The organism is Xanthomonas sp. WHRI 7945 (assembly GCF_035026585.1).
In genome coordinates this window covers 56269-112076 of sequence record NZ_JAYIQP010000014.1, presented here as the reverse complement: position 1 = coordinate 112076, position 55808 = coordinate 56269, and the positions used below count along the sequence as shown (strand labels likewise).

Sequence of the window (55808 nt, the reverse complement as noted above, 5' to 3'; positions counted from 1 at the left end):
CAGCAGCAGCCAGATCCAGCGCGTGGAGCGGCGAGGCGTGGACGGGATTTCGGTCATCGGCAGCAATCCTTGTCGGCCTGCGTTCCGTCGCGACGATGGCGACGGCCGGACGCGCGGCACCGCGGGAGCATGGCGTGAGCGGCACCGCGGCCGCAAGCCGGCGGGCGGCGCGCGTTCAGCGAGATGGCGAGCGCGTCATGGCCGCGGCGGCGGCCGTGGCCAGTTGCTGCGGCAGCGGGCCAGCCGCGCGGGCGACGTCGGCGAAGCCGAGGTCGGCGGCCTGCGCGGCCAGCCGCGCGCTGGCCGCGACCAGCGGCTGCGCACGCCAGGCCGCGACCACGTCGCCAGGAAGCTGCGGCAGCACCAGCTGCAATGCCTCGCCGCTGCTCAACGCCAGCACGCCCGGCGCCGCGCTGCGCAGTCGCGCGATGCATGCCGCGGACACCGGCAACGGCAGCCGGCGGTAGACATCGGCCCGATGCAGCACGGTGCCGCGCGCCTGCAACTGCGCGGCGATCAGGCCGCGACCGCCGGGCGCGGTGACCAGGCCGACGGCACCGTCGACGGCGGCCAGTTGCGGCAGCGCGAGCAGGCCGTCGCTGTCCATCTGCGCCGGTGTGGCGACTTCGGCGATGCCATGGCGCTGCAGCGCGCGCGCCGTCCCGGCGCCCACCGCCAGCCAGCATTGCCCGGGCCGCGCCGCCAGCGGCTGCAGCGCCGCGGCCGCGCGCACCGCGGCGGGGCTGCTGAAGATCACCCGCGGCGCGGCCAGCGCCAGCGCCAGCGCCGCGCGCGCGGCATCGTCGACACAGGCCTGCAGCCGCCATGGCGACACCGCCAGCAGCCGCGCGCCGACCCGCGCCGCGGCACGCCGCAGCGTCGCGTGCTCGCCCTGCGGGCGCAGCGAGATCAGGGTCCAGGCCGCGGTTGCATATGCGCTCATGCCAGGCATTATGCGAGCCCCCACCGGCAGCACAAATCGCACCATGGCAGCGGATCTTCCTTTCGATGCGTTCCTGCAGCAGTTGCAGCGGCAGTTCGACGCGATGCCGCCGGTGGCGGCGCTGCAGGTCGCGCTGCAGGGCTACGCCGCGCAGCGGCTACAGCTGACCGCGCCGCTGGCGGCCAACATCAACGACAAGGGCAACGCCTTCGGCGGCAGCCTCGGCTCGGTGATGACCCTGGCCGGCTGGGCGCTGGTCAACGTCGAACTGCATCGCGCCGGTCTGCAGGCCGACGTCTACGTCGCCGACACCCAGGTGCGCTACCTGGCGCCGCTGTACGCCGACCTGCACGCGCAGGCCAGCGCCGATGCGGACGCCGACTGGGGCGCGTTCGTGCAGACCTTCCGCCAGCGCGGCCGCGCCCGGATCGGCATCCAGGCGCAGGTCGGGCCGGCCGATGCCGCCGCCGCGGCGACCCTGAGCGGACGCTTCGTCGCCATCGCGAAAGGGTAGGATGCGCGCAACCGCTCGCGCCTATCCGGGGATCCGCCATGCACTCGATGTTCCGCGCCCTGGCGCTGTTGCTGGTGCTCGGCTTCGCCGCCACCGCCCTGGCCGGCAGCCGCAGCCAGCAGAACAAGCTCGACAACCTGCAGACCGCGTACGGCGCGGCAATCCGCTGGAGCGAGTTCGAGTCGGCGTGGGAAGTGGTGGATCCGGCCTACCGGCAGGCGCATCCGCTGACCGACCTGCAGCTGGAACGCTACCGCCAGGTGCAGGTGTCCTCCTACAAGGTCGGCCGGGTCGGCGCGCAGGACGGCGACGTGGTGCGCGACATCGAACTGGGCGTGATCAACCGCAATACCCAGGCCGAGCGCATCGTGCGCTACCGCGAACGCTGGCGCTGGGATGCGCAGGCCAAGACCTGGTGGCTGCTGGACGGCCTGCCGGACTTGTGGAACGGCCAGTAGCGCCGCCGGCCAGCTGTGCGACAATCGGCGCCCGCTTCCAGCCCCCTATTCCCGTGAACTTCGAAGAACTGCTGGCCTTCGCCGGCCGCAACCCGATGCTGGCCCTGGCCCTGGTCGGCCTGACCATCGCACTGATCGTCACCGAAATCATGCGCCTGTTCCGCGGCTTCAAGACGCTGCGCCCGGCCGAACTGACCCTGCTGATCAACGCCGGCAACGCGGTGCTGGTCGACCTGTCGGCCGCGGCCGATTTCGAGAAGGGCCACATCGCCGGCAGCCGCAACGCCACGCCGAGCCAGTTCGGCCCCGAGCACAAGCTGGTGGCCAACGCCAAGTCCTCGCCGGTGGTGCTGGTGTGCCGCACCGGCAACACGGCCGATGCCGCCGCCAAGCAGCTGAAGAAGGCCGGCTTCGAGCAGGTCTACGTGCTCGACGGCGGCATCGCCGCCTGGCAGCAGGCCGATCTGCCGCTGGTCAAGGGCCGCTGATCGCGCTTCCCGGCCCGGCGCCGAGCGCCGCGGCCGGCATGTGATAATCCCGATTCTTTCTGTTCCCTGAATCCACCGGAGTCAACAAATGTCCGACGTCATCAACAACGGCGCCGCGGCGCCGGCCGAAGCTGCGGCTGGCCCCGCTTTCACCATCGAGAAGATCTACGTCAAGGACGTTTCCTTCGAGTCGCCGAACGCGCCGGCGGTGTTCAACGACAACGTGCAGCCGGAGCTGCAGCTCAACCTCAACCAGCGCGTGCAGCGCCTGAACGAGCAGGCCTTCGAAGTCGTGCTCGCGGTGACCCTGACCTGCACCGCCGCCGGCAAGACCGCGTATGTGGCCGAAGTGCAGCAGGCCGGCGTGTTCGGCCTGGTCGGCCTGGACCCGCAGGCGGTGGACGTGCTGCTCGGCACGCAGTGCCCGAACATCCTGTTCCCGTACGTGCGCTCGCTGGTCAGCGACCTGATCCAGGCCGGCGGCTTCCCGCCGTTCTTCCTGCAGCCGATCAACTTCGAGGCGCTGTACGCCGAGACCCTGCGCCAGCGCGCGCAGCAGGGCGAGGGCCAGTCGCTGGCCGACTCGGAGCCGGCCGGCAACGCCTGAGCGCGTCCGCCGTCGCACATGGGCGATAACGCCGCGAAGAAGAAGATCGCCGTCCTCGGCGCCGGTTCCTGGGGCACCGCCCTGGCCGCGCTCGTCGCCCGGCACGGTTTCCCGACCGTGCTGTGGGGCCGCGATGCGGTCATCGCCGAGGCGATCGGGCAGCGCCACGAGAACCCGCGCTACCTGCCGCAGATCCCGCTGCCGGCGTCGCTGCAGGCCACCACCGACCTGGCGGCGGCCGTGCACGGCGCCGACTGGATCCTGGTGGTGGTGCCGTCGCACGCCTTCACCGAAACCTTGCACCAGCTGGCGCCGCTGCGCCCGCCGCAGGCCGGCGTGGCCTGGGCGACCAAGGGCTTCGAGCCCGGTTCCGGGCGCTTCCTGCACGAAGTCGCGCAGCAGATCCTGGGCGAGGACGTGCCGCTGGCAGTGGTGACCGGGCCCTCGTTCGCCAAGGAAGTGGCGCTGGATCTGCCGACCGCGGTGACCGTGCACGGCGATGCCGCGTTCGCGCAGCAGGTCGCCGATGCGATGCACGGCCCCACCTTCCGCGCCTACACCGGCGACGACATGGTCGGCGCCGAGCTGGGCGGGGCGATGAAGAACGTGCTGGCGGTGGCCACCGGCGTGGCCGACGGCATGGAGCTGGGCCTGAACGCCCGCGCCGGCCTGATCACCCGCGGACTCAACGAGATGCTGCGGCTGGCCGCGGCGATCGGCGGCAAGCCGGAAACGCTGATGGGCCTGGCCGGGCTCGGCGACCTGGTGCTGACCTGCACCGGCGACCTGTCGCGCAACCGGCGCCTGGGCCTGGCACTGGGCCGCGGGCAGACCCTGCAGGACGCGGTGCGCGCGATCGGCCAGGTGGTCGAGTCGGTGCAGACCGCCGACGAGGTGATGCGCCAGGCCGAACGCCACGGCATCGACCTGCCGATCTCCAACGCGGTGCGCGCGGTCCTGCACGGCGAACTGACCCCGGCGGTCGGCCTGCAGCAGTTGCTGGCCCGCGAGCAGAAGCCCGAGTACCCGACCACGCTGTTCAGCTGATCGTGTGCCGTTCCAGAGACGAAAAAGCCCGGCTTCGGCCGGGCTTTTTTTTGGTCTCTGCGGCTGCGTCGATCTGCGCGGCGCACAAAAAAAGAAGCCCGGTCCTGGGACCGGGCTTCGAACCGCGCGCAGCGGGAGAGAGAGACGCTGCGCGCAGTGCTACGCGGTGCTGCTTACCAGCTGAAACGCGGGCCGACGAACCATTCCTTGTCGCCGTCGCGGTTCATCTTCAGGTCGGCGCTCAGGCCCCAGTTCTGGTTGAGCTTGGCCTGCGCACCGAGGCGGCCGTAGAACTCGCCGTCCGGGTTGATGCCGTCCTTCTTGGTGTAGTCCTCGTAACCGCCCAGCGCATACACCTCGAGGTACGGGTTGAACGCGGTGCGGATGCCGACTTCGGCGCTGTAGCCGTTGAACTTGGTGCCGAACTCCGGATCGAAGCGGTTGTAGGCCACGCGGGTCACCAGGTCGGTGCTGGTCGAGATCTCGTGGTTGTAGCCGGCGCCGATGCGCCACTGGTCGACGTCGACGTCGCCGAAATCGGTCTTCTGGCGGTTGAAGTCGCCGAACACGCTGAAGTTCGGGTTGATCGCGTAGGAGCCCTTGATGGCCCAGCCATCCGCGTCGCCACCGTCGGCGTCGGTCTTGATGTAACCGCCTTCGACGTAGTTGTAGGACAGGCCTTCGGCCGCAGAGGCAGCGAACGGCAGGGTGGCCAGGAGGCCAAGAGCGAGCAGAGAGGTCTTCATGATCGGGATACCCTTGTTATTGGTTTAGTCGGCGCTGAGGCGTGGGGCCGTTCGCTGCCGATATGTAAATTATCCGTTAGCCACCCGAACTTGCCCTGAATATCAAACTGACCAGTACATAAATTAAACGGCGTGTTCAGGAACTTGTGCGCACAGCGCTAGGGCGAACACCATAGTTCGGTCAGGTTTGGACGAACTATGGTGTTCGCCCCCCTGCCAAACTATGGTGTCCAGCGAAATCAGCGCCCCAGCGGCCAGCCATTGTTAGGGTCAGATCTCGCTCACCGAGACACACTTCAGCGAGGAAGTGATTTCCAGGGGGAGCTGATGGTCAGTCTGCTTCTGACCCAAAGCGGACTTTCGCTGCCTCGCTCCCATATACGCGTTCCCTTCAAGGAGTCAACTGCCCCCGATGCAATATATCCAGTGCGAACAGACCATCTGGGCAGGCCGGAGTTTGCGACAGATGGTTCGGCACAGGTTGTATGGAAGGCCTACAACTATGCCTACGGGCGTAGCGTCACCCAGGACCAGACGGGTGGCATCAGGCTGGGCCTGCATGGGCAGTATTTCGACTCCGAATCGGGACTCTGGTACAACGGCTATCGAGACTATGATCCAGTCATCGGCCGGTATCTGCAGAGTGATCCACTGGGCCTTGCGGGGGGGGGGATGAATACGTATGACTATGTGTCGGGAAATCCAATTTCATTCGTTGATCCGCTTGGGTTAACGCAGTGCGACATCGATGCTGCATTTGCCTTCGCGAAGAAGATGAATCCAGATATCAAGTTTGGAGCGGGCGCCCCAAAGGCCGACATACCACGCGACGGTGTTGAGGGGAAGGCGGAACTGCGGGGAGGTGACGGATACATCCACCTCAACGAAAGGTACTTAAATGTGCTTGATTGGAGCGGTGTCTATAACTTGCTCGACACCATGATTCACGAAGGACTGCACTTTACTCGTCCGATAGGATAGGGTTGCAAGAGATGTCAAACAACTACGACCACCGATACATTAGCCCTGAGGCAACTCGGCGAGCGCGTGAGCAGGTCTACGACTTCAACAACGAGCGGAAGTCGCAGTGCGGGTGTGACCAATGATCTCGCTAGCTAGGATCCCGTTACTGGTTCTCCTTGCGGCCTCTTGCTCAACTCAAGGGAGCGTCAAGGCGAGTGAGATTCATGAATGCATCATCGTAGATGACGCAGAAATTGTGGCGTCGCCCCCTAGCGGGTTGAACGAACTCGAGTCGAATCTGTGGGCAGCGAATAGCGGTCACCAGCTCCGGTCCGGCTCAAGCTCTGTTCTGTCCTTAAGAATATTCTCTGAGAAGGACGGCGTTGCTGACTCGCAATACTTTACAAAGATAACGGGGTTTCTAAGTGACGGCGGGACGCTGGGGGCAAAAAAGCTTGAGCACGGCTATTTTTCTAGTGGTTGGTCTGGCTTTGCGTACAAAGCCGACTTCTGGGCGTCCGACGAAATATCAGTGGACATAAATCCGCTACCTGGGCGTGAAGGGCTCGTTGAGGTTGTCGGCCTAGTTAGTGCGGAAAATTCCTACAGGCGGGAGAAGAAGGAGTTTGAACTTCATTTCACCTGCAAGCTATCCAGGCGCGCGTTGACAGAGCTAAGTCCGTGGCAAGGCGGTGCTGGCGATATCTGGAGTTCTTTTTACCCGTAGGCAAGGTCGAGTACCTGATTCTCCAGAATCTACTTTGCTTTTGGAGTGTTGGGATGGGAGCATTCCTGCTCACGTTCTATATGAATGCCCTGATAAGGGTTGTAGCCAAAAAAACAGGGTTGCCAAAATCAACGGATGCCTTTAATGCTGGAATTTTGGCGTACAACGACGTTCTGTGGCGGTGCAGGGCTGTCGTTAGGAATATTGCTCTTGGCTCTCGCAATCCTTGCTTTCTTCCCAGCTTATAGAAAAGCGCGATAGATTGGGTGTTAGAGCCCGTTTTCTGATGCCTATGTCTATATGGGAGGGAATCCGATCTTATGCAGCAAAGGTCATGCGGATGGATCAGCCGACGGACATCGCTTCGAGGATCCCGCAAATGCGTTTGCCAAGAGCCATGCCGACACGATCAAGGAATGCCTGAAGCAGGCCGAGGAGTGCAAAACATGAAGATGGCGCTGCCAGTTCTCTTGGGGGCCTTGATAACTACGGGATGCACTACTTTCGGCGGCGACATGATCATTCGGGTGTCCGGATCTGTGCCAGTGTCCGGGCTAGCGGATAACGATAAATCGAGCGAGCCTTGCCAGCTTGGCATGATCTCCGCTGAGGCCGGAGAGCAGTCGCCCATACGGGACGTTCCGGCTGACTTCTCTACTACCATGATGGTTGTTGCTGGCCCGAAGCCGAAACCCTATTACTTCGTGGCCGAATGTGGCGAGGGCCGCAAATTTCGCTCGGATGAGGTCACCATCAGTAGTCGCGGCTCGTACAGCAGGAATTTCGATTTGGGAACGCTTGTCGAGGAACCGTAGGGTGGGTCTTGACCCGCGGAGTTGTATGGAAGGCCTACAACTACCACTAAGGGCGCCACCGCTAGGCTGACGATGTGCCGCCCGGTACCGCCGGTCGCGCCGAGCACCAGGATCTTCGGTCGGTCGGCAGTGCCAATGTCGGATCAGCGAGGGATGCCCCTGGCTGGCAGGTTGCGGGGCGCTGTTGCCGGATCGCCGCGCGCAATGGGGGTGCCGTCCGCCATGCCGGAGGGCGGCGCCCCATGCAAGAACTTCAAGCGGCGCCGATTGCCGGGTAGTCGATGTAGCCTTCCGCCCCGTTGTGAAGCTGACGATCGAACCCTGCGGCGCTGCTCAGCGCGGAGCGCCGAAGGGTGGATGGGCGCGAGGTCAGGAGGAGGTCGCGACCCGGGTGGCGAACTCGCGGTAGGAGTACAGCGGGCGACCCAGCAGCGCGGTCAGCCGTTCGACGTCGCCGGCCTTGGGGATCATGCCGTCGCTGAGGAAACGTTCGCTCATCAGGCGCATGTCGTAGGCCATCCAGCTCGGCATGAACTGGCGCAGGTTCTGCTCGAATCCGGCGGTGTCGTCGCCCGGGTAGGCGATCGGACGGCCCAGCGCGTCGGTCCAGATCGCCGCGACGTCCGCACCGGTCAGGGTGTCGGGGCCGACCACGTTGATCCGGTCCAGCGGCAGCGGCACGGCCGACTGTTCGCGGCGGATCAGTTCGATGGCCGCCACCTCGGCAATGTCGCGCGTGTCGACCATGGCCAGGGCTTTGTTGCCGATCGGCATCGGATAGATGCCGTATCCGCTCACCACATCCTTGATCGACAGATCGTTGTCGATGAAATAGGCCGGGCGCAGGATCGTGGCGTGCAGGCCCATCTGCTCGATCATGCGTTCCACGCCGAACTTGCCGGCGAAGTGCGGCACGTTGACGTACACGTCGCTGTGGATCACCGACAGGTAGACGATGCGCTCGATGCCGGCGGTGCGGGCGACGTTCAGTGCGATCAGCGCCTGGGTGTATTCGTCGGCCACCACGGCATTGAGCAGAAACAGCGTGGAGACGCCGGAAAAGGCGCCGCGCAGCGAGTCGACATCGAGCAGGTCGCCCTGGACGATATCGACGCTCGCCGGCAGCTTGGCCTTGGCGGGGTCGCGGACCAGCGCGCGGACATCGGCGCCGCGCTTGACGAGTTGTTCGACGACCTGGCGGCCGACAGTGCCGGTGGCACCGGTAACGAGAATGGTCATGATGATTCCTTGGGTTGAGGTGGGTTGCTGCAACTGGTTGGGGACGGTGTTTCGCTGGTTCGGTCTGCGTGTGGCCAAACGATAGGTGGTCCCACATTCAAAACAAAGCCACAATAAATAGACAAGTCGTATCGAATTTGAGACGCTCAGGCCGTGGTACCTGAAGGTCGCGGCTCTGGAACAACCAGCTCCGCCAGACCGTTGACCCAGCGGCTCGTCGCCCCGGGTCGTCGGGGGCGGGATTGGGGATTCGGGATTCGCAAAAGCGGCGCGTCGATTCGGTCTCGAAGCATCTCTATGCGATGCGCGTGATAGATCGAGACGACCGCAGTGCCGCCTCGGCCGACGGCTTGCCGCATCGATCCGCGCAAGACAGCGCTCTGGTCTGCAGGGTGTTTCGCCAGAGGCCCACCGCAGCCGACTGGAGTCCTCTTGCTACAAGGCAACCCGGTTTTCGCGGCGTGGCCGATGACGGGCAGACATCGCCGCCGGTCCTGGAACCGTGCGGTAACGATCATCGAGGCGATGGTGGGGCTCTCTCCTGGCGACGCCCGGAGAGGGATTGCGCAGCGGCGCATGTCCGCGCCGCTGCATGCTGCTCATCGATGCAGCGACAGGCCCTTGGTGGCCTTTTCGATGGCCTTCTTCGGTCCGCGCAGCCCGATCCCCACGAGGTTCAAGTTGCCGGGGTCTTCGGCAGCGAATGCCTGGCGGTTGGCCTCGTCATGCCCGGTCGAAAACATGGCGAACACATACGGCAGCACGGTGATCTCGCGTGCGAGCCCAACGCGGTGCGCGGCCTGGAGTCCAGCGAGATCGGCCTCGAACACCAGCATCGGCTGCCCGAGCATGTTGCCGTAGCGGTGGCCGTTCGCATCGACGTAGGGGTCGCCCATGGCGTCGGGGGCGGCCGCGGCGATGCCGGTCGCCAGGAAGGCGACGACGTTCAACCGTTGCCAAGTCGCCAGGTCGTTGCGGACGATGAGGGCCACTTTGGTATCGAACACGGGGAACTCCGCTGTCTGGACGTGCGGCCATGCTCGGAGTTGCCGGATCGGATCTAGAACGCTTGTGCAGCGTCGCTGGCGCACAGCCGCTTGTAGGCGGCCGGGGTGAGCCGATAGGCGCGCTTGAACCAGCGGCCCAGATGGCTCTGGTCGGCAAAGCCGACCTTGATCGCCACGTCTGCCGGTTCCTGCCCATTGGCCAGCAGCGCGCGGGCGACGCGCAGCCGCAGCCGGATGAGGTAGGCATGCGGCGACAGGCCGAAGCTGCGCTGGAATTGCCGGGTGAGGCGAAACCGGTCCATGCCGGCGTAGCCGGCGAGTTCGTCGAGGCCGACGTCGCGTTCCATCTGGTCGTGAAGAAAGTCCCTGGCGCGCGCCATCCTCGCCGCCGAATCGCACGCGCCCTGCGCGTCTGCCGACAGATGCCGGGACAGCAGGCCCATCATGCGGTCCAGGCTCTGGTCCCGCGCCAGCCGGCCTTCCCCGTGGTGGACCGCAAGGAACGCCTGTCGTATCGCTGCGCTCAGCGCCGTGTCCGCGGTCAAGGTGCTCCGGAACGCCGGCTGGATCGCGCAGATGTCCCATTGGCCGAGCCGCTGCAGCATCTCCGCCACCCAGGACTGCGGGAGGTAGAGCATCGCGTAGGTGAAGCCGTCTTCCGCGGGCGCATGCCCGTCATGGACCGCTCCGGGCTCGATGAGGATGGCGCGCCCGGGCGTGCTGGTATGGAGCGATCGGTGGCAGTGGAACCGCTGCACGCCCTGCAGGGTCACGCCGACCAGCACTTCGTCGTGATCGTGGGGGTCGTAGGCGTGCCCGCGGAAATGCGCGTGCACGCTCTCGATGCCGGTTTCCTGATCGCGGCGGATCCTGACCCAGTCGTCGCTGGTGGTTTTGCGGGTGCTCGATGCCATTGGCTACCCTTGCAAGCGCGCCGTGCGCTCAGTCCGCGCCGGGGAAGCCCAGCTGCCGCCAGGCTTCGAACACCACCACCGCGACCGCGTTGGACAGGTTCAGGCTGCGGTTGTGCGGGCGCATCGGCAGGCGCAGGCGTTGCGCCGGCGGCACCTGTTCCAGCACCTCGGCGGGCAGGCCGCGGGTCTCCGGGCCGAACAGGAACGCATCGCCGTCGGCGAAGGCGGGCGCATCGTAGCGGGTCGTGCTGCGGGTACTGAGGGCGAACAGGCGGCGCGGGGCGATGGACTGCAGCGCGGCCTCCAACGAGGCATGCACCTGCAGGCGTGCGTACTCGTGGTAGTCCAGGCCGGCGCGTTTGAGCTGCTTGTCGCCGAGGTCGAAGCCGAGCGGCTCGATCAGGTGCAGCTGCGCGCCGGTATTGGCGCAAAGGCGGATCGCATTGCCCGTGTTGGGCGGTATTTCGGGTTGGAACAGCAGGACGTGGAGCGTGGGCGTGGCGGTCATCGGCGCAGTTTACGCGCCGGCTCCGGCCTGCGCCGGCGAAGCGTGCGCAGGCTCAGCGGGTCAGGCTGGTGGTCAGGTCCTGGCTCAGGTTCTGCAGGCTCGGCTGCAACTGCAGCATCGCGCTGTCCAGGGCGCCGCTGACCGCGCTGCCGATCGCGAACATGCTCTTGGTGTCGGCGCTCGGGCGCACCTGCAGCGTCGCCAGGGTGACCACGCGCTGGCTCGCGGCCTGCTCGGCATCGCGCAGGGCGAGCTGGTCGGCGGACGGACGCACTTGCACCGAGGCCAGCGTGGCGATGCGGCTGGACAGTTCGGCATCGCGCTGCGCCAGCTGCTCGGCGGAGGGGCGGACCTGCACCGCGGCCAGGGTGGCGATGCCGCTGTTGCGCTCGAACGTGCGCTGGGCGATCTGCTCGGCGGACGGACGCACCTGCATGCTGCCCAGGGTGGTGGTGGTGGGAGCGGCGATGGCCGGCGCGGCGAGCAGGGCGGCGATGGCGAAGGTCAGGGCGAAGGAAGCGGTTTTCATGGCGGGCCTCGTTGGTGTTGTTGAGCAGTGGTGTGGTAGTAAGGTAGTACACCTAATCAGGGGCTGCAAGCACTTTCTGCTGTTTTTTCTTTTCATTAAGCATTTGTTCATTATTTGCTTGGGCCGATCCTGGTGCAGGACTACAAAGCAGATCCTGTGCCAAGTCCAAGCCTTTGTTCTTGAATGATTTTTTGAATTGCCCAGTGTCCGCGGGCGGACACACGGTCGCCTGCGTACGTCCGTCGTCCGGGGATTGCCCGCTGCAGGGCGGGCGTTGAGGCAATACGTTCAGGATCGGGCGTGCCGGCGACGGCCCGACCGGGCCGAACGGCATACGCGGGCGCCGGCGAGGCCCGTTACGATCCAGGTCTCGTCGTCTTTCCACCCATTGCTAAAAGGAACTTGCATGACCGTATCGATCCGCCCGCGTGGGGCCCTGCTGGCCATCGCCCTGTCCACCGCGCTCGGCGCGCTGAGCTATGCGCCGCCGTCGAGCGCGGCCAAGCAACCGGCCGCGGCGAAGGTGGATATCGCCTACGAGCAGTTCACCCTGCCCAATGGCCTGCGGGTGATCGTGCACACCGATCGCAAGGCGCCGATCGTGGCGGTCAACCTCTGGTACCACGTCGGCGCCAAGGACGAACCGGCCGGGCGCACCGGCTTCGCGCACCTGTTCGAGCACCTGATGTTCCAGGCCAGCGAGAACCACCGCGGCGAGTTCTTCGAACCGTTCAAGCAGGTCGGCGCCACCGACCAGAACGGCACCACCAACAGCGACCGCACCAACTATTTCGAGAACGTGCCGACCACCGCGCTGGACATGGCGCTGTGGATGGAGTCCGACCGCATGGGCCACCTGCTCGGCGCCATCGATCAGGCCGCGCTCGACGAGCAGCGCGGCGTGGTCCAGAACGAGAAGCGCCAGGGCGAAAACCAGCCCTACGGCCAGGCCTGGGACAAGCTGAGCCGCGCGCTGTATCCGAAGGGCCATCCGTATCACCACAGCGTGATCGGCTCGATGAACGACCTCAACGCCGCCTCGCTGGCCGACGTGAAGCAGTGGTTCCGCACCTGGTACGGCCCGAACAACGCGGTGCTGGTGCTGGCCGGCGACATCGACGTGGCCACCGCGAAAGAGAAGGTGGCCCGCTACTTCGGCGATATCCCGGCCGGGCCGAGCATGGCGCAGCCGCAGGTCGACGTGGCCCGGCGCCCGCAGTCCACCCGCGAGACGATGACCGACAAGGTGCCGCAGGCGCGCATCTACCGGGTGTGGAACGTGGCCCAGACCGGCACCGAGGACATCGACCGCCTGCAGCTGCTGGCGCAGGTGCTGGGCGGGGCCAAGTCGTCGCGGCTGGACCGGCGCCTGGTGCACGAGGACAAGCTGGTCGACCAGATCAGCGCCGGCGCCTGGCCGTCGCAGCTGGGCTCCGGCTTCGGCATCATCGCCACGGTGAAACAGGGCGTGGATCCGGCCAAGGTCGAGGCGGTGATCGACGAAGAGCTGCGCCGGCTGCTCGACAAGGGCCCGGACAAGGACGAACTGCTGCGCGCCAAGACCGCGTTCCGGGCCGGCTTCATCCGCGGCATCGAACGCATCGGCGGTTTCGGCGGCAAGGCCGACGCGCTGGCCGAGTGCGCGGTGTTCACCGGCGACCCGGGCTGCTTCCGCACCTCGCTGGCCACCATCGAGTCCACCCGCGCGCGCGACCTGAAGGCGGTGGGCCGCAAATGGCTGGGCAAGGGCGACCATACCCTGGTGGTGGAGCCGGGCGAGCGCGTGGCGCTGGCCGAGGAACCGGCGGTAGAGCCGGCGCCGCTGAACCCGCCGCCGGTCGATCCGAAGTACCGCGCGCTGCCCAGCGTCGTCGACCGCAGCGCCGGCCCGCCCAAGACCGCGCAGTTCCCGGAACTGAAGTTCCCGGCGTTGCAGCGCGCCACGTTGAAGAACGGTACCCGCCTGATCCTGGCCGAGCGCCACGACGTGCCAGTGGTGCAGTTCAGCTACGAATTCCCGGGCGGCTTCAGTGCCGACCAGGGGCGCAAGTCGGGCACCGCCAACTTCACCATGGGCATGCTCGACGAGGGCGCCGGCGACTACGACTCGCTGGGCTTCGCCGATGCCGCCGACACGCTGGGCGCATCGCTCAGCGCCGGCGCCTCGCTGGACGGCAGCAGCGCGCAGCTGTCGGCATTGAAGGAGAACCTGGCGCCGTCGCTGGCGCTGTATGCCGACATGCTGCGGCGCCCGCGTTTCGAGCCGAAGGAGATCGAGCGGATCAAGGCGACCCGGATCGCCGCCATCCGCCAGGAAAAGGCGCAGCCCAACGCAGTGGCGATGCGGGTGCTGCCGCCGCTGCTGTACGGCGACGGCCATCCGTATGCGATCCCGTTCAGCGGCAGCGGCACCGAGCCGGCGATCGCCGCGCTGCAGCGCGAGGACCTGGTCGGCTTCCAGCGCGACTGGATCCGTCCCGAGCAGGCCACCCTGGTGGTGGTCGGCGATACCACCCTGGCCGAGATCGTGCCGCTGCTGGACGCGCAGTTCGGCGACTGGAAGGGCGAGGGCGCCGCGCCGGCGCTGCCGACGCTGGCGAAGGTGCCGCGCCCGGCCAAGCCGCGCGTGTACCTGATCGACCAGCCGGGCGCGGTGCAGGCCAACCTGTTCGCCGCCGAACTGGTGCCGCCGTCCACCGATCCGGCCTCGATCCGTTTCGACATCGCCAACGGCGTGCTCGGCGGCGACTTCACCTCGCGGTTGAACATGAACCTGCGCGAGAACAAGCACTGGTCCTACGGCGCGCGCAGCAGTGCGTCCAACGCGCTCGGCCAGCGGCCGTGGGCGGCGATGGCGCCGGTGCAGATCGACAAGACCGCGCCGGCGCTGCAGGAGATGCACAAGGAGATCAGCGCCTTCGCCAGCGGCAAGACGCCGCCGTCGACCGAGGAAGTGGCGCGCATCCGCAATATCCAGACCCTGAGCCTGCCCGGCGCCTACGAGACCGCCGGGTCGGTGCTCGGCACCATCGTCGGCATCGTCCGCAATGGGCGCCCTGACGACTACGTGTTCAAGCGCAAGGCCGAGATCGAGACGATGACCCCGGCGCAGGTGCGCGAGGCGGCGGCGACGCTCGATGCCAACGCGCTGACCTGGGTGGTGGTGGGCGACCTGAAGCAGATCGAGCGCCCGGTGCGCGCGCTGAAGCTGGGCGAGGTGACGGTGATCGACGCCGACGGCAAGCCGCAGGCCGCGGCCGCGCCGGCGGCGCCCAAGCGCTGAGGTGGCGGCCTGTGGGGGGGCGGATGAAGGTGCGTGCGAAGCTTCGCGTACCCAGGATCCGCGAGACGCTTCGCGCCGTACCCTCACCCCAACCCCTCTCCCGATAGGAGAGGGGCTAGGGGCTAGGTTGTTCCCTTCTCCCGTCGGGACCATGGCCCCCTTTTCGGGGGAAGGTGGCCCGCAGGGCCGGATGAGGGTACGGGCGAAGCCTCGTGTTCCCAATCCACGAGACGCTTCGCGCCAACCCTCACCCCAACCCCTCTCCCGGCGGGAGAGGGGCTTTGCATTGCGGCTATTCCTTCCCCCCATGGGAGAAGCTGGCGCGCAGCGCCCGATGAGTGCATGAGGAGCCCCGCGCAAGTAGGCTTCCACGCCTGGCGGGGCCGCCGGATCCGGCGGCGTCATTGCCAATTCAGCGATCTGCGGCACAATCCCGGTTCCTTCCATCTGCGGTCCCTGTCCATGCGCCTACCGATCGCGTTGTTGCTGCTCGCCAGTCTCGCCGCCTGCACCTGGGTGCCGATGGCGCCGGAAGGCAAGACCGTGCGCGTGCTGCCGCCAGGCCAGGCAGCGGCAGGCTGCGACAAGCGCGGCGAGGTGGTGGTGTCGGTGAAGAGCAACGTCGGCTTCTACCAGCGCAACCCGCTGCGGGTGCGCGAGGAACTGGAGACCCTGGCCCGCAACGAGGCGCCGGGCGTCGGTGCCAACACGGTGCAGGCGATGGGCGAGCCGGTCGAGGGCGACCAGCGCTATGCCGCCTACCAGTGCAGCGTTCGCTGAACCGGTTAAGCCATACGCTCTGTTCCAATTTGTTAAAGATGCGGTAAAACCGGGCAACCGCTAGAATTGGCGCCCCTTCGCCTTATCCCGGCGTACATCTCGATGCTCTTCAACAACGTCTCCATCGCGGGACTGGCGCATATCGATGCGCCGCACACGCTGACCTCCAAGCAGATCAACGAACGTCTGCAACCCACCTACGACCGCCTCGGCATCCGTACCGACGTGCTCGGCGACATCGCCGGCATCCATGCGCGGCGCATGTGGGACCACGACATGCAGGCGTCCGACGCGGCCACGCTGGCGGCACGCAAGGCGATGGCGGATGCGGGCATCGACGCCGGCCAGGTTGGGCTGCTGGTCAACACCTCGGTCAGCCGCGACTTCCTGGAGCCGTCCACCGCCAGCATCGTCTCCGGCAACCTGGGCGTGGGCGAGGAATGCATGACCTTCGACGTCGCCAATGCCTGCCTGGCCTTCATCAACGGCATGGACATCGCGGCGCGCATGATCGAGCGCGGCGAGATCGACTACGCGCTGGTGGTGGATGGCGAGACCGCCAACCTGGTGTATGAGAAGACCCTGGAGCGGATGACCTCCCCGGACGTGACCGCGCAGGCGTTCCGCGACGAGCTGGCCACGCTGACCCTGGGCTGCGGCGCCGCGGCGATGGTGCTGGCGCGTGCCGAGCTGGTCCCGGACGCGCCGAGCTACCGCGGCGGCGTGACCCGCTCGGCCACCGAGTGGAACACCCTGTGCCGGGGCAACCTGGACCGCATGGTCACCGATACCCGCATGCTGCTGATCGAGGGCATCAAGCTGGCGCAGAAGACCTTCATCGCCGCCAGGCAGGCGCTGGGTTGGGCGGTGGACGAGCTGGACCAGTTCGTGATCCACCAGGTCAGCCTGCCGCACACCCAGGCCTTCATCAAGAACTTCGGCATCGACCCGAAGAAGGTGATGACCATCTTCGGCGAGCACGGCAACATCGGCCCGGCCAGCGTGCCGATCGTGTTGAGCAAGCTGCGCGAACTGGGGCGCCTGAAGAAGGGCGACCGCATTGCGCTGATGGGCATCGGTTCGGGCCTGAACTGCTCGATGGCCGAGGTGGTCTGGTAGCTGGGACCGACTCTCCTGAACATGGACGTGTTAAAAAAAATGGATTTTTAGTACACGTTATTGCATCATGTTCGTTCTCCGAACATGTTTGACGCAGCCATGGAAGATGTGTCGAAGTTCAAGGCAGAGTTCCCCTACAACGATCTCCCGTTGCTACCCCCAACGGGAGATATCGAGACACGCAGCCTGCTCAAGGCCTGCATCGGCGCCAGAACCGCGTTGGCCGAGTTGAAACAGGCTACCGCGCTGTTGCCGAATCCCACGGTGCTGATCAACACGATCCCGATCCTCGAGGCTCAGGCCAGTTCGGAGATCGAGAACATCGTGACCACCACGGACGATCTGTTCCGCTACGCCGAGGATCAGGACAAGGCCCAGAAGCCTGCCACCAAGGAAGCGTTGCGCTATCGCAGCGCGCTCTACGAAGGCTTCCAGTCCTTGCGGCAGCGCCCTCTGTGCACGGACACCGCGGTGGTCGTCTGCAGCCGCATCAAGGCGGTGCAGATGCAGATCCGCCGCGTTCCCGGTACGGCACTGGCCAACGACCAGACCCAGCAGGTCATCTATACCCCGCCAGTGGGCGAGGCACTGCTGCGCGACAAGCTGTCCAACTGGGAGCGCTTCATCCACGAGCACACCGACATCGATCCATTGATCCGCATGGCGGTCGCGCACTATCAGTTCGAAGCCATCCATCCCTTCACCGACGGCAACGGCCGCACCGGACGCGTGCTGAACCTGCTGATGCTCATCGAGCAGGGGCTGCTCGACCTGCCTGTGCTGTATCTGTCGCGCTACATCATCCGCCACCGCAGCGACTATTACCGTCTGCTGCTGGACGTGACCCGGCACGGTCACTGGGCCGAGTGGATCCACTACATGCTCAGTGCCGTGGCCGAGACGGCTGCATGGACCACGGCCAAGATCCAGGCGATCCGTGGACTGGAGGCACAGGCGCGCGACTACATCCGCAATCATGCGCCAAAAGCCTACAGCCGAGAGCTGGTGGAGGTGATTTTCAACCAGCCCTACTGTCGTATCCAGAACGTCGTGGACATGGTGAGCGTGACCAGGCAGACCGCTGCGCGTCAGCTGAAAGAGTTGGTGGAGATTGGCGTGTTGCAGGAGCAGCGTCTGGGCAAGGAAAAACTGTTCCTACACCCTGCATTCCTGCGCCTGCTTTCCAACGACGACAATCAACTGCCTGCCTACCGCAGATCTGCGTGACATGAAATCCATTGGTGACCAGCAAATATGCGACGTCTCGCTGAGACGATGGCGCAGCATTCATCGTAGGACTTGAGCTCGACGAGTGCGATTCTTCTACCTGCGGGAGTTGGGCGGATGCCTACGACGCAGGCTCCTTAGATATCTGATCGGATGCGATTCACATGAACTACCCCGGCTACCCCTTCACTCCGCAGCGCTTCCAGGTGCGTCCAGGGCTGAGCATGTCCTATCTCGACGAAGGCCCGCGCGATGGCGAGGTGGTGGTGATGCTGCACGGCAATCCGTCGTGGAGCTATCTGTGGCGCACGCTGGTGGCCGGCCTGTCGGACCGCTACCGCTGCATCGTGCCCGACCATATCGGCATGGGCCTGTCGGACAAGCCGGACGATGCGCCAGGCGCGCAACCGGGCTACGACTACACGTTGCAGTCGCGCGTGGACGATCTCGACGCGCTGCTGCGCCACCTGGGCATCGATGGGCCGGTGACGCTGGCGGTGCACGACTGGGGCGGCATGATCGGCTTCGGCTGGGCGCTGTCGCACCATGCCCAGGTCAAGCGGTTGGTGATCACCAACACCGCCGCGTTCCCGTTGCCGGCGGCCAAGCCGATGCCGTGGCAGATCGCGATGGGCCGGCACTGGCGTCCCGGCGAGTGGTTCATCCGCACCTTCAACGCGTTCTCCGCCGGCGCCTCGTGGCTGGGCGTGTCGCGGCGCATGCCTGCCGACGTGCGCCGCGCCTACGTGGCGCCGTACGACAGCTGGGCCAACCGCATCTCCACGATCCGCTTCATGCAGGACATCCCGCTGTCGCCCGCTGACAAGGCGTGGTCGCTGCTGGAACGTTCGGCGCAGGCGCTGCCATCGTTCGCCGACCGCCCGGCCTTCATCGCCTGGGGCCTGCGCGACATCTGTTTCGACCATCACTTCCTCGCCGGTTTCCGCCAGGCGCTGCCACAGGCCGAGGTCATGGCGTTCGAGGATGCCAACCATTACGTGCTCGAAGACAAGCACGAGGTGCTGGTGCCGGCGATCCGCCGGTTCCTGGACACGCATCCGCTCTAGGCCGCGGCGGCGTGCCGGCGGCTCAGGCGTCGTCCGGTAGCGGATTGCGCTCGGCGTCGCCGACGCCGCTCCAGTCGCTTGCAGTCAGCATGTGCAGCCCATGCGCCAGTCGCGACTTGTCGCACTGCGCGCTGCGTTCGCCGAACTCCAGCGACGCCGGTACCGCGGCGCACACCGACGGCCGCCGGTCGTGGATCGTGCAGCGGCTGTAGCGGCCGATCTCCGCGTCCAGCGCCACGCAGCGCGGCTGCGCTTGCGAGGTGCCGCGCATCACCCGTTCGTGGGTGCGCAGGGGCTCGGTGAGATCGAACGGGACCCTGCCGCCCAGCTCGGGATCGGCTTCGCTCCAGTGGAAACTGACGCGGAAGTAGGCGCAGCAAGCGCCGCAGGTGAGGCAGGGATGTGCCATGGGAGGCCGGGCCTTGCGCGGCAAAGAGCGTGGGGGGCGCGGCATTCTGACCGAACCGACGCGCGCTGCAAGCGCGGTGGCGTTCAGCCGTGCGCTGTCGCCGCGCGAGCGGCGAGCCGACGCCCGACGCCGATCCGCTCGCAGGATGCGGCGCGTTGGACCAACGCTGGCCTGCCACGGCATGCGCCGGCGCATCGGCGATAATCCAACGATGACCACGACCACCCCCTGCAACATCGCCGCGACGCTGCCGCCGCTGGCGCGCGAGCGCCCCGACCAGATCGCCATCCGCTGCCCGGGCCGCCGGGGCGCCAACGGCCTGGCCGCCTACGACGTGACCCTGAGCTACGCGCAGCTGGATGCGCGCAGCGACGCGATCGCCGCCGGGCTGGGCGGCTACGGCATCGGCCGCGGGACGCGCACGGTGGTGATGGTGCGGCCGTCGCCGGAGTTCTTCCTGCTGATGTTCGCGCTGTTCAAGGCCGGCGCGGTGCCGGTGCTGGTGGATCCGGGCATCGACAAGCGCGCGCTCAAGCAGTGCCTGGACGAGGCGCAGCCGGAGGCGTTCATCGGCATCCCGCTGGCGCAGCTGGCGCGGCGCTTGCTGGGCTGGGCGCGCTCGGCGCGACGCATCGTCACCGTGGGGCGGCGCTGGGCCTGGGGCGGCACCACGCTGGCGCAGATCGAACATGCCGGTCGTGGCGCCGGCAGCCAACTGGCCGACACCGCGGGCGACGACGTGGCCGCGATCCTGTTCACCAGCGGCTCCACCGGCGTGCCCAAGGGCGTGGTCTACCGGCATCGCCATTTCGTCGGCCAGATCGAACTGATGCGCAACGCGTTCGGCATGCAGCCCGGCGGCATCGACCTGCCGACCTTCCCGCCGTTCGCCCTGTTCGACCCGGCGCTGGGGCTGACCTCGGTGATCCCGGACATGGACCCAACGCGGCCGGCCAGCGCCGATCCGCGCAAGCTGCACGATGCGATCGACCGCTTCGGCGTGACCCAGCTGTTCGGCTCGCCGGCGCTGATGCGGGTGCTGGCCGACTACGGCCGGCCGCTGCCGAGCGTGCGCTGCGCGACCTCGGCCGGCGCGCCGGTGCCGCCGGAGATCGTCGCCAGGATCTGCAGCCTGCTGCCGGAGGACGGCAAGCTGTGGACGCCGTACGGCGCCACCGAGTGCCTGCCGGTGGCGGCGATCGAAGGCCGCGAACTGCAGGACACGCGCGCGGCCACCGAAACCGGCGCCGGCACCTGCGTCGGCGCGGTGGTGGCGCCGAACGTGGTTCGCATCATCGCCATCGACGATGCGGCGATCCCCGAGTGGTCGGGCGTGCACGAGCTGCCGGCGGGCATGGTCGGCGAGATCACCGTGGCCGGGCCGACCACCACGGATACCTATTTCAACCGCGACGCGGCCACCCGCATCGCCAAGATCCGCGAGCGCCTGGACGACGGCAGCGAGCGCATCGTGCACCGCATGGGCGACGTCGGCTACTTCGACGCGCAGGGCCGGCTGTGGTTCTGCGGGCGCAAGACCCAGCGCGTGGAGACCGCGCACGGGCCGCTGTACACCGAGCAGGCCGAGCCGATCTTCAACACCTTGCCGTGGCTGCGCCGCAGCGCGCTGGTCGGGATCGGCGCGGCGGGCGCGCAGCGGCCGGTGCTGTGCTACGAACTACAGCCGGGCGTGGCGTCGCCGGCGCAGCCGCAGGCCGAGTTGCGCGCGCTGGCGCAGGCGCATCCGCACACCGCCGGCATCGCCGATTTCCTGTGCCATCCGGGCTTCCCGGTGGACATCCGCCACAACGCCAAGATCGGCCGCGAGAAACTGGCGCTGTGGGCCAAGGACCGCGTGCGCTGAGGCCGCGGCGATGGGCGAGCGCTATCGGCTGGACGACCTGCGCATCGACGTGGCGCGACAGCGAGTCGAGCGCGACGGCATCGCGCTGGAGCTGGGCGGGCTGAGTTTCCGCCTGCTGCATTACCTGCTGCGGCAGGGCCAGCGCGTGGTCGGGTTCGACGAGCTGATCGCGCAGGTGTGGGCGCCGGCGCTGGTCAACGAGGAGACCGTGACCCAGCGCGTGCGCCTGTTGCGGCAGGCGCTGGGCGATGCCTCGCGGCAGCCGCGCTACCTGCGTTCGGTGCGCGGCCAGGGCTATCAGCTGTGCGCGCCGGTACGCATCGAAGACGAAGGCGACAGCGAAGCAGCACAGCCAAGGCGGCGTTGGCGCCGCGTGGCGATCGCGGCGGCCGTCGTGCTCTGCATCGGTACGCTGGCGGCGCTGGACTGGCCGTGGCGGGCGCCGCCGCAGAAAGCCGAGGCGTCGCCGCTGCTGCAACGCGCCGACTACTACGCCGGCATCGGCCAGCGCGACGACAACGAACGCGCGATCGCGCTGTACCGGCAGCGCCTGCAGCAGGCGCCGGACGAGCCGCGCGCGCTGCTCGGACTCAGCCGCGGCTACAGCGCGCGGGTCTGCCAGTACGGCGGCGACGCGCAGCACGCCGCGCTCGCGCAGCGCCTGGCCGCGCAGGTGATCGCCGAGCAACCGCGGCTGGCGGCCGCGCATGCCGCGCTTGGTTACGCGCACGATTGCCGCGGCGACTATGCGGCGGCCCTGGCCGCCTACGAACGCGCGCTGCAACTGGATCCCGGCGCCGATGCGGTGCGCGGCTCGGCCGCCTATCTGTACGAACGCAAGGGCCGGCTGGCGCAGGCGCTGGCCGCCAACCTGCAGGTGCGCGATCCGGCGCGGGTGCGCTTCCTGCCGATCCAGATCGCCAGCAACCTCAACCTGCTCGGCTACGTCAGCGCCGCCGAAGCGCGCTATCGCGACAGCTTCCAGTTGTATCCGGACAGCGCGTTTTCCAACGTGGCCTGGCCGGGGTTCCTGTTCGCGCATGGCCGCACCGCCGAAGCGCAGGCGGCATTGGACGAAGCGCTGGGGCGCGGCACCGACTATGCCGGCCTGTACCTGCTGCAGGCGGAACTGGCGCTGGCGCAGGGCGATGCGGCGCGTGCGCGGCAGGCCAGCCTGCAGGCGCTGCGGCTGCGTCCGCACGGCAGCCTGGCGCAGACCGTGGCGTGGACGCTGGACGCACAACCACGGCCTGCCGCGGCGGCGCTGCGCGCACGGGCGCAGGACCTGCTGCAGGGCGTCGCGCACGGCGCCGATCCGCTGGATGGGCTGGACGCGGCGCTGCTGCTGCAACTGGCCGGCGACCCGCCTGCGGCGCTGGACGCGTTGCGCCGCGCCCAGGCCGCCGGCTATCGCGATGCGGCCTATCTGCGGGTGTCGCCGCTGCTGGCGCCGCTGCGCGCGCAGGCCGGTTTCGCCGCGTTGCTGGTGCGCAACCAGGCCGACATCGCCGCCGAGCGCGCGCAGGTGCGCCGCGCCGGCCTGCTGCCGCAGGAGACCGGCGCGGCTACGGCAGCGCCTTGAGCACGTAGTCGGTGAGCAGCGCCTGCGACTGCGGATGCATCTTCGGCGTGTTGTAGGCGCTGCGGGTGATCACCACCACCAGGCGTTCCTCGGGCAGCACGAACACGTAGTTGCCGCCGTTGCCGGACATCGCCCACACCCCGCGTTCGGTGCCGCGCACCGGGAAGCGGAAGCGCCACAGCAGGTAGCCGTAGTCGGCGTCCTCGCGCGCCTGCGCGTGCACCGTGGTCATCGCCCGCACCCATTGCGCCGACAGCACCTGGCGGCCGCGCCAGCGGCCCTGGTCGAGCAGCAGCTGGCCGAACTTGGCCAGGTCGCGGCTGCGGTAGCGGGTGCCGCCGCCGCCCATGCCCACGCCCTCGGCGGAGCGGCCCCAGCGGACATTGGTGATGCCGAGCGGCCGCTCCAGTACCTGCGCGGCGAAGTCCTCCAGGCGCTGGCCGGTGGCCTTTTCCACCAGCGCGCCGAGCAGGAAGCTGCCGGCGGTGCAGTAGGAAAAGGCGCGGCCGTGTGGGCTGTCCTCGGGGCGGCGCATCCACGGCGCGTAGCCCTTGATCGGCAGGTCCAGCGCGAACTGGGTCCAGTCGGCGCTCACGTACATGCGTTCCTCGTTGCCGCTGGAGAACGCGTTGTCGTCGTCGCATTCCAGTTGCGAACTCATCGTCAGCAGATCCTCGACGGTGGTCGCGCGCTTGCGCGGATCCGGCTGCTGCCAACGGCGATCGCCGAAGTAATCGTAGACCTTGGCCTGTGCGCTGGGCAGGCGGCCGCGGTCGATCGCCGCGCCGACCAGCAGTGCGGTGACGCTCTTGGTCGCCGAGCGGGTGTCGTGCAGGGTCTGGCGGTCGGCGTCGCCGAAGTAGCGCTCGTAGACCAGCGCGCCGTCGCGCACGATCAGCACGCTACTGGTGTGCGGCGCCTTGCCGTCGGCGATGGTCTGCTCCAGCGCCGCGAGCGTGGCCATGTTCCAGCCGGTGCTCCTGGTATCGGCGACCTGCCAGCCGTCGTCCAGCACCGGCGGCGCGGTGGCGGGTGCGGTCGGGGGCTGGGACGGGGAGGCGGGAGCGGCGTAGGCGAGAGGCACGGCGAGGGCGAGCAGGACGCACGACAGGAACGAAAAGCGCGACATGTGGAACTCCGGAAGGATGCGGTCCGTGCACTGCGCCAGCGCCGTGCCTGAAGTGCCTGATGTCCTCATGAAGAATTATGAAGTTCCAGCGGATCAATGACTTGGCGTGCGCCGCGGTGCCATCCGCGCACGTCCGGATCGCCTTCCCGCGCGCCCCCGGCTATCGTGTGCGCCCTGGTGCGATCGGTGCGGCGCGATGAAGATTGTGGTGACGGGCGGTGGTGGATTCCTCGGCCAGGCGTTGTGCCGCGGCCTGGTTGCGCGCGGGCACGAGGTGATCAGCTACAACCGCGGCCACTATCCGGAGCTGCAAGCATTGGGCGTGGCCCAGGTGCGTGGCGACCTGACCGACGCGCAGGCGCTGCACCATGCGGTCGCGGGCGCCGATGCGGTGTTCCACAACGCGGCCAAGGCCGGCGCCTGGGGCAGCTACGACAGCTACTACCAGCCCAATGTGGTCGGCACCGAGAACGTGCTGGCCGCCTGTCGCGCGCATGGCGTGGGGCGCCTGGTCTATACCTCCACGCCGAGCGTGACCCACCGCGCCACCCATCCGGTCGAAGGCCTGGGCGCGGACCAGGTGCCGTACGGCGAAAACTTCCAAGCGCCGTACGCGGCGACCAAGACCATCGCCGAACGCGCGGTGCTGGCCGCCAACGATGCGCAACTTGCGGTGGTGGCGCTGCGGCCGCGGCTGATCTGGGGCCCGGGCGACAACCAGATCCTGCCCAAGCTGGTCGCGCGTGCGCAGGCCGGGCGCGTGCGCCTGGTCGGCCGCGGCGACAACCTGGTCGATTCGACCTTCATCGACAACGCCGCGCAGGCGCACTTCGATGCGTTCGAGCACCTGCGCGTCGGCGCGGCCTGCGCCGGCAAGGCGTACTTCATTTCCAACGGCGAGCCGCTGCCGATGCGCGAACTGTTGAACAAGCTGCTCGCCGCGGTTGGCGCGCCGCCGGTGACCAAGACCCTGTCGTTCAAGGCGGCCTACCGCATCGGCGCCGCCTGCGAAACGCTGTGGCCGCTGCTGCGCCTGCGCGGCGAGCCGCCGCTGACCCGCTTCCTGGCCGAGCAGCTGTGCACGCCGCACTGGTACAGCATGGAACCGGCGCGGCGCGATTTCGGCTATGTGCCGCAGGTTTCGATCGAGCAGGGCCTGCAGCGGCTGGCGTCATCATGGCGCCGCGACACTTCCGTCACTTCCTGACGACCGGCAGTTGCCGAAGATGGCTCCGCGCCAATTCGGCACGACAACTTTCGGACCTTGCCATGCTGCATTACGCCATCATCTTCTTCGTCATCGCCATCATCGCCGCCGTACTGGGTTTCAGCGGCATCGCCGGTGCGGCGACCAACATCGCCTGGATCCTGTTCGTGGTGTTCCTGATCCTGGCGGTGATCTCGATGTTCCGTCGCGGCAAGGTCTAGTCCTTCCGCTGCACCTGCGAACGGCCCGCGGTCACGGAGCGATGCTCCGCGACCGCGGGCCGTTTTGCATTGCGGGTAAGTGATTGCCGCCTTGGCAAATAGGCTATGCAATCGCGTGCCGCTTTTTTGTTTGATTCAGGCATCGACGCATGTGTCGATGCGTGCGGTACGTGCAAATGTGCGCCGCGGCAGCGCTTCGGCGCCTGTTCCGTGTTCCCCCGCGATGTGTCCACCGCGTGCACAGTGCCGCATCCTGCGCGTGGCGCGATCCGTGCCGGATCGTCGGCATATAGCAGGAACCCCTCGCGCTCGCTGGCATGCCGGCGGCCCTACTTGTCGATGCCGATCAGGTGGCCTCGACGCGCTGCGGGTCCAGCGCATCGACGATGGTGCGCGCCGACTGCAGCCAGACCTCGTGCGCGGCCGACGTGCCGCCGAAGATGGTGCCGACCCGGGTCCTGCGCATCGCCGCCGCTCCCGCCATTGCCCGATGAAGGGCCGCTAGCCTGGGCCATCGCCCGCGCGGCGGGTGAGGGCCCGGATCGCGCGGTGGCGCGCGGACGGCGCCGGCAGGGATGGACGCCGTTCGCGCGGCTTGCCACCATAGGCGACTCAGGGGATAGGGGAAATGCGATGCGACATTGGACGTTCGTGGCCGGCCTTGCGCTGGCCTGCATGGCATGCGCGCAGGCCGAGCCGGCGCCGCTGGATCTGACCCCCTATCTGAAGCGCGACCAGTTCGAGCGGGTCAAGATCTCGCCGACAGGCGCCTACTATGCCGTCACCCAACCGATGGAGGACCGGACCGGCCTGGTGGTGGTGCGCCGCAGCGACAAGCAGCTGTCCGCCAGGGTCATCGGCGGCGCCGACTCGGTGGTCGACGATTTCTGGTGGGCCAACGACGAGCGGATCGTGGTGTCGATGGCCGAGCGTCTCGGCGCGCGCGACGAACCGGTGGCGATCGGCCAGCTGCACGCCATCGACGCCGACGGCAAGAATCCGCGCCTGCTCGCCAGCCCCTATGGGATGAACGACGCGGTCAACGCGACCACGCTCAAGGCGGGCCTGGATCCGTCGGTGTACATGCTCGATACGCTGCCGCAGGATCCGCGCTACGTGCTGGTGTCGGTGGTGGCGCCCAGCAGCGATCCCACCATCCGCATCGACAAGCTGGATATCTACAACCACCGGCGCGTGCCGGTGGCGACCGCGCCGGTCTCGCGCGCGAGCTTCGTCGCCGACCACAGCGGGCGCGTGCGTTTCGCCAGCGGGGCCGATAGCGGCAATTCCGGCAAGCTCTACTACCGCGACGACAGCGGCACGCCGTGGCGGCTGATCAACGACGAAACCAGCAGTTTCCAGCGCACCTATCCGTTGGGGTTCTCCGCCGACGACAAGCTCGCCTATCTGCAGGTGGAGCAGGCCAGCGGCCCGGACGCGGTGGTGTCATGGGATCCGGCCACCGATCGCTATTCGCCCTTGCTGCGCGACGCGCAGGTCGATCCCTACCGGGTGTTGCGCGACCTCGACGGCAAGACGCCGATCGGCGTGTCGTTCATGACCGATCGGGTGCGCAACCGATTCTTCGACGACAACGCGCCGACTTCGCGGCTGTATCGCTCGCTGGAAAAGGCGTTCGATGGCGATGCGGTGTTCATCACCTCGGCAACCACCGATCGCCGGCTGCTGCTGCTCTACGTCTGGAGCGACCGCAACAACGGCGACTACTTCCTGTTCGATACCGTGGACAAGTCGGCCAAGCGCGTGTTCAGCCGGCGCGAATGGTTCCAGCCAAGCCAGGTGCCGCCCAGCCGCGCGGTGAGCTTCAAGGCCAGGGATGGGGTGCCGCTGCACGGATACCTCACCGTGCCGCTGCAGGCCCCGGCCGGCAAGCCCTTGCCGATGGTGTTGTTGCCGCACGGCGGGCCGTTCGGCGTGTTCGACGCCTGGGATTTCGACGACGACGCGCAACTGCTCGCCGCGGCCGGCTACGCGGTGCTGCGGGTCAATTACCGCGGTTCGGGCAACTACGGTCGTGCCTTCACCCAGGCCGGGGCGAAGGAATGGGGCGGGCGCATGCAGGACGACCTGACCGATGCCACGCGCTGGGCCGCCGCACAGGGCATCGCCGATGCGTCGCGCATCTGCATCTATGGCGCCAGCTACGGCGCCTACGCGGCCCTGATGGGCGCAGTCAGGGAACCGGACCTGTACCGCTGCGCCGCCGGCTATGTCGGCGTGTACGACCTGGAGACGATGTACCGCGATCAGTCGCGGCGTGCGCGCTGGGCCAAAAACTGGGCGGGCGACTGGCTTGGCGAACGCGGCACCCTGGCCGCGCGCTCGCCGGTCAATCTCGCCGATCGCATTCGCGCACCGGTGTTCCTGGCCGCGGGCGGCAAGGACGAGCGGGCGCCGGTGCAGCACACCGAACGCATGGAAAAGGCGCTGAAGAACGCCGGCGTGCCGGTGGAGTCGCTGTACTTCCCCAACGAGGGCCATGGCTTCTACACCGAGCCGCACCGCCGCGCGTACTACACCCAGCTGCTGGCGTTCCTGAGCAAGCACCTCGGCGGCGCGCAGGCGCAATAGCGCGGCGCGCATCGCCGTCCGCCGCGCGTACGGTCCTGCGACGTGTCTGCCGCTAGAATGCGCGGCATGCCTGAATCTCCCTTCGATGCCCTCAAGCCCCTGGCCGGCCGCGCGCTGGAAGCGGCGCTCAACCGCGCGCTGGCGCTGGATCCGGATACCCGCGAGGCGCTGCGCGGCCTCGACGGCCAACGCGTGGCGCTGACCCTGGAGGCGCCGGCGCTGGCGCTGCAGATCCGCGTGGACGGCACGCGCCTGCAGGTCGGTCCCGTGGATACGGCGCAGGAACCCGACCTGGCGGTGCGCAGCACCCTCGGCGGGCTGTTCGCGCAACTGCCGTTCCTGGCCCAGGCGCGGCGCGGCGCCAGCCCCGGCGGGCGGGTGCGGGTGTCCGGCGACGCCGAACTGGCGCGGCGCCTGCAGCAGTTGGCGGGGCGTTTCGATCCGGACTGGCAGCGGCCGTTCACCCAGGTGTTCGGCGACGTGCTCGGCGTGCAACTCGCCAACGCGGCGCGCGCGGCGTTGCAGCAGGCCCAGCGCGGCGCGCAGGACCTGGCGCAGAGCGCGGCCGAGTTCGTCACCGAGGAATCGCGCGACGTGGTCGCGCGCGCCGAGTTGGAGGCGTTCTACGACGACGTCGATGCGGTGCGCGACGACATCGAGCGCCTGGCCGCGCGCGTGGCCAGGCTGTCGCCGGAGCGCGGCGCATGAAGGCGATGTTCCGCGCCAGCCGCATCGGCCGGGTGATCCTGCGCTACCGCCTGGACGACCTGCTCGACGGCACCCCGGCCGAGCGCTGGCTGCGCCTGGCCAAACCGTTCGTGCCGCGCGCCAGCCCGGACATCGCCGCGCAGTCGCGCGGCGCGCGGCTGCGCCTGGCGCTGCAGGACCTGGGCCCGATCTTCGTCAAGTTCGGGCAGATCCTGTCCACCCGCCGCGACCTGATGCCGCCGGACGTAGCCGAGGAACTGACCCTGCTGCAGGACCGGGTGCGCCCGTTCGACGGCGAGGCGGCGCGGCGCATCGTCGAGCAGGCGCTGGGGCAGCCGATCGCGGTGGCCTTCGCCAGCTTCGACACCACGCCGCTGGCCTCCGCCTCGATCGCGCAGGTGCATGCGGCGACGCTGCACGACGGCCGCGAGGTGGTGGTCAAGGTGCTGCGCCCGGACATCGAGCGGCAGATCGGCGCGGACATCGCGCTGCTCAAGTCCGCCGCGGCGCTGGTCGACCGCGCGCATCCGCGCGCCGACAAGATCCGCCCGCGCGAGGTGGTCGCCGAGATCGAGACCACCCTGGCCGCGGAACTGGACCTGCAGCGCGAAGGCGCCAACGCCAGCGTGCTGCGCCGCTTCTGGCTGCATTCGGACGACCTGTACGTGCCGGTGGTGATCTGGAGCCACACCGCCGAGCGCGCGCTGACCCTGGAACGGGTGCGCGGCATCCCATCGGACGACATCGCCTCGCTCGACGCCGCCGGCATCGACCGCAAGGCGCTGGCGGCCAAGGGCGTGCGCGTGTTCTACACGCAGGTGTTCCGCGACAATTTCTTCCACGCCGATGCGCACGCCGGCAACATCTGGGTCGACAGCGATCCGGCGCGGCGGATCAACCCGCGCTTCATCGCGCTGGACTTCGGCATCATGGGCCAGCTGTCGCAGGAAGATCAGTACTACCTGGCCGAGAACTTCATGGCCATCTTCAACAAGGACTATCGGCGCATGGCCGAGCTGCACGTGGAGGCGGGCTGGATGCCGGCCAACGTGCGCATCGACGAACTGGAAGCGGCGGCGCGCTCGGTGTGCGAGCCGTACTTCACCCGGCCGCTGTCGCAGATCTCGCTGGCCGAGGTGCTGATCAAGCTGTTCCGCGTCGCCCAGCGCTACCAGCTGACCCTGCAGCCGCAGCTGATCCTGCTGCAGAAGACCCTGCTCAACATCGAAGGCGTGGGCCGCCAGCTGGATCCGGAACTGGACATCTGGGCGGTGGCGCGGCCGGTGCTCGAGCGGATCCTGATCGAGCGCTACAGCCCGCAGCGCGCGCTGCACGAACTGCGCAAGCGGCTGCCGGAAATCATGACCCACGCGCCGGACATGCCGCGCCTGATCCACGGCTGGCTGCGCCAGCAGGTGGAAGGCCGCCACGAACTGTCGATGCGTTCGCGCGACCTGTTCGAGCTCAACGTGATCCTGCTGCGCATGCAGCGCCGCGTGGTCACCGCGATCACCGGCGTGGGCCTGCTCACGGTCGCGGCGCTGCTGTACGCGCTCGACGCCGGCGGCCCGCAACTCGGCGGCGCCTCGGTCTGGGCCTGGATCGCCGGCGGCCTCGGCGCGGCCAGCCTGCTTTCGGCGTGGCTGCGGCGCTAGCGACGTCGGCCGCGCCAAGGCGACCGGGCTGATTGAGCTGCCTGATCGCCTCCCTACGGGCGCGCGAGGCTCAGTGTCCTGCCGGCGCCCCGGCCGCTTTGGCGAAGAAGTCGTAGATGCCCTGATCGCTCATCTTGCGCGCATTGGCCAGTTCGCCGGCCTTGGTGGTGTAGACCGGTTTGCCGTCGGCGCCGATCACCACCGCGGCCGGGATCCCTTTCTGGATCGGATCGCCGTAGGCCTGGCTCAGCTCCAGGTTGTGGTCGAAATTGCCGACATCGATCTTGACCACTTCGAAGTGCGCGTTCACCAAGGCGGCGTTCCTGGCCGTGTGCAGCGAGGCGTCGAGCGCGCGGCAGTCGCCGCACCAGTTGGCGCCGAAGATCAGCAGGGTCGGCTTGTGCGCCTTCTTGCCGGCGGCCAGCGCCTGTCGCACCTGCGCCTTGGCGTCGGCGGCGGCGTCGTAGGGCAATTCCAGCGCATGCGCCAGTGGAACGACGGTCAGCAGCGAGACCAGCAACCAGCGTTTCATGGAGGCACTCCGCAACGTGGGGGAAGGCCATCGTCGAACCGCGGCACGGCGGCGTCAACGGCCCGGCATGGGACGCAGCGTGACGCATGCGTTGTGGTCGGGGCCGCCGGGCACGGATAATCCGGTAGTGAGCACCTCCCCCGATTCCCTGCAGATCCTCTATCTGGACCCCTTCCTGGCCGTGGTCGACAAGCCGGCCAGGCTGATGGTCCACGACAGCAAGCTCGCCCGCGGCGAGGACGATTTCCTTGCCGATCGCCTGCGCGCGCAACTGGGGCGGCCGATCTTTCTGGTGCACCGGCTCGACCGCGCCACCAGCGGTTGCCTGCTGCTGGCGTTCGACCGCGACACCGCCAGCGCGCTGGGCAAGGCGCTGATGGGCGGGGAGGTGGACAAGGACTATCTGGCGATCTGCCGCGGTTGGCCGGCCGAGGAGCGCTTCGGCGTCGACCACGACCTCGACGGCGGCCCCGGCAAACCGCTGAAGAAGCCGGCGCAGACCCGGTTCCAGCGCCTGGCCTGCGGCGAGCTGCAGGTGCCGTCGGGCGAGTTCGGCACCTCGCGCTACGCGCTGCTGCGCTGCAGCCCGGTGACCGGACGGTTCCGCCAGATTCGCCGCCACCTCAAGCACCTGTCGCATCACCTGATCGGCGACACCAGCCATGGCGACGGCCGCCACAACCGCATCTTCCGCATGCAGGGCGTGCACCGCATGCTGCTGCACGCCGAGCGGCTGGCGTTCCCGCATCCGGACGGGCGCCGGATCGAGGTGAGCGCGCCGCTGGATGCCGAGTTCGTGCGCGCGTTCGGGTTGTTCGGGTGGTCGGCGGCACCGTGGCAGGGTGGTGCGGAACGAGTGGCGGACGCGTCGGGCGGCGTTGTCGGCTAGCGCGTTCCTACAGTTGCGGCGCCTACCTGTAGGAGCGGCTTCAGCCGCGACATGGTGGATACGCGGAGCGGCACTACCGACTTAGCTGGTTTCCAGAGCCGTTGAAGCGTTCTGTGGGAGCGACTTCAGTCGCGACGGGCTTTACCGGTAATGCCCGTCGCGACTGCAGTCGCGACGGGCTCTACCGGTAAGGCCCGTCGCGACTGAAGTCGCTCCCACAAAAAACAGTTGCTGTTACTTGGTCTGCTCCAGTACCAGCAGCGGATCCACACGCACGTCGAACCGCGCAAGACAAACGCTTCGGCTGTGGAGATGAAGAACGCGCCGCTGCGCGCCGCTGCAGGTGAATCACCAGGCTGTTACTTGGTCCGCTCCAGCACCAACAGAGGATCGACACGGACGTCGAACCAGTTCATCCCCCAATGCAGGTGCGGCCCGGTCGCGCGGCCGGTGGCGCCGACTGCGCCGAGCACCTGGCCCTGGGCGATGCGGTCGCCGACCTTCACGTCGATCCGCGACAGGTGCAGGAAATTGGAGCTGACCCCGTAGCCGTGGTCGAGCAGCACGGTGCCGCCGGTCAGGTACAGGTCCGGCGCGGCGAAGGTGACCACCCCGGCCGCCGGCGCCTTGACCGGGGTGCCGGTGGGCACGGCGATGTCCATGCCGGAGTGGCCGGCGCCGGCTTGCCCGTTGTACACGCGGGCGTTGCCGAAGCGGCCGCTGATGCGGCCCTGCACCGGCCAGATGAAGGGCGCGGCGAAGTCGGTGCGGTCGTCGTCGCGGTCGCGCGCGGCGGTGACCTGGGCCTGTTCGCGCTTGATCCGCTCGGCGACCGCCGGCGGCGGGTTGACCGTCTTCGGCGGCACGCCGTTGACGCGTTCGAGCGGCCAGTCGCGCGGGGTCACCGCGATGTCGATGGTCTCGCTGCCGCCATCGGCGCGCTGCACCAGGAGCCGCAGCGGGCCGCGTTCGTCGCGGCCGATGCCGAACACCACGCTGCCGTAGCCGCTGACCCGCAGCGTGCGCCCGGCGTACTGCACGCGGCTGCCCGGCGGCACCTTGCCGATCACCAGCGCGCCCTGCGAGGCGCTGGCGGGGAATACGCTGCGCGTGTCGGCGCTGGCGGCGGGCGCGGCCTGCGCCTGCAGCGGCGGCATCGCCGCGCCCCACGCCAGCAGGCCGAGCGCCAGCGCGGCGCCCGGCAGCATCGTGCGCCGCATCAGCGGTCGAACGCCAGGCGCTGCCCGTTGGGGCTGCCGACCAGACGGGCGCCGTCCCAGGCCAGCTCGCCGTTGACCCAGGTCGCCGCGATCCTGGAGCGGAAGCTGCGGCCCTCGAACGGCGACCAGCCGCACTTGGACAGGATGTCCTCGCGGCGCACGGTGAAGGAGACGTCGTCGATCAGCACCAGGTCGGCGTGGTAGCCCTCGCGCAGGAAGCCGCGCTCGTGCACGTCGAACAGCAGCGCCGGCGCATGCGCGAATTTGTGCACCACCTGGGCCACGCTGAGCCGGCCCTCGTGCACCAGTTCCAGCGCCGCGACCAGCGCGTACTGCACCAGCGGCAGGCCCGACGGCGCCTGCGCATACGGCTTGCTCTTCTCTTCCCAGGTGTGCGGCGCGTGGTCGGTGGCGAGCACGTCGATCACGTCCTCGGCCAGCGCGCGGATCAGCGCCTCGCGGTCGCTGGCGTCCTTGATCGCCGGGTTGCACTTGATCAGGTTGCCCAGCGTCGCGTAGTCGGCGCGGTCGAAGCGCAGGAAGTGGATGCAGGTCTCTGCGGTGATGCGCTTGCCCTGGATCGGGCCGGGCGCGAACAGCGCCAGTTCGTCGGCGGTGGAGATGTGCAGCACGTGCAGGCGGGTGCCGTGCTTCTTGGCCAGCGACACCGCCAGCTGCGAGGACTTCAGGCAGGCCTCGCGCGAGCGGATGTCCGGGTGCATCTCCGGGGTCAGCGCCTCGCCGTACTTTTCCTTGAACGCGGCCAGGGTCGCGTCGATGGTCGGGGTGTCTTCGCAGTGGGTGATGATCGGGGTCGGCGCGTCGCGGAAGATCGCGTCCAGCGTCTGCGGGTTGTCCACCAGCATGTTGCCGGTGGAGGCGCCCATGAACACCTTGATCCCGGGCGCGGTCTTCGGGTCCAGGGTCTGGATCGCGGCCAGGTTGTCGTTGCTGGCGCCCAGGTAGAAGCCGTAGTTGCCCCAGGCGCGGCCGCCGGCGGCGTCGTACTTGGCCTGTAGCGCGGCCGCATTCAGGGTCGGCGGGTTGGTGTTGGGCATGTCCATGAAGCTGGTCAGGCCGCCGGCCACCGCGGCCGCCGACTCGCTGGCGATGTCGCCCTTGTGGGTCAGGCCGGGTTCGCGGAAGTGCACCTGGTCGTCGATCATGCCGGGCAACAGCCAGCGCCCGGCGGCGTCGACCACGGTCTCGCCGTCGCGGGCGGCCAGCTGCGGGGCGATCGCGGCGATGCGGCCGTCGGCGATGCGCAGGTCGCCCTGGGTTTCCCGGCCTTCATTGACCAGGCGGGCGTTGACGATGAGGGTGGAGGAGGCGGGCATTCAGTGTTTTCCTGGGCAGCGGCAGGCCGGCGGCGCCGCGGGATCGGGCACCGGGTCGAACCCGCCGGGATGGAAGGGATGGCAACGGCCGACGCGGCGGGCGGCCATCCAGCCCCCGCGCAGCGCGCCGTAGCGGGCAAGGGCGGTGACCGCATAGGCCGAGCAACTGGGCACGAAACGGCAGCGCGGACCCAGCAGGGGGCTGATGAAGCGCTGGTACAGGCGCAGCAAGGCGATAAGAGCGCGGGCGATCACCCGGCCATGATATGCCAGTTGCGCGACGGGCCGCCGTTCACCGGCGTGTAGGCGGTGTGGTTGCCGCTGGGGGGCGGGTAGGCTATAAAGGCCCGCTTTCCCGGGCCCCGGGGAAACCAAGGAAGAGCGATTCGTGGCTGCTAAAAAACCTGCAAAGAAGGCCGTCAAGGCCGCCAAGAAGCCCGTCCCGCCCGTTGCCAAGAAGGCGACGGCGTCCGCTGCTGCCAAGCCGCTGAAGAAACCGGTGGCGAAGCCGGCAGCCAAGCCTGCGCCGGCAAAGAAGGCCCCGGCCAAGGCGGCGGCGAAGAAGCCGGCGCCCAAGCCGGCCGCCGCGCCCGCCAAGAAGGCCCAGGCCAAGCCGCCCGCCAAGCCAGCCAAGCCCGCGGCCAAGCCCGCCGCCGCGCCGAAGCAGGCCGCGCCCGCAGCAAAGTCGGCCACGCCGGCGGCGAAGCAGGCCGTGCCCGCAGCAAAGCAGAAATCGGCTACCGCCCCGGTCGCCCCGGCGGTGTCCAAATCCGTACCGAAGCCGGCTGCCAAGCCGGCGCCGGCCAAGTCTGTCCCGGCCAAGGCCGCCACGCCCGCCGCAGCCCCGGTTTCCCAGCCGGTCGCCGCCAAGCCCGCTACGCCCTCGGCCCCGCCACATAAGAATCCCGTGTCCGTTTCGAAATCCTCCGCGAAAACCCCCACCAAATCCGAATCCACCCCCAAGGCGCCGATCGCCAAGCCGACCGGCAAGGTTGCCGTCGCCGTGACCGCCAAGTCCAACACGCCCGCCAAGCCGGCCAAGTACAAAGTGGTCGAGTACAAGACCGACGAAGCCACGGGCCGCCCGATCCTGCCCAAGGGCTACAAGCCGGCCGGCGACGAGGAGTACATGAGCACGCTGCAGCAGGAGTACTTCCGCCAGCGCCTGCTCAACTGGCGCGCCGATCTGGTGGAGGAGTCCAAGCAGACCATCGAGAACCTGCGCGACGAAGTCCGCGACATCGGCGACGAGGCCGAGCGCGCCACCCGCGAGACCGAGAACTCGCTGGAACTGCGCACCCGCGACCGCTACCGCAAGCTGATCGGCAAGATCGACAGCACGCTCAAGCGCCTGGATGCCGGCGACTACGGCTACTGCGTCGATACCGGCGAAGAAATCGGCCTGGAGCGCCTGGAGGCGCGCCTGACCGCAGAGCGCACCATCGACGCGCAGGAACGCTGGGAACACCTGCAGAAGCAGCAGGGCGACTGAGCCGTCTGCCTGGCGACAACATCAAGGGCCGGTCGAATGACCGGCCCTTTTTCGTTGCTGATTGAGGTTAGGGCAGCAGACAACACCCGATTCTCTGACCGCCATACTGACATCCGGGCTTGCACGGGCACCCTGTATCGGGGTTGACGCACTTGCTGCCGGAGCCGTGGGAGCTCACCGCCTGTGCTGCGCCGAAGCTCAGGGATCCGATCACTGCCAATGCCACCAGGGCACCCTTGATTCGCTGTGCTGCCGTCTTCATGGTTGGAGCTCCGTCATTGGATCGCGACCGACGCCTCCTTGCGCGCGGCCTTGATCATCAGGTGGGTCACGTCGTCCTTGTTCTTGTTGGTGATCAGCCCGACATGGGAATAGAGAACCTTGCCGTCGTCATCGATCAGCACCAGGAGAGGTACCTGTTTTGCCCCCAGCAAGTGCTGGGATTTGCCGGAAAGCTGCGCCACCGGGAACGCGAACGCATTGCTCTGGGCGTAATGCCGAAGCGCCTGCGCTGCGCCACTGCCCATCCCGATCATCGACGGCGCTGCGGTCCGTGCCTGTTGCAGGGTTTGCTGCAACGACCTGACGGCAGCATTGGAGCGCTCGCAGACAGGGCAGCCGGGTTGAAAGAAGTAGATCAACTGTCCGCTCCCGCCGGCCACGGTCAACGCTCGCCCCTGCACATCCACCATTTCGAGCGGGGGCAGCCATGTGCCCGGCTGCGGCCGCAGGCTTCGGTAAAAGGCTTGGTCCTGAAGCGCTTGCCACTGGCGGTTCTGATAGCCGAGCACGGCGACCAGGCTGCAGGCGACTGCCAAGGCAATGGCCAACAGGGGCGTACTTCTCATCGTGAGATCTCCCATATCCAGGGTGCGCGTTTGCAGTGAGCACTGCCGCACGCCGTCGTCCTTGTCCGCAGAGTAAGCGCGAGCTGCGAACCCGGTGATGGATGTTCATCCCAGTTCGCCGAACGCACCTAGGACAGCGGAAAGGGCGCGCCGCATCCGCTTGCAGCATTGCCGATCGCGCACGTCGGCAGAGCAACTGCCGGCGTGTCTAACCATGGCATTGGCGTCGATCCAGCGCGGTCGGCCGCGGTGCATTGCGGCGTGTCCGGTCGGTCATGCCTCGCGCTTTCGGCGGTGGTGCGCCTATCGCCTGCAATCGCTAGCATGCGCCAGGGCGGTAGTGTCCGGGCGCGAGGAGGCCGATCATGTGGCGGATGGCGATTTACGGGGCGGCGGCGTGGGCATTTCTCTGCCTGCAGACGCCGGCACAGGCGCAAACCGCAGCGGTGACTTCTGCCGAGCGGGATGCACTGATCCATGCGGTGGCGGTCAAGTTGGAAGCGGAGTACATCGATCCACCGCTGGCCAGGAAAATGGGCAAGGCGGTGCAGCGTCACGCCGCGCGCGGCGACTACGAACGTATCGACGACCCCGCCGCACTGACCCGCCGCCTGACCGAGGACCTGCGCGCGGTCAGCCACGACGGGCACCTGTGGCTGGAATACCACCCGGAGGGCGCCCGCGACGAACCGCTGTATCCCAGCCGCGCCGACCTGGATGCGGCGCGGCCGGCGGTCGCCAGGGACAACTTCGCGTTCGACAAGGTCGAGCGGATGCAGGGCAACGTCGGCTACGTCAAGTTCCGCATCTTCGCCTATCCCTACCTAGCGGCGGCGACCGCCAGCTCGGCGATGGACTTCGTCGCCAACACCGATGCGCTGATCATCGACCTGCGCGAGAATTTCGGCGGCGATCCGGCGATGGTGGCGTTCATCGCCAGCTATCTGTTCGATGGCCGCGTGCACTTGAACGACATCTACACCCGCGAGGACGGCGCGACCGAGCAGTTCTGGACCACGCCGACGGTGCCCGGGCGCGCGTTCGGCGGCAGCAAGCCGGTGTACGTCCTGACCAGCAAGCAGACGTTCTCCGCGGCCGAGGATTTCGCCTACGCGCTGAAGCAACTCAAGCGCGCCACCGTGGTCGGCGAAGCCACCGGCGGCGGCGCGCATCCCAGCCGCGCCTTCAGGCTCACCGAGCATTTCGCCATCAGCGTGCCGTATGCGAAATCGGTGAGCCCGATCACCGGCGGCAACTGGGAGGGCGACGGGGTGGCGCCGGATGTCGCGGTGCCGGCGGCGCAGGCGTTGCAGACGGCCTACCGCATGAGCCTGGAGGGCCTGCTGGCGGCGAGCCGCGATGCGGGGGAGGCCGAACGCCTGCGCGGGTTGCTGGAAACGCTCGGCAAATAGCCGGCGCGCTGCAATGCCGGCGATACCGGCGTATGCGACGACCGAAGATACGGTCGCGCTCGTGCCACGCCGCGCGCATGCGACGCCGCGCGCGGTGGCCATCTGCGGCGTTGCAGATGCGGCGCCGCACGCCGCGCGCGTTGTGTTGCATGGCGACCTGGCCGAGGTCCGACCCCGGCAGCTGCAGCAATAACCGGTTGCCCATGATCATCTGTCCGATCACTAGGCTCGGTCCTGGGTGACGCGGTGCATGCCGGGCAGGTGCCGTGCCTTAAATCCGCCTGTCATGCCGCCGCCGCAGACTGGACGCGTGGCGCATGGCCACGTGGCCGCCGCCTCTCGATGCTTTTCAGTAGCCTTTCCCGGATGCCGCAGTGCGTGGCCGTGACGATCGCGCACGCGCCTGCAACGGCGTGCTGCATCGTCGCGCGTAGGGGACGCGCGGCGCAGCACCAGCGGACGGGGACGCCGACGTGGGCGCGGCGCTGTCCGCGTCGGGCCGCGGGAGCATGCGCATGAGCCGTGCATCCGTGCGCGCTGCGCGGCGGCCTGGCACGCGCGAGGGGCGCGGCGGCAAATGGCGCAGGCTGCGCTGGCCGCTGCTGATCGTGCTGGTGCTGCTGGCGGCGCTGGCGCTCGGGCCGCGGGTCGATTCGGCGCTGCCGCAGGTCGCGATGCCGAGCGTGCCGCAGGATCCGCTTGCGCTGCAGGCCTGGCTGGACGCGCGCGAACGGGCTACCCCGGGCCTGCGCAAGGACAACCAGGCGCGTATCGTCTGGGCCGACCCGGCGCATCCGGGGCAGCGCGATTGCGCCATCGTCTACCTGCACGGCTTCACCGCCAGCCAGGGCGAGGGCGCCCCCACCCATCTGCGCCTGGCGCGCAGCTTCGGCTGCAATCTGTACCTGCCGCGGTTGCCGGGGCACGGCCTGGCCGCCGCCGACGCCTTGCGCGGCGTAGATGCGCCGCGCCTGCTCGGCGGCGCGGCCGAGGCGCTGGCGGTGGCGCGGGTACTGGGCCGGCGGGTGGTGGTGATCGGCAATTCGATGGGCGGCGCGCTGGCGCTGCAGATCGTGGCTGCGCATCCGCAGCAGGTGCAGGCCCTGGTGCTGTGGTCGCCGCTGGTGCGCGAGCACGGCGAGCAACTGCAGCCGCTGCTGTGGCCGTGGGGCGCGCAGTTGCTGCTGTGGTCGCGCAACGGCGGCGATCCGGTCATGCGCTATCCGGTCGACAGCGGCTACTGGGCCGACGCCACCCACGTCGACGGCTACCGCGCGCTGGCCGCGCTGACCCGCGGCGGCATGCTGCCGGCGACCTATGCGCGGATCCATGTGCCGGTGTTCCTCGGCTACTACTATCGCGACGCGCAGCAGCAGGACGCGACGGTATCGGTGGCGGCGATGCAGGCGATGTTCGCGCAGCTGGGCACGCCGAAGGCGCTGCGCCAGGCGGTGGATTTTCCGGAGGCCGGCAACCACGTGCTGGCCTCGCCGATCCGCTCCAGGGCGGTGCCGGCGGTGTTCGCGGCGACGTGCCGGTTCCTGGCCGGCAAGGGCGGGCTGACCCAGCCGGCGGACCTGCCCGACTGCGCCGCGGCATGGGCTGCCGACGAGCGCGCGGACGCGGCGGCGGCGGCGCGCTGAGCGGCGCGCCGCTAGCACGCCGTCATTGCAGTTCGCGCAGGTCCAGCTTGCGCAGTTTCGGCGCCTTCCAGGCGGTGGTCGCGACCACGCCCAGGGTCACGCAACCGCCGATCACCACCGCCGGCACCAGGCCGACCAGTCGCGCCATGACACCGTCGTAGAACGCGCCCAGCTCGTTCGACGAGCCGATGAAGATGCCGCTGATCGAGGACACCCGCCCGCGCATCGCATCCGGCGTGGCCAGCTGCAGGATGGTCGAGCGTACGATCACCGACACGCCGTCGCACATGCCGTAGGCCAGCAGGATCGCCGCCGACAGCCAGAAATGCCGCGACAGGCCGAAGGCGATGGTGCACAGGCCGAAACCGGCCACCGCCAGCAGCAGGATGCGGCCGGCGTTGCGCTGCAGCGGGCGCCGCGCCAGCCACAGACCGACCAGCACCGAACCCAGCGCCGGCGCGCCGCGCAGGATGCCCAGGCCCTCGGGACCGTAGTGCAGGATCTCGTGGATGAAGGCCGGCAGCATCGACACCGCGCCGCCGAGCAGCACCGAGAACATGTCCAGCGCCATCGCGCCGAGCATGATCTGGTTGGAGAACACGAACTGCGCGCCTTCGGCGATGCTGCGGAAGATCGGCGCGCGCGGGCCGTCGTTGACTGGCTCGGCGACGCGCAGCAGGAACAGCGCCAGCATCGCCACGCAGGCCACCGCCATCGCCACGCCGTAGGACAGGCCCTTGCCGCCCCAGCCGACCAGCACCCCGCCCAGCGCCGGCCCGATCACCATGCCGGTCTGGAACACCACGCTGCCGATGCTGGCGCCACGCGCATAGGCCTCGCGCGGCAGGGCGCGCGCGAACAGCGCGTTGTACACCGGCGACAGGAACGCGCGCGCGGCGCCGGTCAGCGCGATCGCGGCGTAGATCGGCCATACGCCGTGCATCGGCAGCCAGCCACGGGTCAGCGCGGTCAGCACCCCTGCGGTCGCGACCAGGCCCAGGCTGGCGAGCATGCCCAGCCGGCGCCGCGGCAGGTGATCGACCAGGTAGCCGGCGAACGGCGCGATGCAGAAGAACGGCAGGATCTCGGCCAGCCCGATCAGCCCCAGCGAGAACGGATTGCGGGTGATCTCGTAGATGTGCCAACCGACCGTGACCGCGACGATCTGGTAGGACAGCATCGTGCAGATGCGGTAGGCCAGCACCAGCGCGAAGCCGGGATGCGCCAGCAGCGTGCGCAGACTTTGTGCAGGAGGGAGCGGGGCGCTCATGCCTGCGCGCGCGCGCTGTCCTGGATGAACGCCAGGATCGCGGCCAGGCCGTTGCTGCGGGTCGGCGACAGGTGCTTGCCCAGGCCGATGGCGGCAACGAAGTCCGGCGCGGTGGCGAGGATGTCGGCGGCGCTGCGCCCGGAGTAGACCCGCAGCGCGAGGTAGATCAGCCCGGAGACGATCGCCGAATCGCTGATCGCATGGAACACCAGGCGCTGCGCGTCGCCCTCGGGCACGATCCAGACCATCGACTGGCAGCCGTGCAGGCGATGCTCCTCGATTTTCCATTCCTCGGGGAACGCGGGCAGCTTGCGGCCCAGATCGATCAGGTATTGGTAGCGCTCGGACCAGTCGCCGAAGAAGCCGAATTCTTCGGCGATGGCGGCCTGGGCGTCGGCGGGCGTGGGTTCGAGCGGGAAATCGGTATCGGTCATCGCAAATCCAAGATCAATCGGTAAAGCCCCTCTCCCTCCGGGAGAGGGGTTGGGGTGAGGGTACGGGCGCAGCCTCGCGAAAAATTGACGCCAGGTGCTACGCCCCGTAGCCTCATCGGCGCTGCCGTACCCTCATCCGCCCCTTCGGGGCACCTTCTCCCGGTGGGAGAAGGAAAGAGCTCGGCTGCGATTCCAGCACGCGCCTTTTCGAGGACTGGGATCGAGCGGGAAATCGGTATCGGTCATCGCAAATCCAAGATCAAGCGGTAAAGCCCCTCTCCCTCCGGGAGAGGGGTTGGGGTGAGGGTACGGGCGCAGCCTCGTGAAAAATCGACGCCAGGTGCTTCGCCCGTACCCTCATCCGGCGCTGCGCGCCGCCTTCCCCCGAAAAGGGGGCCGTGGTCCCGATGGGAGAAGGAAGCGCTCAGCCACGCTTCCAGCGCACGCCTTGCGCGGTGTCTTCCAGTACCACGCCTTCCGTGGCCAGCTGCTGGCGGATCGCGTCGGCGCGGGCGAAGTCGCGGCTCTTCTTGGCGGCGGTGCGTTCGTCGATCAAGGCCTGGATGCGCGCATCGTCGCCGTCCTCGGCGCCGCGGTTGAACCAGGCCGTCGGTGTCTGCTGCAGCAGACCCAGCGCCAGGCCGGCGCCGAGCAGGTCGGACTTGGCCTGCTGCAATTGCGCTTCCAGCGCGGCGTCGCGCGTTGCATCGGGACCGGCCGGGGCGAGCAGTTGCCGCGCGGCAGCGGCGATCCGCGACACTTCGGCCAACGCCTGCGGCGTGTTGAGGTCGTCGTCCAGCGCTTCCTCGATGGCCGCCGGAATCGCGGCGGCGGCCTGGATGCCGTCCAGGTCGCGCAACGTCCCGTACAGCCGGTCCAAGGTGCGCACCGATTGCTCGATCAGCGCATCGGACCAGTCCAGCGGCTGCCGGTAGTGCGCGCTGAGCAGCGCGTAGCGCAGCGCTTCGGGCGGGTGCCTGGCGATCAGGGCGTGCACGGTCTCGATGTTGCCCAGCGACTTGCTCATCTTGGCGCCGCCGAAGTTGAGCATGCCGTTGTGCAGCCAGAACCGGGCGAAGGTGGCGCCGCCGTGCGCGCACTCGCTCTGCGCGATCTCGTTCTCGTGGTGCGGGAACTGCAGGTCCACGCCGCCGGCATGGATGTCGATGGTCGGCCCCAGGTGCGCGGCGGCCATCGCCGAGCACTCGATGTGCCAGCCCGGGCGGCCGCGGCCCCACGGCGAATCCCAGCCGGGCAGGTCGTCGCTGGATGGCTTCCACAGCACGAAGTCGCCCGGGTCGCGCTTGTATGGGGCGACCTCGACGCGGGCGCCGGCCAGCATCTCCTCCGGGTCGCGCCGCGACAGCTTGCCGTAGCCGGCGAAGCTGGCCACCGCGAACAGCACGTGGCCCTGCGCGGCGTAGGCGTGGCCGCTGCCGACCAGCCGTTCGATCATCGCCACGATCTGCGGGATGTGCGCGGTGGCCTCCGGCTCCAGGTCCGGCGGGGTCACGCCCAGCGCGGCCATGTCCTGCCGGTAGATGGCGGCGAAGCGGTCGGTGATGGTGGCGATCGGCACGCCCTGCGCCTGCGCGGCGGCGTTGATCTTGTCGTCCACGTCGGTGATGTTGCGCGCATAGCGCAGCGCGCCGTAGCGGCGGCGCAGCAGCGCGGCGAGCACGTCGAACACCACCGGGCCGCGCGCGTTGCCGATGTGCGCGTAGTTGTAGACGGTGGGGCCGCAGACATACAGCGTGGGGCCGGCCACCGGGTCGAGCGGTTCGAAGGCGTCGACCCGGCGGGTCAGGTTGTTGTGCAGGCGCAGGGTCATCGGCATCGGGCGTGGGGAAGCCGGTCGATTCTACCGGCAGCGGCCCGGGGCGTCTCATCCGTTGCCGTGGCTGCCGAATCGTGTCCGGCAGGCCCCAGTCGGCATGCGCGGCCCCAACCCCGACCAGCGGCCAGAGTGCGACAGGCGCCTGACAGCCAGCGCGCAGCGGCTGCGGCCGCCGCCTGTCGTGCGTCCGACCGGCGCATCGAACGCATGCGGGCACGCATTCGCTGCCTCTCACTTCCTCGCGCCGCGCACGCGACGCCTGTCCCGAATGGCCGGGCGCCCCGGTCGGGGCAGGCCGCCTGGGCGTAGGCTCGCGTTCAGCCCGACGCAAGGCGCCATGCCTACACTGCTCGTTCTGTCCTTCGAAGCCTGGTGCCGATGCGTCCGTACCTGTTGTTGCCGCTGGTCGGCCTGTTCGCATGCGGCGCGGCGCCGGTCTGGGCGCAGGACAGCGAGACGCGCAACCGCGTGGTGGTGATCGAGAACGTCAGGCTCGACTACGCGCAGGTGCTCAACGTGGAGCCGGTCTACCAGACTTTGCGCGCGACCCGCACCGAGCAGCAGTGCGACCCGGTGGAGGCGCCACCGCCGACCCCGGCCGCGGCCAAGCCGGCGCAGGACGACAGCCGCTTGAACCGGTTGATGGATTCGGTGAAGGACATCTTCAGCCGCCGCCACGAAGAGGCGCCCGCGCCGGTGGCGGCCGCGGCGCCGGCGCCGCCGTCGAGCGGGCGCAACTGCCGCATGGTCGAGGTCGGCCGCGAGTTCCGCCGCCCGATCGCCTACGACGTGGACTATGTGTACAAGGGCACCAAGTACCGCTCGCGACTGCCGGAGGATCCGGGCAACCGGCTGCGCATCCGCGTGTCGGTGGCGCCGTACGTGCCCGATGCGCTCGTGGTGCCGCCGCGCTGAGCGCGCGCTTGCGCCTGCGGCGTGCGCGTGCGAGGATGCGCGCCGATGAAAGCGAACCTGCCCCAGCACGATCTCAGCGCCGCCCGCATGGCCTCGGGCATGACGTCGCGCGCGCGCCGACCGGAATCCCACATCCTGGCTGGGTAACCGGAGCGCTGTGCCGTTCGTTCTGAAAACCCAGCCCGAGGCTGGGTTTTTTCGTTTTCATGCCCCGGAAAGGTTTCACCCGTAAAGAACTAACCGCGCGTCCCGCGCACGCCACCGCCCGGTGGCTCCACGCAGCAAAGGATGGATCGATGTCTCTGAAGCACTTCTTGAACACCCAGGACTGGAGCCGGGCCGAGCTGGATGCGCTGTTGACCCAGGCCGCGCTGTTCAAGCGCAACCGGCTGGGCAGCGAGCTGAAGGGCAAGTCGATCGCGCTGGTGTTCTTCAACCCGTCGATGCGCACCCGCACCAGTTTCGAGTTGGGCGCGTTCCAGCTGGGTGGGCATGCGGTGGTGCTGCAGCCGGGCAAGGACGCCTGGCCGATCGAATTCGAGCTGGGCACGGTGATGGACGGCGACACCGAGGAGCACATCGCCGAGGTGGCGCGGGTGCTGGGCCGGTATGTCGACCTGATCGGGGTGCGCGCGTTCCCGAAGTTCGTGGACTGGTCCAAGGACCGCGAGGACCAGGTGCTGAAGAGCTTCGCCAAGTATTCGCCGGTGCCGGTGATCAACATGGAGACCATCACCCATCCGTGCCAGGAGCTGGCGCACGCGCTGGCGCTGCAGGAGCATTTCGGCACCCAGGACCTGCGCGGCAAGAAGTACGTGCTGACCTGGACCTACCACCCCAAGCCGCTGAACACCGCGGTGGCCAATTCGGCGCTGACCATCGCCACCCGGCTGGGCATGGACGTGACCCTGCTGTGCCCGACCCCGGACTACGTGCTGGACGAGCGCTACATGGGCTGGGCGGCGCAGAACGTGGCCGAGAGCGGCGGCTCGCTGACCGTCAGTCACGACACCGACAGCGCCTACGCCGGCGCCGACGTGGTCTACGCCAAGAGCTGGGGCGCGCTGCCGTTCTTCGGCAACTGGGGCCCGGAGAAGCCGATCCGCGACCAGTACCAGCACTTCATCGTCGACGAGCGCAAGATGGCGCTGACCAACAATGGCGTGTTCTCGCACTGTCTGCCGCTGCGCCGCAACGTCAAGGCCACCGACGCGGTGATGGATTCGCCCAACTGCATCGCCATCGACGAGGCCGAGAACCGGCTGCATGTGCAGAAGGCGATCATGGCGGCCCTGGTGGGCCAGGGCCGCCGGGATTCGTGATTCGGGATTGGGGATTCGCAACGGCGACCTCCCTTCCCGCTCTTAATTTAGTCAACCGCAGAGAGACTCCCCCATGTCGCAGCAAACCGCTTCTACGAATCCCGAATCCCCAATCTCCACTCCCGGCACCAAGGACATCGTCCTGGCCTTCTCCGGCGGCCTGGACACCAGCTTCTGCATTCCCTATCTGCAGGACAAGGGCTATGCCGTGCACACGGTGTTCGCCGACACCGGCGGGGTGGACGACGAGGAGCGCGACTTCATCGAGAAGCGCGCCGCCGAACTGGGCGCGGCCAGCCACGTCACCGTCGATGGCGGCCCGGCGATCTGGAGCGGTTTCGTCAAACCGTTCGTGTGGGCCGGCGAGGGCTACCAGGGCCAGTACCCGTTGCTGGTGTCCGACCGCTACCTGATCGTCGATGCCGCGCTCAAGCGCGCCGACGAGCTGGGCACCAAGGTCATCGCGCACGGCTGCACCGGCATGGGCAACGACCAGGTGCGCTTCGACCTGGCGGTCAAGGCGCTGGGCGATTACGAGATCGTGGCGCCGATCCGCGAGATCCAGAAGGAGCACACCCAGACCCGCGCCTACGAGCAGAAGTACCTGGAAGAGCGCGGCTTCGGCGTCCGCGCCAAGCAGAAGGCCTACACGATCAACGAGAACCTGCTCGGCGTGACCATGTCCGGCGGCGAGATCGACCGCTGGGAAGCGCCGGGCGAGGGCACCCGCGGCTGGTGCGCGCCGCGCAGCGCATGGCCGATCGAGCCGCTGACGGTAACGGTGAAGTTCGAGCACGGCGAAGCGGTGGCGGTGGACGGCAAGCCGCTGGAAGGCGCCAAGCTGCTGGCCAAGCTCAACAAGCTGTTCGCCCCGTACGGCGTGGGCCGCGGCATGTACACCGGCGACACCGTGATCGGGCTGAAGGGCCGCATCGTGTTCGAGGCGCCGGGCCTGATCGCGCTGCTGGCCGCGCACCGCGCGCTGGAAGACGCGGTGCTGACCAAGCAGCAGAACCGCTTCAAGCCGGACGTGGCGCGCAAGTGGGTGGAGCTGGTCTACGAAGGCTTCTATCACGATCCGCTGAAGACCGACCTGGAGGCGTTCCTGGATTCCTCGCAGGCCAAGGTCAACGGCGAGGTGACGCTGGAGACCCGCGGCGGCCGCGTCGACGCGGTGGCGGTGAAGTCGCCGCACCTGCTCAACGCCAAGGGCGCCACCTACGCGCAGTCGGCGGACTGGGGCGTGGCCGAGGCGGAAGGCTTCATCAAGCTGTTCGGGATGAGCTCGACGTTGTACGCCCAGGTCAATCGCTGAGCCTAAAGCCCCTCTCCCTCCGGGAGAGGGGTTGGGGTGAGGGTACGTGCGAAGCCTCGCAACATTTAGACCGCGCAAGCTTTCCGCACCTTCACCCGCTCAGGCGAGATTCGGTTCACCAGGCTTCGCCCGTACCCTCATCCGCCCCTGCGGGGCACCTTCTCCCGGTGGGAGAAGGGGCTCCTCTGCCTTTTTCTGCCAGGCCGTCGCCGCGGCCCATCGATCGAACCGACATGACCGATCTGCTCGAATCCACCCTCGCGCACCTGCAGCAGCTGGTGTCCTTCGACACCCGCAATCCGCCGCGCGCGATCGGCACCGATGGCATCTTCGACTACCTGCGCGCGCAGCTGCCCGGGTTCCAGGTCGAGGTCATCGATCACGGCGCCGGTGCGGTCAGCCTGTACGCGGTGCGCGGCACGCCGAAGTATCTGTTCAACGTGCACCTGGACACGGTGCCGGATTCGCCGCACTGGAGCGCCGACCCGCACGTCATGCGTCGCAGCGACGACCGCGTGGTCGGCCTGGGCGTGTGCGACATCAAGGGCGCGGCCGCGGCGCTGCTGGCCGCGGCCAATGCCGGCGACGGCGATGCCGCGTTCCTGTTCTCCAGCGACGAGGAGGCCAACGATCCGCGCTGCATCGCTGCGTTCCTGGCGCGCGCCATTCCCTACGAAGCGGTGCTGGTGGCCGAACCGACCATGGGCGAGGCGGTGCTGGCGCATCGCGGTATCAGTTCGGTGCTGATGCGCTTCGCCGGCCGCGCCGGGCATGCATCGGGCAAGCAGGATCCGTCGGCCAGCGCGCTGCACCAGGCGATGCGCTGGGGCGCGCAGGCGCTGGACCATGTCGAGACGCTGGCGCATGCGCGCTTCGGCGGCCTGACCGGGTTGCGCTTCAACATCGGCCGGGTCGAAGGCGGCATCAAGGCCAACATGATTGCGCCGGCGGCCGAGCTGCGCTTCGGCTTCCGGCCGCTGCCGTCGATGGACGTGGACGCGCTGCTGGCCACCTTCGCCGGTTTCGCCGATCCGGCCGCCGCGCAGTTCGAGGAGACCTTCCGCGGGCCGAGCCTGCCCAGCGGAGAGATCGCGCACGCCGAGGACAAGCGCCTGGCCGCGCGCGACGTCGCCGATGCGCTGCACCTGCCGATCGGCAATGCGGTGGACTTCTGGACCGAAGCCTCGCTGTTCTCGGCCGGCGGCTACATCGCCCTGGTCTACGGTCCGGGCGACATCGCCCAGGCGCACACGGCTGACGAATTCGTGACGCTGGAGCAACTGCAGGGTTACGCGACGTCGGTGAACCGCATCATCAACGGCGCGCGCTGAGCCGCGCTTCGCTTCGTTTCGGCCCGCGCCGTCGAGCCGCCCGCACCCCGTTCATCTGGATTCTTTCGGAACCGCCATCGCCGCCATGCACGCCAACAAGCAAACCCGCCAGACCATCGTCCGCCTGCTCTCGAGCATGGCCAGCGCCAAGGAGATCAGCCAGTACCTCAAGCGTTTCTCGCAGCTGGACGCCAAGCGTTTCGCCGTGGTCAAGGTCGGCGGTGCGGTGCTGCGCGACGACCTGGAGGCGCTGACCTCGTCGCTGTCGTTCCTGCAGGAAGTCGGGCTGACACCGATCGTGCTGCACGGCGCCGGTCCGCAGCTGGACGCGGAACTGTCGGCGGCCGGGATCGAGAAGCAGACCGTCAACGGCCTGCGCGTGACCTCGCCCGAAGCGCTGGCGATCGTGCGCAAGGTGTTCCAGGCCTCCAACCTCAAGCTGGTCGAGGCGCTGCAGCAGAACGGCGCGCGCGCCACCTCGATCACCGGCGGGGTGTTCGAGGCGCAGTACCTGGACCGCGACACCTACGGCCTGGTCGGCGAGGTCAAGGCGGTCAACCTGGCGCCGATCGAGGCCAGCCTGCAGGCCGGCTCGATCCCGGTGATCACCAGCCTGGGCGAAACCCCGAGCGGGCAGATCCTCAACATCAACGCCGACTTCGCCGCCAACGAACTGGTGCAGGAACTGCAGCCGTACAAGATCATCTTCCTCACCGGCACCGGCGGGCTGCTCGACGAGCAGGGCAGGGTGATCGACTCGATCAACCTGTCCACCGAATACGACACCCTGATGCAGCAGCCGTGGATCAACGGCGGCATGCGGGTCAAGATCGAGCAGATCAAAGACCTGCTGGACCGGCTGCCGCTGGAGTCGTCGGTGTCGATCACGCGCCCGGCCGACCTGGCCAAGGAGCTGTTCACCCACAAGGGCTCCGGCACGCTGGTGCGGCGCGGCGAGAAGGTGCTGCGCGCCACGGCGTGGAACGAGCTGGATACGCCGCGGCTGCAGTCGCTGATCGAATCCAGCTTCGGCCGCACCCTGGTGCCGGACTATTTCGACAAGACCCGGCTGCTGCGCGCCTATGTCAGCGAGAACTACCGCGCCGCGGTGATCCTGACCGACGAGGATGGCTACACCTACCTGGACAAGTTCGCGGTGCTCGACGACGCGCAGGGCGAGGGCCTGGGCCGCGCGGTGTGGAACGTGATGCGCGAGGAGACCCCGCAGCTGTTCTGGCGTTCGCGCCACAACAACCAGGTCAACATCTTCTACTACGCCGAGTCCGACGGCTGCTTCAAGCAGGAGAAGTGGAAGGTGTTCTGGTACGGACTGGAGGACTTCGAGCAGATCCAGCACTGCGTGGCGCATTGCGCCACTCGCACGCCAACCCTGCTGGGCTGAGCGCGATGAGCCTGGAATTGCTGCCTGCGCTGTGGCGCGAGGTGCCGACTCTGCAGGGCCTGCATGCGTCGCTGGAGCCGTTGCAGGCCGCGCATGCCGACGCCTTGCGCACGGCGCTGCACGGCAGCGGCCTGGAGCGGCTGTGGTACACCAGCGTGCCGGCGCCGGACCAGGTCGAGGGCTACGTGGCCGCCGCGCTGGACGCGCAGGCGCAGGGCCGCGTGCTGCCGTTCGTGGTGCGCGATGCGGCCGGCACGGTGGTCGGCAGCACGCGTTTCTACGGGCTCGACGCCGAGGTGCCGACGCTGCTGATCGGCTACACCTGGTACGCGCCGCGGGTGCAGCGCAGCGGGGTCAATACCGAGGTCAAGCGCATGCTGCTGCAGTACGCGTTCGAGGCCCTGCAGTGCATCAGCGTCGGCTTCGAGACCAGTTGGTTCAACCATACCTCGCGCACCGCCATCGCCCGGCTCGGCGCCAAGCAGGACGGCGTGCTGCGCAACCACAAGCGCCACGCCGACGGCACCCCGCGCGACACCGTGGTGTTCTCCATCATCGACACGGAATGGGCCGGGGTGAAACGCCACCTGCAGTTCCGCCTGGACTCGCATACATGACTACCAAGACCTATGGCGTCGGCATCGTCGGCGCGCGCGGCCATACCGGCGCCGAACTGATCAAGCTGGTCGCCGCGCATCCGCAGCTGCAGCTGGCGTTCGTCTCATCGCGCGAGCTGGCCGGCCAGCGCGTGGCCGAGCACAGCCGCGACTACCAGGGCGAGCTGCGCTACGAGAACCTGGACGCCGACGCGGCCGCGGCCAAGCAGGCCGACGCGGTGGTGCTGGCGCTGCCCAACGGCAAGGCCGCGCCCTACGTCGCCGCGCTGGATGCGGCGCTGGTCGCCGATCCGGCCGCGGTCGATCCGGTCGTGGTCGACCTGTCGGCCGACTACCGCTTCGACCCGGCCTGGTACTACGGCCTGCCGGAACTGACCCGCGACCGCTACGCCGGGCAGAAGCGGATCAGCAATCCCGGCTGCTACGCCACGGCGATGCAGCTGGCGATCGCACCGCTGCTCGACCAGCTGGCCGGCCCGCCGCAGTGCTTCGGCGTGTCCGGCTATTCCGGCGCCGGCACCACGCCGTCGGACAAGAACAACCCGGAGCTGCTGCGCGACAACCTGATGCCGTACGCGCTGACCGACCACATGCACGAGCGCGAAGTGTCCGCGCAACTCGGCGTGCCGGTGGAGTTCATGCCGCACGTGGCGGCGCATTTCCGCGGCATCACCATGACCGTGAACCTGTGGCTGCAGCAACCGCTGGCGCTGGACGCGATCCAGCGTCGCTACCGCGAGCGCTACGCCGGCGAACCGCTGATCGAGGTACTCGACGAAGCGCCATGGGTCAGCCGCATCGCCGGCAGGCACGGCGTGCAGATCGGCGGCTTCACCCTGGCCCCGGGCAACAAGCGCCTGGTGCTGGTGGCGACCCTGGACAACTTGCTCAAGGGCGCGGCGACGCAGGCGATGCAGAATCTGAACCTGGCGCTCGGCTTGGACGAGCTGACCGCGATCCCGCTGTGATCAACGGGACCGGTGACCGGGGACCGGGGACCCGGAAAAGCAAGAGCACGCGCTCCTGCTTTTCCGGGTCCCCGGTCCCGGGTCCCTGGTCCCCATAAGGACCCCCAATGACCAACCTCCTCTGGCAAAAACCCGGCGTCGCCGTCGACGCCAAGATCCAGGCCTTCCTGGCCGGCGATGACGTGATCCTGGACCGCGAGTTCTTCCTGCACGACATCGCCGCCAGCGGCGCGCATGCCGAAGGCCTGCAGCGCATCGGCATCCTGTCGGCCGACGAACTGGCCGGGCTGCAGCGCGAGTTGGCGATCCTCGCCGAGGACTTCCGCAGCGGTGCGTTCGTGCTCGACGAGCGCTTCGAGGACGGCCATTCGGCGATCGAGGCGCGGCTGACCGAGCGCCTGGGCGATGCCGGCCGCAAGATCCACACCGGGCGCAGCCGCAATGATCAGATCCTGGTCGCCACCCGGCTGTGGCTGAAGGAACGGCTGGCGCAACTGGCGCAGCTGAGCCGCGAGATCGCCAAGGTCGCGCTGGACCGCGCGCAGGCCGAGCAGGCGCTGCCGCTGCCGGGCTACACCCATATCCAGCGCGCCGTGGTGTCCTCGGCCGGGATGTGGTGGGCGGGCTGGGCCGAAGCCTTCATCGACGATGCGATCCGCGCCAGCGACACGTTGCGCCTGATCGACGCCAATCCGCTCGGCACCGCCGCCGGCTACGGCGTCAACCTCAAGCTCGATCGCGAACACACCACCGCCGCGCTCGGCTTCGCGCGCATGCAGGTGAGCCCGATCTACGCGCAGCTCTCGCGCGGCAAGTTCGAGATGGCCGCGCTGGAAGCGCTGGGCAGCGCGACCCTGGACCTGCGCCGGCTGGCCTGGGACCTGTCGCTGTTCACCAGCGGCGAGTTCGGCTTCGTCGCGTTGCCGGCGCAGTACACCACCGGCAGCTCGATCATGCCCAACAAGCGCAACCCGGACGTGATCGAACTGATGCGCGCCACCCACGCCAGCGTGGCCGCCGCGCGCACCGAGATCGAGCAGTTGCTGTCGCTGCCGTCCGGCTACCACCGCGACCTGCAGAGCAGCAAGGGCGCGATCTTCCACGGCTTCGGCCGCGGCCTGGCCGCGCTGGAGCTGCTGCCGGCATTGCTGGCCAACCTGGAGTGGCGCGAAGACAGGCTGCGCGCGGCGATCGACTCGGGCATGTACGCCACCGACGTCGCGGTCGAGGCGGCGCTGGCCGGCGTGCCGTTCCGCGAGGCCTACCAGGCCGCCGCCGCCGCGTCGGACAGCGCAGGGCAGGGCCGCACGCCGGAAGGCAGCCTGGCCGCGCGGGTTTCGCCCGGCGCCGCCGCCGACCTGCGCCTGGCCGACCTGCAAGCGCGCTGGCAGGCGCTGGGCGCGTGATCCTGTAGGAGGGGCTTCAGCCCCGACGCCCACCGGTACGGCGTCGGGGCTGAAGCCCCTCTTACAAAACGCGTTCGCCGCGGTGTGCTGCGAAGATGCCAAACATTCGAACCGATGCAGAAGGAACACCGTAGGATGAAGCACTACCTGGTTCTGGCGATGCGCAAGCCGAGTTTCGACGAGACCGTGGTCGCCCCGCATCTGGCCTTCCTCGACGCACTGCGCGCGCGCGGCCTGCTGGCGCTGACCGGCGGTTTCAGCGACCGCAGCGGCGGCGCCTACCTGCTGCAGGGCGTGGACGACCTGGCCCAGGCGCAGGCGATCGTGGCGGCCGATCCGCTGGCGATCCACGACTGCTCCGAACTCACCGTCCACGAATGGAACACGCGCTGATCCCATGACCCCGCAGACGCCATCGCCCTTCGCCGAACAACGCCTGCCGCCGTGGCGGCGCGCGGTGCTCAAGGTCGGCAGCAGCCTGCTCGCCGCCGATGGCGGTGGTGGACTGTCGCCGCGCTACGCGCTGGGGCTGGCGCAGTTCGTCTCGGCCAACCTGGCGGCGGGGCGCGAACTGGTGATCGTGTCCTCCGGCGCGGTCGCCGCCGGCCGCGCGATCCTGCCGCGCGCCGCCGAAGCCGGCGCGGCAATCGCCGCGCGGCAGGCGCTGGCCGCGCTCGGCCAGGCGCAGCTGATCGCGCTGTGGCAGCGCTTCTTCGAGCGCCCGGTGGCGCAGGTACTGCTGACCCACGACGACCTGCGCAACCGCCGCCGCTATCTCAACGCGCGCGCCACCCTGGGCGAACTGCTGCGGCTGGGCGCGCTGCCGGTGGTCAACGAGAACGACACCGTATCGGTGGACGAACTCAAGCTCGGCGACAACGACAACCTTGCCGCGATCGTCGCCGCGCTGGTCGATGCCGACGCGCTGTTCATCGCCACCGACATCGACGGTCTGTACACCGCCGACCCGCGCAGCGATCCGCATGCGCAGCCGCTGGACGAGGTGACCGAACTGACCGCGGCGGTGCTGGCGATGGCCGGCGGCAGCGGCAGCAGCGTCGGCACCGGCGGCATGCGCACCAAGCTGGAGGCCGCGGCCAGGGCCGGCGCCGCCGGCATCGAGACCTACCTGTTCAACGGCCGCAGCGCCGAGGTGGTGCGCGGCCTGGCCCAGGACCGCCTGCACGGCACCCGCATCCATCCTGCGCGCACCCGCATCGCCGCGCGCAAGTACTGGCTGCGGCAGGTGCCGGTCGAACCCGGCGCGATCCTGGTCGACGCCGGCGCCGCCGCCGCGCTGGCCGACAGGGGCGCCTCGCTGCTGCCCGGCGGCGTGGCCGGCGCCGAAGGCGATTTCCGCCGCGGCGACATGGTCGAAGTGCGCCTGCGCGACGCCGCCGGCGAACGCTGCCTGGCGCGCGGCGTCAGCCAGTACTCGGCCGCCGACGTGCGCCGCATCGCCCGCCGCCACTCGCGCGACATCGAATCGATCCTGGGGTACAACTATGGGGAGAATGTGATTCATCGGGACGATCTGGTGGTGGTGCGTGATGTGTGAGTCGGGACCGGGGACCGGGGACCAGGGACCCGGGGAAAGCGTATAGCGGCGCGGGCACCCCATCGCACGACATTTCCCTCAAGATCGCGAACGACGTCAAACGGGTTTTTCTACGCAGGCACGGCTCCTCTGCAGCGCGCTGCTTTTCCGGGTCCCTGGTCCCCGGTCCCCGGTCCCGACCAACACTGGAGCACCCAATGAGCCCCATCCGATCCCAAGCCCTGCAATGCCGCGACGCCGCGCAGGCGTTGGCGCAGTTGTCGTCCGCGGCCAAGCAGGCCTTGCTGGAGGCGATGGCGGCGGCGCTGGAGGCGGATGCGGAGACGATCCTCGCCGCCAATGCACGCGATCTGGAGGCGGCGCGGGCCAGGGACGTCGGCAGCGCGATGCTTGACCGGCTGGCGCTGGACGGCACGCGCCTGGCCGGTGTCGCCGCGGCGCTGCGCGAGGTCGCGGCGCTGCCCGATCCGGTCGGCCAGGTCACCCGCGACGACGTGCGCCCGAACGGCATCCGCGTGCAGAAGGTGCGGGTGCCGCTGGGCGTGATTGCGATGATCTACGAGGCGCGCCCGAACGTCACCGCCGATGCCGCGGCGCTGTGCATCAAGGCCGGCAACGGCGTGATCCTGCGCGGCGGCTCGGAGGCGATCCATTCCAACACCGCGATCGCCGCCGCGCTGCGGCGCGCGCTGCGCGAGGCCGGGATCGGCGAGGACGCGCTGACCTTGGTGGAAGATCTGCGCCGCGAGACCATGTTGGAACTGCTGCAGCTCAACGACATCGTCGACCTGGCGATCCCGCGCGGCGGCGAGGGGCTGATCCGCTTCGTCGCCGAGCACGCGCGGGTGCCGGTGATCAAGCACTACAAGGGCGTATGCCACCTGTTCGTGGACGCCTCGGCGGACCTGGAGCTGGCGGTGAAGCTGCTGGTGGACGGCAAGACCACGCGCCCGGCCGCCTGCAATTCGCTGGAGACGCTGCTGGTGCACGCCGACGTCGCTGAGCGCTTCCTGCCGCTGGCGGCGCAGGCGCTGCAGCAGCGCGGCGTGGCCCTGCGCGGCGACGACGCCAGCCGCGACCTGCTGCCGGACATCGACGCGGCCAGCGATGCCGACTACGCCGCCGAATTCCTCGACCTGATCCTGGCGATCCGCGTGGTGCCTGACCTGGACGCGGCGATCGCGCACATCCGCCACTACGGCTCGGACCACACCGAGGTCATCGCCACCGCCGACGCGGCCAATGCCGAGGCGTTCGTGCAGGCGCTGCGCGCGGCGGTGGTGATGGTCAACGCCTCCTCGCGCTTCTCCGACGGCGGCGAACTGGGCCTGGGCGCGGAGATCGGCATCTCCACCACGCGCCTGCACGCCTACGGCCCGATGGGCCTGGAAGCGCTGACCGTGGAGCGCTTCGTGGTGCGCGGCGCGGGGCAGGTGCGGCACTGATCGCTGCAGCCTCCTGCCTGCGCTGCGGGAAGGGCGCGGCAGGCGGCGCGCCTAGGATCCGGTCGGCAGCGGATCGTGGTTGATGCTGGAGACCACGCGGTTGCGTCCGGCGGCCTTGGCCCGGTAGAGCATGCGGTCGGCTTCCGCTACCAACACATCGATCCGCGGCACGCCGCCGACCGAGGTCGCCACGCCGATGCTGATGGTGGCGTCGATGCGGCGTCCTTCCACTTCCCTGGCGTCGGCCATGAACATGAGGCGCAGCCG

The 55808-nt window shown here is 68.6% G+C and carries 54 protein-coding genes (2 of these 54 only partly in view); 35 read left to right on the top strand and 19 right to left on the bottom strand.

Annotated elements, in window-relative coordinates; all coding sequences use genetic code 11:
- Together VDQ83_RS13225 and VDQ83_RS13220 are read right to left on the bottom strand one after the other, a co-directional pair.
- On the bottom strand, positions 1–57 hold the 5' portion of the coding sequence (locus VDQ83_RS13225; protein WP_455435290.1) for a uroporphyrinogen-III C-methyltransferase. 921 nt of this gene lie to the left of the window's left edge; 57 of the gene's 978 nt are visible here — the first part of the coding sequence; it begins with the start codon at positions 55–57; its stop codon lies off the left edge, out of view.
- A gap of 118 nt (positions 58–175) precedes the next feature.
- The gene (locus VDQ83_RS13220) at positions 176–943 is read right to left on the bottom strand and encodes a uroporphyrinogen-III synthase (protein ID WP_455435289.1); all 768 of its coding nucleotides are present in this window, start codon (positions 941–943) and stop codon (positions 176–178) included.
- A 43-nt stretch (positions 944–986) separates the two neighbouring features.
- Between VDQ83_RS13220 and VDQ83_RS13215 the strand changes: the two genes are divergently transcribed.
- From VDQ83_RS13215 to VDQ83_RS13195, 5 genes are all read left to right on the top strand, one after another.
- A complete protein-coding gene (locus VDQ83_RS13215; RefSeq protein ID WP_309919444.1) occupies positions 987–1457 on the top strand; it encodes a YiiD C-terminal domain-containing protein in 471 nt (156 codons plus the stop codon).
- Between the two features lie 38 nt (positions 1458–1495).
- Positions 1496–1915, top strand: coding sequence for a hypothetical protein (locus VDQ83_RS13210; RefSeq protein WP_455435288.1), 420 nt, complete (start codon positions 1496–1498; stop codon positions 1913–1915).
- Between the two features lie 53 nt (positions 1916–1968).
- The gene (locus tag VDQ83_RS13205; protein ID WP_263396265.1) at positions 1969–2403 is read left to right on the top strand and encodes a rhodanese-like domain-containing protein; all 435 of its coding nucleotides are present in this window, start codon (positions 1969–1971) and stop codon (positions 2401–2403) included.
- A gap of 88 nt (positions 2404–2491) precedes the next feature.
- Complete coding sequence (secB, locus tag VDQ83_RS13200) at positions 2492–3010, top strand: protein-export chaperone SecB (protein WP_455435287.1); 519 nt, start codon at positions 2492–2494, stop codon at positions 3008–3010.
- 18 nt (positions 3011–3028) lie between these two features.
- Positions 3029–4057, top strand: a complete 1029-nt coding sequence (locus tag VDQ83_RS13195) for an NAD(P)H-dependent glycerol-3-phosphate dehydrogenase (RefSeq protein WP_263396263.1) — start codon at positions 3029–3031, stop codon at positions 4055–4057.
- A 173-nt stretch (positions 4058–4230) separates the two neighbouring features.
- Here VDQ83_RS13195 and VDQ83_RS13190 read toward each other — a convergent pair whose 3' ends face one another.
- A complete protein-coding gene (locus VDQ83_RS13190; RefSeq protein ID WP_263396262.1) occupies positions 4231–4803 on the bottom strand; it encodes an OmpO family porin in 573 nt (190 codons plus the stop codon).
- A 327-nt stretch (positions 4804–5130) separates the two neighbouring features.
- Between VDQ83_RS13190 and VDQ83_RS13185 the strand changes: the two genes are divergently transcribed.
- The 3 genes from VDQ83_RS13185 to VDQ83_RS13175 all read left to right on the top strand — a co-directional run bounded on the left by VDQ83_RS13185 (position 5131) and on the right by VDQ83_RS13175 (position 7308).
- Positions 5131–5784, top strand: a complete 654-nt coding sequence (locus VDQ83_RS13185; protein WP_455435286.1) for an RHS repeat-associated core domain-containing protein — start codon at positions 5131–5133, stop codon at positions 5782–5784.
- A 121-nt stretch (positions 5785–5905) separates the two neighbouring features.
- Entirely contained in the window at positions 5906–6493 is a 588-nt protein-coding gene (locus tag VDQ83_RS13180; RefSeq protein WP_455435285.1) for a hypothetical protein, read from the top strand.
- Between the two features lie 446 nt (positions 6494–6939).
- Positions 6940–7308, top strand: coding sequence for a hypothetical protein (locus VDQ83_RS13175; RefSeq protein WP_455435284.1), 369 nt, complete (start codon positions 6940–6942; stop codon positions 7306–7308).
- A gap of 369 nt (positions 7309–7677) precedes the next feature.
- On the opposite strand, the gene VDQ83_RS13170 is transcribed toward VDQ83_RS13175, so the two are convergent.
- The 5 genes from VDQ83_RS13170 to VDQ83_RS13150 form a co-directional block, all read right to left on the bottom strand.
- Entirely contained in the window at positions 7678–8547 is an 870-nt protein-coding gene (locus tag VDQ83_RS13170) for an SDR family oxidoreductase (protein ID WP_455435283.1), read from the bottom strand.
- A 599-nt stretch (positions 8548–9146) separates the two neighbouring features.
- Positions 9147–9554: a DUF2000 family protein gene (locus tag VDQ83_RS13165; protein ID WP_455435282.1), complete on the bottom strand. Its 408-nt coding sequence runs from the start codon at positions 9552–9554 to the stop codon at positions 9147–9149.
- 53 nt (positions 9555–9607) lie between these two features.
- A complete protein-coding gene (locus VDQ83_RS13160) occupies positions 9608–10468 on the bottom strand; it encodes an AraC family ligand binding domain-containing protein (protein ID WP_455435281.1) in 861 nt (286 codons plus the stop codon).
- Between the two features lie 28 nt (positions 10469–10496).
- Complete coding sequence (locus tag VDQ83_RS13155; protein WP_455435280.1) at positions 10497–10976, bottom strand: tRNA (cytidine(34)-2'-O)-methyltransferase; 480 nt, start codon at positions 10974–10976, stop codon at positions 10497–10499.
- A 52-nt stretch (positions 10977–11028) separates the two neighbouring features.
- Positions 11029–11505: a hypothetical protein gene (locus VDQ83_RS13150; protein ID WP_455435279.1), complete on the bottom strand. Its 477-nt coding sequence runs from the start codon at positions 11503–11505 to the stop codon at positions 11029–11031.
- 406 nt (positions 11506–11911) lie between these two features.
- Here VDQ83_RS13150 and VDQ83_RS13145 point away from each other — a divergent pair, with 406 nt between their 5' ends.
- The 5 genes from VDQ83_RS13145 to VDQ83_RS13125 all read left to right on the top strand — a co-directional run bounded on the left by VDQ83_RS13145 (position 11912) and on the right by VDQ83_RS13125 (position 18981).
- Entirely contained in the window at positions 11912–14788 is a 2877-nt protein-coding gene (locus VDQ83_RS13145) for a M16 family metallopeptidase (protein WP_455435278.1), read from the top strand.
- Positions 14789–15250: 462 nt separating this feature from the next.
- Positions 15251–15568: a DUF4156 domain-containing protein gene (locus tag VDQ83_RS13140; RefSeq protein ID WP_263396254.1), complete on the top strand. Its 318-nt coding sequence runs from the start codon at positions 15251–15253 to the stop codon at positions 15566–15568.
- A gap of 102 nt (positions 15569–15670) precedes the next feature.
- Complete coding sequence (locus tag VDQ83_RS13135) at positions 15671–16687, top strand: 3-oxoacyl-ACP synthase III (RefSeq protein ID WP_263396253.1); 1017 nt, start codon at positions 15671–15673, stop codon at positions 16685–16687.
- An 84-nt stretch (positions 16688–16771) separates the two neighbouring features.
- Entirely contained in the window at positions 16772–17914 is a 1143-nt protein-coding gene (fic, locus tag VDQ83_RS13130; RefSeq protein ID WP_309919395.1) for a protein adenylyltransferase Fic, read from the top strand.
- A 164-nt stretch (positions 17915–18078) separates the two neighbouring features.
- Positions 18079–18981, top strand: coding sequence for an alpha/beta fold hydrolase (locus VDQ83_RS13125; RefSeq protein ID WP_455435277.1), 903 nt, complete (start codon positions 18079–18081; stop codon positions 18979–18981).
- A 22-nt stretch (positions 18982–19003) separates the two neighbouring features.
- Here the strand turns inward: VDQ83_RS13125 and VDQ83_RS13120 are convergent, their stop codons facing one another.
- Complete coding sequence (locus tag VDQ83_RS13120) at positions 19004–19390, bottom strand: YkgJ family cysteine cluster protein (RefSeq protein WP_263396251.1); 387 nt, start codon at positions 19388–19390, stop codon at positions 19004–19006.
- A 211-nt stretch (positions 19391–19601) separates the two neighbouring features.
- Here VDQ83_RS13120 and oleC point away from each other — a divergent pair, with 211 nt between their 5' ends.
- Both oleC and VDQ83_RS13110 read left to right on the top strand, forming a co-directional pair.
- A complete protein-coding gene (gene oleC, locus VDQ83_RS13115) occupies positions 19602–21254 on the top strand; it encodes an olefin beta-lactone synthetase (RefSeq protein ID WP_455435276.1) in 1653 nt (550 codons plus the stop codon).
- A gap of 10 nt (positions 21255–21264) precedes the next feature.
- Entirely contained in the window at positions 21265–22836 is a 1572-nt protein-coding gene (locus VDQ83_RS13110) for a winged helix-turn-helix domain-containing protein (RefSeq protein ID WP_455435275.1), read from the top strand.
- On the opposite strand, the gene VDQ83_RS13105 is transcribed toward VDQ83_RS13110, so the two are convergent.
- Positions 22820–23965: a serine hydrolase domain-containing protein gene (locus tag VDQ83_RS13105; RefSeq protein ID WP_455435274.1), complete on the bottom strand. Its 1146-nt coding sequence runs from the start codon at positions 23963–23965 to the stop codon at positions 22820–22822. The two genes, VDQ83_RS13110 and VDQ83_RS13105, sit on opposite strands and share 17 nt — an antisense overlap.
- A 196-nt stretch (positions 23966–24161) precedes the next feature.
- Here VDQ83_RS13105 and oleD point away from each other — a divergent pair, with 196 nt between their 5' ends.
- From oleD to ubiB, 5 genes are all read left to right on the top strand, one after another.
- A complete protein-coding gene (gene oleD, locus VDQ83_RS13100) occupies positions 24162–25172 on the top strand; it encodes a 2-alkyl-3-oxoalkanoate reductase (protein WP_455435273.1) in 1011 nt (336 codons plus the stop codon).
- 62 nt (positions 25173–25234) lie between these two features.
- The gene (locus tag VDQ83_RS13095; protein ID WP_003468167.1) at positions 25235–25393 is read left to right on the top strand and encodes a DUF1328 domain-containing protein; all 159 of its coding nucleotides are present in this window, start codon (positions 25235–25237) and stop codon (positions 25391–25393) included.
- Between the two features lie 633 nt (positions 25394–26026).
- Positions 26027–27985, top strand: coding sequence for an alpha/beta hydrolase family protein (locus VDQ83_RS13090; RefSeq protein WP_455435272.1), 1959 nt, complete (start codon positions 26027–26029; stop codon positions 27983–27985).
- A gap of 66 nt (positions 27986–28051) precedes the next feature.
- Complete coding sequence (locus VDQ83_RS13085) at positions 28052–28693, top strand: ubiquinone biosynthesis accessory factor UbiJ (protein ID WP_455435271.1); 642 nt, start codon at positions 28052–28054, stop codon at positions 28691–28693.
- Positions 28690–30348: a ubiquinone biosynthesis regulatory protein kinase UbiB gene (gene ubiB / locus VDQ83_RS13080; protein WP_455435270.1), complete on the top strand. Its 1659-nt coding sequence runs from the start codon at positions 28690–28692 to the stop codon at positions 30346–30348. The genes VDQ83_RS13085 and ubiB overlap by 4 nt, the downstream gene beginning before the upstream one ends.
- Before the next feature lie 70 nt (positions 30349–30418).
- Here the strand turns inward: ubiB and VDQ83_RS13075 are convergent, their stop codons facing one another.
- Positions 30419–30880, bottom strand: a complete 462-nt coding sequence (locus VDQ83_RS13075; RefSeq protein ID WP_455435269.1) for a thioredoxin family protein — start codon at positions 30878–30880, stop codon at positions 30419–30421.
- A 67-nt stretch (positions 30881–30947) separates the two neighbouring features.
- Between VDQ83_RS13075 and VDQ83_RS13070 the strand changes: the two genes are divergently transcribed.
- On the top strand, positions 30948–31769 hold the full coding sequence (locus tag VDQ83_RS13070; protein WP_455435268.1) for a pseudouridine synthase: 822 nt from the start codon (positions 30948–30950) through the stop codon (positions 31767–31769).
- Positions 31770–32128: 359 nt separating this feature from the next.
- Here VDQ83_RS13070 and VDQ83_RS13065 read toward each other — a convergent pair whose 3' ends face one another.
- Genes VDQ83_RS13065 through yidD form a run of 3 tightly spaced genes read right to left on the bottom strand, consistent with a single transcriptional unit; the run spans position 32129 to position 34599 of the window.
- Positions 32129–32989: a M23 family metallopeptidase gene (locus tag VDQ83_RS13065; protein WP_455435267.1), complete on the bottom strand. Its 861-nt coding sequence runs from the start codon at positions 32987–32989 to the stop codon at positions 32129–32131.
- Positions 32989–34326 (bottom strand): dihydroorotase, encoded by a 1338-nt coding sequence (locus tag VDQ83_RS13060; protein WP_455435266.1) that lies wholly within the window; start codon positions 34324–34326, stop codon positions 32989–32991. The genes VDQ83_RS13065 and VDQ83_RS13060 overlap by 1 nt, the downstream gene beginning before the upstream one ends.
- Complete coding sequence (gene yidD, locus VDQ83_RS13055; RefSeq protein WP_263113679.1) at positions 34327–34599, bottom strand: membrane protein insertion efficiency factor YidD; 273 nt, start codon at positions 34597–34599, stop codon at positions 34327–34329. It lies immediately after the preceding gene.
- A 115-nt stretch (positions 34600–34714) separates the two neighbouring features.
- On the opposite strand from yidD, the gene dksA reads away from it, so the two are divergent.
- The gene (gene dksA, locus VDQ83_RS13050; RefSeq protein ID WP_455435265.1) at positions 34715–35818 is read left to right on the top strand and encodes an RNA polymerase-binding protein DksA; all 1104 of its coding nucleotides are present in this window, start codon (positions 34715–34717) and stop codon (positions 35816–35818) included.
- A gap of 275 nt (positions 35819–36093) precedes the next feature.
- Here the strand turns inward: dksA and VDQ83_RS13045 are convergent, their stop codons facing one another.
- Positions 36094–36666 (bottom strand): peroxiredoxin family protein, encoded by a 573-nt coding sequence (locus tag VDQ83_RS13045; RefSeq protein WP_455435264.1) that lies wholly within the window; start codon positions 36664–36666, stop codon positions 36094–36096.
- Between the two features lie 446 nt (positions 36667–37112).
- Between VDQ83_RS13045 and VDQ83_RS13040 the strand changes: the two genes are divergently transcribed.
- Positions 37113–38078, top strand: a complete 966-nt coding sequence (locus VDQ83_RS13040; RefSeq protein ID WP_455435263.1) for a S41 family peptidase — start codon at positions 37113–37115, stop codon at positions 38076–38078.
- A gap of 515 nt (positions 38079–38593) precedes the next feature.
- Positions 38594–39721 (top strand): alpha/beta hydrolase, encoded by a 1128-nt coding sequence (locus VDQ83_RS13035; protein WP_455435262.1) that lies wholly within the window; start codon positions 38594–38596, stop codon positions 39719–39721.
- 22 nt (positions 39722–39743) lie between these two features.
- Here the strand turns inward: VDQ83_RS13035 and VDQ83_RS13030 are convergent, their stop codons facing one another.
- The 3 genes from VDQ83_RS13030 to cysS all read right to left on the bottom strand — a co-directional run bounded on the left by VDQ83_RS13030 (position 39744) and on the right by cysS (position 43256).
- Entirely contained in the window at positions 39744–40991 is a 1248-nt protein-coding gene (locus VDQ83_RS13030) for an MFS transporter (protein WP_455435261.1), read from the bottom strand.
- A complete protein-coding gene (locus VDQ83_RS13025; protein ID WP_263397962.1) occupies positions 40988–41425 on the bottom strand; it encodes a SufE family protein in 438 nt (145 codons plus the stop codon). Before VDQ83_RS13025 ends, VDQ83_RS13030 begins: the two co-directional genes overlap by 4 nt.
- A gap of 424 nt (positions 41426–41849) precedes the next feature.
- Positions 41850–43256 (bottom strand): cysteine--tRNA ligase, encoded by a 1407-nt coding sequence (gene cysS / locus VDQ83_RS13020; protein ID WP_455435260.1) that lies wholly within the window; start codon positions 43254–43256, stop codon positions 41850–41852.
- 384 nt (positions 43257–43640) lie between these two features.
- Here cysS and VDQ83_RS13015 point away from each other — a divergent pair, with 384 nt between their 5' ends.
- The 11 genes from VDQ83_RS13015 (at position 43641) to VDQ83_RS12965 (ending at position 55541) form a co-directional block, all read left to right on the top strand.
- The gene (locus VDQ83_RS13015; RefSeq protein WP_455435299.1) at positions 43641–44177 is read left to right on the top strand and encodes a hypothetical protein; all 537 of its coding nucleotides are present in this window, start codon (positions 43641–43643) and stop codon (positions 44175–44177) included.
- A gap of 296 nt (positions 44178–44473) precedes the next feature.
- Positions 44474–45499 (top strand): N-acetylornithine carbamoyltransferase, encoded by a 1026-nt coding sequence (locus tag VDQ83_RS13010; protein WP_309914824.1) that lies wholly within the window; start codon positions 44474–44476, stop codon positions 45497–45499.
- A gap of 73 nt (positions 45500–45572) precedes the next feature.
- Positions 45573–46814: an argininosuccinate synthase gene (locus VDQ83_RS13005; protein WP_263397965.1), complete on the top strand. Its 1242-nt coding sequence runs from the start codon at positions 45573–45575 to the stop codon at positions 46812–46814.
- 233 nt (positions 46815–47047) lie between these two features.
- On the top strand, positions 47048–48145 hold the full coding sequence (locus tag VDQ83_RS13000) for an acetylornithine deacetylase (protein WP_455435259.1): 1098 nt from the start codon (positions 47048–47050) through the stop codon (positions 48143–48145).
- 85 nt (positions 48146–48230) lie between these two features.
- Positions 48231–49547, top strand: a complete 1317-nt coding sequence (locus VDQ83_RS12995; RefSeq protein WP_455435258.1) for an acetylglutamate kinase — start codon at positions 48231–48233, stop codon at positions 49545–49547.
- A 5-nt stretch (positions 49548–49552) separates the two neighbouring features.
- Positions 49553–50164, top strand: coding sequence for a GNAT family N-acetyltransferase (locus VDQ83_RS12990; protein ID WP_309914837.1), 612 nt, complete (start codon positions 49553–49555; stop codon positions 50162–50164).
- Positions 50161–51132 (top strand): N-acetyl-gamma-glutamyl-phosphate reductase, encoded by a 972-nt coding sequence (gene argC, locus VDQ83_RS12985; protein ID WP_455435257.1) that lies wholly within the window; start codon positions 50161–50163, stop codon positions 51130–51132. Before VDQ83_RS12990 ends, argC begins: the two co-directional genes overlap by 4 nt.
- A gap of 107 nt (positions 51133–51239) precedes the next feature.
- Complete coding sequence (gene argH / locus VDQ83_RS12980) at positions 51240–52538, top strand: argininosuccinate lyase (protein WP_455435256.1); 1299 nt, start codon at positions 51240–51242, stop codon at positions 52536–52538.
- 135 nt (positions 52539–52673) lie between these two features.
- Positions 52674–52931, top strand: a complete 258-nt coding sequence (locus VDQ83_RS12975; protein WP_455435255.1) for a YciI family protein — start codon at positions 52674–52676, stop codon at positions 52929–52931.
- A gap of 4 nt (positions 52932–52935) precedes the next feature.
- Complete coding sequence (gene proB / locus VDQ83_RS12970) at positions 52936–54096, top strand: glutamate 5-kinase (RefSeq protein ID WP_455435254.1); 1161 nt, start codon at positions 52936–52938, stop codon at positions 54094–54096.
- Between the two features lie 197 nt (positions 54097–54293).
- Complete coding sequence (locus tag VDQ83_RS12965; protein ID WP_455435253.1) at positions 54294–55541, top strand: glutamate-5-semialdehyde dehydrogenase; 1248 nt, start codon at positions 54294–54296, stop codon at positions 55539–55541.
- 51 nt (positions 55542–55592) lie between these two features.
- On the opposite strand, the gene VDQ83_RS12960 is transcribed toward VDQ83_RS12965, so the two are convergent.
- Positions 55593–55808 carry the 3' portion of a diguanylate cyclase gene (locus tag VDQ83_RS12960; protein ID WP_455435252.1) on the bottom strand. Its footprint extends 945 nt past the window's final position, so 216 of the gene's 1161 nt are visible here — the last part of the coding sequence; its start codon lies off the right edge, out of view — the gene reads right to left on this strand; the stop codon is at positions 55593–55595.

Bases quoted from the DNA above. Each gene is read 5' to 3' on its own strand.
- VDQ83_RS13045 (WP_455435264.1), bottom strand. From the start codon at position 36,666: ATGAGAAGTACGCCCCTGTTGGCCATTGCCTTGGCAGTCGCCTGCAGC.
- VDQ83_RS13090 (WP_455435272.1), top strand. From the start codon at position 26,027: ATGCGACATTGGACGTTCGTGGCCGGCCTTGCGCTGGCCTGCATGGCA.
- VDQ83_RS13135 (WP_263396253.1), top strand. From the start codon at position 15,671: ATGCTCTTCAACAACGTCTCCATCGCGGGACTGGCGCATATCGATGCG.
- VDQ83_RS13110 (WP_455435275.1), top strand. From the start codon at position 21,265: ATGGGCGAGCGCTATCGGCTGGACGACCTGCGCATCGACGTGGCGCGA.
- VDQ83_RS13060 (WP_455435266.1), bottom strand. From the start codon at position 34,326: ATGCCCGCCTCCTCCACCCTCATCGTCAACGCCCGCCTGGTCAATGAA.
- VDQ83_RS12990 (WP_309914837.1), top strand. From the start codon at position 49,553: ATGAGCCTGGAATTGCTGCCTGCGCTGTGGCGCGAGGTGCCGACTCTG.
- secB (WP_455435287.1), top strand. From the start codon at position 2,492: ATGTCCGACGTCATCAACAACGGCGCCGCGGCGCCGGCCGAAGCTGCG.
- VDQ83_RS13125 (WP_455435277.1), top strand. From the start codon at position 18,079: ATGAACTACCCCGGCTACCCCTTCACTCCGCAGCGCTTCCAGGTGCGT.
- VDQ83_RS13015 (WP_455435299.1), top strand. From the start codon at position 43,641: ATGCGTCCGTACCTGTTGTTGCCGCTGGTCGGCCTGTTCGCATGCGGC.
- argH (WP_455435256.1), top strand. From the start codon at position 51,240: ATGACCAACCTCCTCTGGCAAAAACCCGGCGTCGCCGTCGACGCCAAG.
- ubiB (WP_455435270.1), top strand. From the start codon at position 28,690: ATGAAGGCGATGTTCCGCGCCAGCCGCATCGGCCGGGTGATCCTGCGC.
- cysS (WP_455435260.1), bottom strand. From the start codon at position 43,256: ATGACCCTGCGCCTGCACAACAACCTGACCCGCCGGGTCGACGCCTTC.
- VDQ83_RS13025 (WP_263397962.1), bottom strand. From the start codon at position 41,425: ATGACCGATACCGATTTCCCGCTCGAACCCACGCCCGCCGACGCCCAG.
- oleC (WP_455435276.1), top strand. From the start codon at position 19,602: ATGACCACGACCACCCCCTGCAACATCGCCGCGACGCTGCCGCCGCTG.
- VDQ83_RS13065 (WP_455435267.1), bottom strand. From the start codon at position 32,989: ATGCGGCGCACGATGCTGCCGGGCGCCGCGCTGGCGCTCGGCCTGCTG.
- VDQ83_RS13170 (WP_455435283.1), bottom strand. From the start codon at position 8,547: ATGACCATTCTCGTTACCGGTGCCACCGGCACTGTCGGCCGCCAGGTC.
- VDQ83_RS13185 (WP_455435286.1), top strand. From the start codon at position 5,131: ATGGTCAGTCTGCTTCTGACCCAAAGCGGACTTTCGCTGCCTCGCTCC.
- VDQ83_RS12995 (WP_455435258.1), top strand. From the start codon at position 48,231: ATGCACGCCAACAAGCAAACCCGCCAGACCATCGTCCGCCTGCTCTCG.
- VDQ83_RS13180 (WP_455435285.1), top strand. From the start codon at position 5,906: ATGATCTCGCTAGCTAGGATCCCGTTACTGGTTCTCCTTGCGGCCTCT.
- VDQ83_RS13105 (WP_455435274.1), bottom strand. From the start codon at position 23,965: ATGTCGCGCTTTTCGTTCCTGTCGTGCGTCCTGCTCGCCCTCGCCGTG.
- VDQ83_RS13155 (WP_455435280.1), bottom strand. From the start codon at position 10,976: ATGACCGCCACGCCCACGCTCCACGTCCTGCTGTTCCAACCCGAAATA.
- argC (WP_455435257.1), top strand. From the start codon at position 50,161: ATGACTACCAAGACCTATGGCGTCGGCATCGTCGGCGCGCGCGGCCAT.
- fic (WP_309919395.1), top strand. From the start codon at position 16,772: ATGTTTGACGCAGCCATGGAAGATGTGTCGAAGTTCAAGGCAGAGTTC.
- VDQ83_RS13035 (WP_455435262.1), top strand. From the start codon at position 38,594: ATGAGCCGTGCATCCGTGCGCGCTGCGCGGCGGCCTGGCACGCGCGAG.
- VDQ83_RS13120 (WP_263396251.1), bottom strand. From the start codon at position 19,390: ATGGCACATCCCTGCCTCACCTGCGGCGCTTGCTGCGCCTACTTCCGC.
- VDQ83_RS13095 (WP_003468167.1), top strand. From the start codon at position 25,235: ATGCTGCATTACGCCATCATCTTCTTCGTCATCGCCATCATCGCCGCC.
- VDQ83_RS13010 (WP_309914824.1), top strand. From the start codon at position 44,474: ATGTCTCTGAAGCACTTCTTGAACACCCAGGACTGGAGCCGGGCCGAG.
- VDQ83_RS13005 (WP_263397965.1), top strand. From the start codon at position 45,573: ATGTCGCAGCAAACCGCTTCTACGAATCCCGAATCCCCAATCTCCACT.
- VDQ83_RS13140 (WP_263396254.1), top strand. From the start codon at position 15,251: ATGCGCCTACCGATCGCGTTGTTGCTGCTCGCCAGTCTCGCCGCCTGC.
- VDQ83_RS13000 (WP_455435259.1), top strand. From the start codon at position 47,048: ATGACCGATCTGCTCGAATCCACCCTCGCGCACCTGCAGCAGCTGGTG.
- VDQ83_RS13215 (WP_309919444.1), top strand. From the start codon at position 987: ATGGCAGCGGATCTTCCTTTCGATGCGTTCCTGCAGCAGTTGCAGCGG.
- VDQ83_RS13150 (WP_455435279.1), bottom strand. From the start codon at position 11,505: ATGAAAACCGCTTCCTTCGCCCTGACCTTCGCCATCGCCGCCCTGCTC.
- VDQ83_RS13220 (WP_455435289.1), bottom strand. From the start codon at position 943: ATGAGCGCATATGCAACCGCGGCCTGGACCCTGATCTCGCTGCGCCCG.
- VDQ83_RS13145 (WP_455435278.1), top strand. From the start codon at position 11,912: ATGACCGTATCGATCCGCCCGCGTGGGGCCCTGCTGGCCATCGCCCTG.
- VDQ83_RS13085 (WP_455435271.1), top strand. From the start codon at position 28,052: ATGCCTGAATCTCCCTTCGATGCCCTCAAGCCCCTGGCCGGCCGCGCG.
- VDQ83_RS13195 (WP_263396263.1), top strand. From the start codon at position 3,029: ATGGGCGATAACGCCGCGAAGAAGAAGATCGCCGTCCTCGGCGCCGGT.
- VDQ83_RS13075 (WP_455435269.1), bottom strand. From the start codon at position 30,880: ATGAAACGCTGGTTGCTGGTCTCGCTGCTGACCGTCGTTCCACTGGCG.
- VDQ83_RS13175 (WP_455435284.1), top strand. From the start codon at position 6,940: ATGAAGATGGCGCTGCCAGTTCTCTTGGGGGCCTTGATAACTACGGGA.
- VDQ83_RS12975 (WP_455435255.1), top strand. From the start codon at position 52,674: ATGAAGCACTACCTGGTTCTGGCGATGCGCAAGCCGAGTTTCGACGAG.
- VDQ83_RS13070 (WP_455435268.1), top strand. From the start codon at position 30,948: ATGGGACGCAGCGTGACGCATGCGTTGTGGTCGGGGCCGCCGGGCACG.
- VDQ83_RS13210 (WP_455435288.1), top strand. From the start codon at position 1,496: ATGCACTCGATGTTCCGCGCCCTGGCGCTGTTGCTGGTGCTCGGCTTC.
- VDQ83_RS13190 (WP_263396262.1), bottom strand. From the start codon at position 4,803: ATGAAGACCTCTCTGCTCGCTCTTGGCCTCCTGGCCACCCTGCCGTTC.
- VDQ83_RS12965 (WP_455435253.1), top strand. From the start codon at position 54,294: ATGAGCCCCATCCGATCCCAAGCCCTGCAATGCCGCGACGCCGCGCAG.
- proB (WP_455435254.1), top strand. From the start codon at position 52,936: ATGACCCCGCAGACGCCATCGCCCTTCGCCGAACAACGCCTGCCGCCG.
- oleD (WP_455435273.1), top strand. From the start codon at position 24,162: ATGAAGATTGTGGTGACGGGCGGTGGTGGATTCCTCGGCCAGGCGTTG.
- VDQ83_RS13030 (WP_455435261.1), bottom strand. From the start codon at position 40,991: ATGAGCGCCCCGCTCCCTCCTGCACAAAGTCTGCGCACGCTGCTGGCG.
- VDQ83_RS13160 (WP_455435281.1), bottom strand. From the start codon at position 10,468: ATGGCATCGAGCACCCGCAAAACCACCAGCGACGACTGGGTCAGGATC.